Annotated in this window: 59 protein-coding genes and 1 pseudogene; 56 read left to right on the plus strand and 4 right to left on the minus strand. The window is 36.6% G+C overall.

The window, feature by feature from the left end:
- Positions 1-181 precede the first annotated feature (181 nt).
- The 17 genes from ACTQXY_RS08195 (at position 182) to ACTQXY_RS08275 (ending at position 16742) form a co-directional block, all read left to right on the plus strand.
- A complete protein-coding gene (locus tag ACTQXY_RS08195) occupies positions 182-1564 on the plus strand; it encodes an RsmF rRNA methyltransferase first C-terminal domain-containing protein (protein ID WP_441659078.1) in 1383 nt (460 codons plus the stop codon).
- Positions 1564-2268: a pseudouridine synthase gene (locus tag ACTQXY_RS08200; protein ID WP_441659079.1), complete on the plus strand. Its 705-nt coding sequence runs from the start codon at positions 1564-1566 to the stop codon at positions 2266-2268. Before ACTQXY_RS08195 ends, ACTQXY_RS08200 begins: the two co-directional genes overlap by 1 nt.
- Positions 2262-2933, plus strand: a complete 672-nt coding sequence (locus tag ACTQXY_RS08205; protein WP_004613751.1) for an HAD family hydrolase — start codon at positions 2262-2264, stop codon at positions 2931-2933. The genes ACTQXY_RS08200 and ACTQXY_RS08205 overlap by 7 nt, the downstream gene beginning before the upstream one ends.
- The gene (locus ACTQXY_RS08210; protein WP_441659080.1) at positions 2930-4834 is read left to right on the plus strand and encodes a YgiQ family radical SAM protein; all 1905 of its coding nucleotides are present in this window, start codon (positions 2930-2932) and stop codon (positions 4832-4834) included. Before ACTQXY_RS08205 ends, ACTQXY_RS08210 begins: the two co-directional genes overlap by 4 nt.
- A 27-nt stretch (positions 4835-4861) precedes the next feature.
- Positions 4862-5620 carry an SDR family NAD(P)-dependent oxidoreductase gene (locus ACTQXY_RS08215; RefSeq protein ID WP_441659120.1) on the plus strand — a complete coding sequence of 253 codons (759 nt, stop codon included), beginning with the start codon at positions 4862-4864 and terminating at the stop codon, positions 5618-5620.
- Positions 5621-5636: 16 nt separating this feature from the next.
- On the plus strand, positions 5637-6212 hold the full coding sequence (locus tag ACTQXY_RS08220) for a hypothetical protein (protein ID WP_441659081.1): 576 nt from the start codon (positions 5637-5639) through the stop codon (positions 6210-6212).
- A 9-nt stretch (positions 6213-6221) separates the two neighbouring features.
- The gene (locus ACTQXY_RS08225) at positions 6222-7193 is read left to right on the plus strand and encodes an RluA family pseudouridine synthase (protein WP_441659082.1); all 972 of its coding nucleotides are present in this window, start codon (positions 6222-6224) and stop codon (positions 7191-7193) included.
- A gap of 4 nt (positions 7194-7197) precedes the next feature.
- The gene (locus tag ACTQXY_RS08230; protein ID WP_441659083.1) at positions 7198-7731 is read left to right on the plus strand and encodes a Holliday junction resolvase RecU; all 534 of its coding nucleotides are present in this window, start codon (positions 7198-7200) and stop codon (positions 7729-7731) included.
- Positions 7732-7801: 70 nt separating this feature from the next.
- Complete coding sequence (hisZ, locus tag ACTQXY_RS08235) at positions 7802-9058, plus strand: ATP phosphoribosyltransferase regulatory subunit (protein ID WP_441659084.1); 1257 nt, start codon at positions 7802-7804, stop codon at positions 9056-9058.
- Entirely contained in the window at positions 9055-9699 is a 645-nt protein-coding gene (hisG, locus tag ACTQXY_RS08240) for an ATP phosphoribosyltransferase (RefSeq protein ID WP_022250379.1), read from the plus strand. Before hisZ ends, hisG begins: the two co-directional genes overlap by 4 nt.
- A 1-nt stretch (position 9700) precedes the next feature.
- Positions 9701-10993 carry a histidinol dehydrogenase gene (hisD, locus tag ACTQXY_RS08245; protein ID WP_441659085.1) on the plus strand — a complete coding sequence of 431 codons (1293 nt, stop codon included), beginning with the start codon at positions 9701-9703 and terminating at the stop codon, positions 10991-10993.
- A gap of 11 nt (positions 10994-11004) precedes the next feature.
- A complete protein-coding gene (gene hisB / locus ACTQXY_RS08250) occupies positions 11005-11598 on the plus strand; it encodes an imidazoleglycerol-phosphate dehydratase HisB (protein ID WP_441659086.1) in 594 nt (197 codons plus the stop codon).
- On the plus strand, positions 11598-12881 hold the full coding sequence (gene hisIE / locus ACTQXY_RS08255) for a bifunctional phosphoribosyl-AMP cyclohydrolase/phosphoribosyl-ATP diphosphatase HisIE (protein ID WP_441659087.1): 1284 nt from the start codon (positions 11598-11600) through the stop codon (positions 12879-12881). The genes hisB and hisIE overlap by 1 nt, the downstream gene beginning before the upstream one ends.
- Positions 12882-12951: 70 nt before the next feature.
- The gene (locus ACTQXY_RS08260; protein ID WP_441659088.1) at positions 12952-13248 is read left to right on the plus strand and encodes a hypothetical protein; all 297 of its coding nucleotides are present in this window, start codon (positions 12952-12954) and stop codon (positions 13246-13248) included.
- Between the two features lie 58 nt (positions 13249-13306).
- A complete protein-coding gene (gene rfbD, locus ACTQXY_RS08265; protein ID WP_441659121.1) occupies positions 13307-14167 on the plus strand; it encodes a dTDP-4-dehydrorhamnose reductase in 861 nt (286 codons plus the stop codon).
- The gene (locus ACTQXY_RS08270) at positions 14160-15461 is read left to right on the plus strand and encodes a cation:dicarboxylate symporter family transporter (RefSeq protein ID WP_441659089.1); all 1302 of its coding nucleotides are present in this window, start codon (positions 14160-14162) and stop codon (positions 15459-15461) included. The genes rfbD and ACTQXY_RS08270 overlap by 8 nt, the downstream gene beginning before the upstream one ends.
- 6 nt (positions 15462-15467) lie before the next feature.
- A complete protein-coding gene (locus ACTQXY_RS08275; protein ID WP_441659090.1) occupies positions 15468-16742 on the plus strand; it encodes a redoxin family protein in 1275 nt (424 codons plus the stop codon).
- 51 nt (positions 16743-16793) lie between these two features.
- Here the strand turns inward: ACTQXY_RS08275 and ACTQXY_RS08280 are convergent, their stop codons facing one another.
- Positions 16794-17747, minus strand: coding sequence for a phospho-N-acetylmuramoyl-pentapeptide-transferase (locus ACTQXY_RS08280; protein WP_441659091.1), 954 nt, complete (start codon positions 17745-17747; stop codon positions 16794-16796).
- Between the two features lie 214 nt (positions 17748-17961).
- Between ACTQXY_RS08280 and ACTQXY_RS08285 the strand changes: the two genes are divergently transcribed.
- From ACTQXY_RS08285 to ACTQXY_RS08305, 5 genes are all read left to right on the plus strand, one after another.
- Entirely contained in the window at positions 17962-19113 is a 1152-nt protein-coding gene (locus tag ACTQXY_RS08285) for a double-cubane-cluster-containing anaerobic reductase (RefSeq protein ID WP_004612734.1), read from the plus strand.
- A gap of 147 nt (positions 19114-19260) precedes the next feature.
- Positions 19261-20445 (plus strand): ATP-binding protein, encoded by a 1185-nt coding sequence (locus ACTQXY_RS08290; RefSeq protein WP_008975335.1) that lies wholly within the window; start codon positions 19261-19263, stop codon positions 20443-20445.
- On the plus strand, positions 20438-21181 hold the full coding sequence (locus tag ACTQXY_RS08295; RefSeq protein WP_117836696.1) for a PD-(D/E)XK nuclease domain-containing protein: 744 nt from the start codon (positions 20438-20440) through the stop codon (positions 21179-21181). The genes ACTQXY_RS08290 and ACTQXY_RS08295 overlap by 8 nt, the downstream gene beginning before the upstream one ends.
- A 77-nt stretch (positions 21182-21258) precedes the next feature.
- Complete coding sequence (locus ACTQXY_RS08300) at positions 21259-21768, plus strand: YkgJ family cysteine cluster protein (RefSeq protein ID WP_441659092.1); 510 nt, start codon at positions 21259-21261, stop codon at positions 21766-21768.
- 23 nt (positions 21769-21791) lie between these two features.
- A complete protein-coding gene (locus ACTQXY_RS08305; RefSeq protein WP_441659093.1) occupies positions 21792-23045 on the plus strand; it encodes an SEC-C metal-binding domain-containing protein in 1254 nt (417 codons plus the stop codon).
- A gap of 499 nt (positions 23046-23544) precedes the next feature.
- On the opposite strand, the pseudogene ACTQXY_RS08310 reads toward ACTQXY_RS08305, so the two are convergent.
- Positions 23545-23961, minus strand: a pseudogene (locus ACTQXY_RS08310) (IS982 family transposase); the annotation flags it as partial.
- Between ACTQXY_RS08310 and ACTQXY_RS08315 the strand changes: the two are divergent.
- Positions 23956-24192, plus strand: coding sequence for a hypothetical protein (locus ACTQXY_RS08315; RefSeq protein ID WP_441659094.1), 237 nt, complete (start codon positions 23956-23958; stop codon positions 24190-24192). The pseudogene ACTQXY_RS08310 and the gene ACTQXY_RS08315 sit on opposite strands and share 6 nt — an antisense overlap.
- Before the next feature lie 121 nt (positions 24193-24313).
- Positions 24314-24490, plus strand: a complete 177-nt coding sequence (locus ACTQXY_RS08320) for a transposase (RefSeq protein WP_441659095.1) — start codon at positions 24314-24316, stop codon at positions 24488-24490.
- Between the two features lie 272 nt (positions 24491-24762).
- On the opposite strand, the gene ACTQXY_RS08325 is transcribed toward ACTQXY_RS08320, so the two are convergent.
- On the minus strand, positions 24763-26145 hold the full coding sequence (locus tag ACTQXY_RS08325) for an ISL3 family transposase (RefSeq protein WP_441659096.1): 1383 nt from the start codon (positions 26143-26145) through the stop codon (positions 24763-24765).
- Entirely contained in the window at positions 26090-26533 is a 444-nt protein-coding gene (locus tag ACTQXY_RS08330; protein ID WP_028087929.1) for a transposase family protein, read from the minus strand. Before ACTQXY_RS08330 ends, ACTQXY_RS08325 begins: the two co-directional genes overlap by 56 nt.
- A 134-nt stretch (positions 26534-26667) precedes the next feature.
- Here ACTQXY_RS08330 and ACTQXY_RS08335 point away from each other — a divergent pair, with 134 nt between their 5' ends.
- The 32 genes from ACTQXY_RS08335 (at position 26668) to ACTQXY_RS08490 (ending at position 54474) form a co-directional block, all read left to right on the plus strand.
- A complete protein-coding gene (locus tag ACTQXY_RS08335; RefSeq protein WP_441659097.1) occupies positions 26668-27402 on the plus strand; it encodes a radical SAM protein in 735 nt (244 codons plus the stop codon).
- Between the two features lie 71 nt (positions 27403-27473).
- Entirely contained in the window at positions 27474-28187 is a 714-nt protein-coding gene (locus tag ACTQXY_RS08340; RefSeq protein WP_441659098.1) for a sortase domain-containing protein, read from the plus strand.
- 52 nt (positions 28188-28239) lie between these two features.
- Positions 28240-28419: a hypothetical protein gene (locus ACTQXY_RS08345; RefSeq protein ID WP_441659099.1), complete on the plus strand. Its 180-nt coding sequence runs from the start codon at positions 28240-28242 to the stop codon at positions 28417-28419.
- A 236-nt stretch (positions 28420-28655) separates the two neighbouring features.
- Positions 28656-31052, plus strand: a complete 2397-nt coding sequence (locus ACTQXY_RS08350) for a hypothetical protein (protein WP_441659100.1) — start codon at positions 28656-28658, stop codon at positions 31050-31052.
- 54 nt (positions 31053-31106) lie between these two features.
- Positions 31107-31409, plus strand: coding sequence for a WXG100 family type VII secretion target (locus tag ACTQXY_RS08355; RefSeq protein WP_022250360.1), 303 nt, complete (start codon positions 31107-31109; stop codon positions 31407-31409).
- Positions 31410-31467: 58 nt separating this feature from the next.
- On the plus strand, positions 31468-31923 hold the full coding sequence (essA, locus tag ACTQXY_RS08360; RefSeq protein ID WP_441659101.1) for a type VII secretion protein EssA: 456 nt from the start codon (positions 31468-31470) through the stop codon (positions 31921-31923).
- Complete coding sequence (locus tag ACTQXY_RS08365) at positions 31892-32128, plus strand: hypothetical protein (protein ID WP_022250358.1); 237 nt, start codon at positions 31892-31894, stop codon at positions 32126-32128. Before essA ends, ACTQXY_RS08365 begins: the two co-directional genes overlap by 32 nt.
- A gap of 28 nt (positions 32129-32156) precedes the next feature.
- Positions 32157-32441, plus strand: a complete 285-nt coding sequence (locus ACTQXY_RS08370) for a TIGR04197 family type VII secretion effector (RefSeq protein ID WP_441659102.1) — start codon at positions 32157-32159, stop codon at positions 32439-32441.
- 1 nt (position 32442) lies between these two features.
- Positions 32443-32742: a hypothetical protein gene (locus ACTQXY_RS08375; RefSeq protein WP_022250356.1), complete on the plus strand. Its 300-nt coding sequence runs from the start codon at positions 32443-32445 to the stop codon at positions 32740-32742.
- Between the two features lie 4 nt (positions 32743-32746).
- Positions 32747-34168, plus strand: a complete 1422-nt coding sequence (locus tag ACTQXY_RS08380; protein WP_441659103.1) for a hypothetical protein — start codon at positions 32747-32749, stop codon at positions 34166-34168.
- A gap of 14 nt (positions 34169-34182) precedes the next feature.
- Complete coding sequence (locus tag ACTQXY_RS08385) at positions 34183-34725, plus strand: hypothetical protein (protein ID WP_022250354.1); 543 nt, start codon at positions 34183-34185, stop codon at positions 34723-34725.
- A gap of 26 nt (positions 34726-34751) precedes the next feature.
- Positions 34752-35048 carry a DUF4176 domain-containing protein gene (locus tag ACTQXY_RS08390; protein WP_441659104.1) on the plus strand — a complete coding sequence of 99 codons (297 nt, stop codon included), beginning with the start codon at positions 34752-34754 and terminating at the stop codon, positions 35046-35048.
- Positions 35049-35077: 29 nt separating this feature from the next.
- Positions 35078-36229, plus strand: a complete 1152-nt coding sequence (locus ACTQXY_RS08395; RefSeq protein WP_441659105.1) for a type VII secretion protein EssB/YukC — start codon at positions 35078-35080, stop codon at positions 36227-36229.
- Positions 36226-40392, plus strand: coding sequence for a type VII secretion protein EssC (gene essC / locus ACTQXY_RS08400; protein ID WP_441659106.1), 4167 nt, complete (start codon positions 36226-36228; stop codon positions 40390-40392). The genes ACTQXY_RS08395 and essC overlap by 4 nt, the downstream gene beginning before the upstream one ends.
- A gap of 10 nt (positions 40393-40402) precedes the next feature.
- Entirely contained in the window at positions 40403-40837 is a 435-nt protein-coding gene (locus ACTQXY_RS08405) for a DUF5082 domain-containing protein (protein ID WP_441659107.1), read from the plus strand.
- A gap of 54 nt (positions 40838-40891) precedes the next feature.
- A complete protein-coding gene (locus ACTQXY_RS08410) occupies positions 40892-41716 on the plus strand; it encodes a DUF5037 domain-containing protein (protein ID WP_243132350.1) in 825 nt (274 codons plus the stop codon).
- 14 nt (positions 41717-41730) lie between these two features.
- Positions 41731-43143, plus strand: a complete 1413-nt coding sequence (locus ACTQXY_RS08415; RefSeq protein ID WP_441659108.1) for an Mbeg1-like protein — start codon at positions 41731-41733, stop codon at positions 43141-43143.
- A 15-nt stretch (positions 43144-43158) separates the two neighbouring features.
- On the plus strand, positions 43159-43719 hold the full coding sequence (locus tag ACTQXY_RS08420; protein WP_441659109.1) for a T7SS effector LXG polymorphic toxin: 561 nt from the start codon (positions 43159-43161) through the stop codon (positions 43717-43719).
- Between the two features lie 46 nt (positions 43720-43765).
- Complete coding sequence (locus ACTQXY_RS08425) at positions 43766-44041, plus strand: DUF4176 domain-containing protein (RefSeq protein ID WP_441659110.1); 276 nt, start codon at positions 43766-43768, stop codon at positions 44039-44041.
- 54 nt (positions 44042-44095) lie between these two features.
- A complete protein-coding gene (locus ACTQXY_RS08430; protein ID WP_270608937.1) occupies positions 44096-44521 on the plus strand; it encodes a DUF5082 domain-containing protein in 426 nt (141 codons plus the stop codon).
- Between the two features lie 16 nt (positions 44522-44537).
- Positions 44538-44792: a hypothetical protein gene (locus tag ACTQXY_RS08435; RefSeq protein WP_441659111.1), complete on the plus strand. Its 255-nt coding sequence runs from the start codon at positions 44538-44540 to the stop codon at positions 44790-44792.
- Between the two features lie 59 nt (positions 44793-44851).
- Positions 44852-46648 (plus strand): T7SS effector LXG polymorphic toxin, encoded by a 1797-nt coding sequence (locus ACTQXY_RS08440; protein WP_441659112.1) that lies wholly within the window; start codon positions 44852-44854, stop codon positions 46646-46648.
- Positions 46649-46650: 2 nt separating this feature from the next.
- Positions 46651-47367: a PoNe immunity protein domain-containing protein gene (locus ACTQXY_RS08445; RefSeq protein ID WP_441659113.1), complete on the plus strand. Its 717-nt coding sequence runs from the start codon at positions 46651-46653 to the stop codon at positions 47365-47367.
- A gap of 36 nt (positions 47368-47403) precedes the next feature.
- Complete coding sequence (locus ACTQXY_RS08450) at positions 47404-48732, plus strand: hypothetical protein (RefSeq protein ID WP_441659114.1); 1329 nt, start codon at positions 47404-47406, stop codon at positions 48730-48732.
- A 15-nt stretch (positions 48733-48747) separates the two neighbouring features.
- Positions 48748-49065: a hypothetical protein gene (locus ACTQXY_RS08455; RefSeq protein ID WP_441659115.1), complete on the plus strand. Its 318-nt coding sequence runs from the start codon at positions 48748-48750 to the stop codon at positions 49063-49065.
- 460 nt (positions 49066-49525) lie between these two features.
- The gene (locus ACTQXY_RS08460) at positions 49526-50086 is read left to right on the plus strand and encodes a hypothetical protein (RefSeq protein ID WP_441659116.1); all 561 of its coding nucleotides are present in this window, start codon (positions 49526-49528) and stop codon (positions 50084-50086) included.
- Positions 50058-50435 (plus strand): hypothetical protein, encoded by a 378-nt coding sequence (locus ACTQXY_RS08465; RefSeq protein ID WP_441659117.1) that lies wholly within the window; start codon positions 50058-50060, stop codon positions 50433-50435. Before ACTQXY_RS08460 ends, ACTQXY_RS08465 begins: the two co-directional genes overlap by 29 nt.
- Positions 50436-50439: 4 nt before the next feature.
- The gene (locus tag ACTQXY_RS08470) at positions 50440-50880 is read left to right on the plus strand and encodes an SUKH-3 domain-containing protein (RefSeq protein WP_101870884.1); all 441 of its coding nucleotides are present in this window, start codon (positions 50440-50442) and stop codon (positions 50878-50880) included.
- A gap of 257 nt (positions 50881-51137) precedes the next feature.
- Positions 51138-51278, plus strand: a complete 141-nt coding sequence (locus tag ACTQXY_RS08475) for a hypothetical protein (RefSeq protein WP_412346723.1) — start codon at positions 51138-51140, stop codon at positions 51276-51278.
- Positions 51279-51400: 122 nt separating this feature from the next.
- Entirely contained in the window at positions 51401-52126 is a 726-nt protein-coding gene (locus tag ACTQXY_RS08480; RefSeq protein WP_441659118.1) for a hypothetical protein, read from the plus strand.
- A gap of 283 nt (positions 52127-52409) precedes the next feature.
- Positions 52410-53087 carry a response regulator transcription factor gene (locus tag ACTQXY_RS08485; protein ID WP_117995235.1) on the plus strand — a complete coding sequence of 226 codons (678 nt, stop codon included), beginning with the start codon at positions 52410-52412 and terminating at the stop codon, positions 53085-53087.
- Positions 53071-54474 (plus strand): ATP-binding protein, encoded by a 1404-nt coding sequence (locus tag ACTQXY_RS08490; RefSeq protein ID WP_441659119.1) that lies wholly within the window; start codon positions 53071-53073, stop codon positions 54472-54474. The genes ACTQXY_RS08485 and ACTQXY_RS08490 overlap by 17 nt, the downstream gene beginning before the upstream one ends.
- The last annotated feature ends 238 nt before the right edge of the window (positions 54475-54712 follow it).

Consider the following 54712-nt stretch of genomic DNA (forward strand, 5'->3'; position numbering starts at 1 on the left):
GTATGTAATTGGATTGCGCCCAATGAAGCATTTAGAAGAAGTGTTAAATTCTTAAAAAAGAGACAGCAGGCAAAGTCAGAAAAAGAGGATCATTCATGCGTTTGTCGTGTATTCTGACTAATATTTGTGGAGAAAATAGTATGGCTATGGTATAATATGAAATTGACATGGAGGATGAAAAATGAATTTACCAATTGCGTTTGAAAAAAAGATGAGAGAACTGCTTGGAGCAGAGTTTGATGATTATATAAAGTGTTATGAGGAAAAGAGACTTTATGGTCTCCGCGTAAATACAAAAAAAATCAGTGTGGAAGAATTTAAAAAGATTTGTCCGTTTGAGATTCAACCGATACCATGGATTGAGAATGGATTTTATTATGATGGAGAGCACGTGCAGCCGGCAAAACATCCATATTATTTTGCCGGACTTTTTTACTTACAGGAGCCTAGTGCTATGACACCGGCAAACAGTCTTCCGATTGAACCGGGGGATAAGGTGCTGGATGTCTGTGCAGCACCGGGAGGAAAGGCGACTGAGCTTGGAGCAAAACTTTGCGGGGAAGGTGTGCTTGTGGCAAATGACATCAGCAATTCCAGAGCAAAGGGCTTATTAAAAAATATTGAAGTGTTCGGCATCGGCAATGTGCTTGTGCTCAGTGAGGAGCCAGGCAAAATTGAAGAGTATTTTACGGAATATTTTGACAAGATTTTGATCGATGCACCATGTTCCGGAGAAGGAATGTTCCGAAAAGATAAAAAGATGGTGAAAGCCTGGGAAGAACATGGACCGGAATTTTTTGCAAAGATTCAGAGAAGTATTGTCACCCAGGCTGCAAGAATGTTAAAACCGGGTGGAATGATGCTCTATTCCACTTGTACATTTGATCCGGAAGAGAATGAGGGCACAATTGAATATTTAAGACAACAATATCCGGAATTTGAGATAAAAGAGATTCGGCCATATGAGGGGTTTGCAAAAGGAATGCCGCAAGTGACCGAATCAAAAGAGCCTGCATTTGAAAAAACAGTCCGTATCTGGCCGCATAAGATGCACGGAGAGGGACATTATTTGGCATTGCTTCAAAAAGGGGAAAAGTCGGAGAAACTAGTGGTCAAAGAAAAGAAAAAGCGCACGAAAAAAGTGCCGGAAGAACTGCTTGCATTTTTCGAGGACATCACATGGGAGATGGACTGGAGCAGACTGGAGATTTACAGCGAGAAAGTCTACTATATGCCGGAAGATATCCCGAATGTAAAAGGCATTCGTTTCCTTCGGACAGGACTGTATCTTGGAGATGTGAAAAAGAACCGGTTTGAGCCGAGTCAGTCGCTTGCGATGTGTCTGAAAAAAGAAGAGTACCGCCACACAATCTCACTTTCCGTGGAGGATGAGCGTGTGATCCGCTATCTGAAAGGTGAGACAATCGAAGTTGATGATCTTGTTCCTCAGAAAGAAAAAGGCTGGCAGCTTGTCCTTGTGGACGGCTATCCGCTAGGCTTTGGGAAACTTGCAAACGGAACTTTGAAGAACAAATATTTACCTGGATGGAGATGGCAGTCATAATGATACGATTAGATAAATATCTCGCAGATATGGGCGTTGGGACGAGAACAGAAGTAAAAAAACTGATCCGTCAGGGAAAAGTAACAGTGGATGGAAGTATTGAAAAATCTCCAGAGCGAAAGATTGACATCTCACATCAAAAAGTGTGCTGCATGGGCGAAGCGGTCTCCTATGAAACGCACGAGTATTATATGCTAAACAAACCAGCAGGAGTTGTCTCAGCCACAACAGACAGGCAGGACAAGACGGTAGTGGAGTTGATTTCCTCAAAAAAGCGCAGAGATTTGTTTCCGGTAGGAAGGCTTGATAAAGACACAGAAGGTCTTCTTTTGATCACAAACGATGGAGAGCTGGCGCATCGGCTTTTGTCACCGAAAAAACATGTGGATAAAGTGTATTATGCAAAGGTACAGGGGATTGTAGATGAGGCTGATCAAGAAATCTTTGCCGAAGGAATGTCAATCGGAAACGGCGAGACTGCACTTCCGTCAAAGCTTGAAATTTTGCATTCCGGAGAGATTTCTGAGATAAGACTTACGATACAGGAGGGAAAATTCCATCAGGTGAAGCGGATGTTTCATGCAGTGGGGAAAGAAGTAATTTATTTGAAAAGGCTTTCTATGGGAACACTTCTGTTGGATGAGACATTAAAGAGCGGTGAATACCGGGCTCTTACGAAGGAGGAACTTAAGCGATTATGTTAGAGAATATAGAGGCGATTATTTTTGATCTGGATGGCACACTGGTGGATTCTATGTGGGTGTGGACTGCAATCGACGATGAATTTTTAGGAAAATATGGTTTGACACAGCCGGAGAATTTTCATGAAGGAATGGAAGGAAAAAGTTATTCGGAAACAGCAGCATATTTTTTGGAATTGTTTCCAAATCTTCCACACACATTAGAGGAATTGATGGAAGAATGGTATGGAATGGCATATGAAAAATATGCAAATGAGCTTATACTGAAAAAAGGAGCATTTGACTTTTTGCAGGAAGTTCATCAAAGAGGGATTAAGCTTGGAATCGCGACAAGCAATAAACGCGAGCTTGCAGAGGCAGTTTTAAGATCAACAAAAGTGTTGCCGTTATTTGATTCTATATGGACATCGTGCGAGGCAAAAGCAGGGAAACCGGCTCCGGATGTGTATTTAAGAGTTGCACAATCTTTGCAGGTGGAACCGAAACGTTGTCTTGTCTTTGAAGATGTGCCAAACGGAATTTTGGCAGGTGTCAATGCCGGAATGAAAGTCTGTGCGGTGGAAGACGATTTTTCCAAAAATCAGGACGAAAAAAAACGTGCGCTCGCAGACTATTATATAAAAGATTATGAAGATATTAAAAATAACACCTATGAGGTACTGAAATGAGAAATGGATTTTTACCGATTTGCAGAAAAGATATGGAGGAGCGAGGCTGGGAACAGTTGGATTTTGTCTATGTTTCCGGAGATGCCTACGTGGATCATCCGTCTTTTGGGCATGCGATCATCACACGCCTTTTGGAGGCGAATGGATATAAAGTTGGGTTGATCTGTCAGCCGGACTGGAAAGATAAAAGCGGCATTACAGAATATGGTGAACCTCGCCTTGGATTCCTTGTATCCAGCGGGAATATGGATTCTATGGTGAATCACTATTCTGTGTCGAAAAAGAGACGTCAGACAGATGCATTTACGCCGGGCGGCGTTATGGGAAAACGTCCGGACTATGCGACAGTCGTCTACAGTAATTTGATTCGTCAGGTTTATAAAAAGACGCCGATCATTATTGGTGGGATTGAGGCGAGTCTGCGCCGGATGGCTCATTATGATTACTGGTCAAATAAATTAAAACGTTCGATTTTATTGGATTCGGGTGCAGATATCCTTTCTTATGGAATGGGAGAACGCTCCATTCTTGAGATTGCCGAAGCGCTGGAGAGTGGCATTGCAGTGGAAGATATCACATACATCGACGGAACTGTCTGTAAGGTGAAGTCTTTAGACAGTGTCTACGATGCGATCATGTTGGAATCTTACGAACAATTAAAGCAGGACAAGCTAAACTATGCGAAGAGTTTTTATACGCAGTATTGCAATACAGATCCTTTTTCAGGAAAACGACTTGTGGAACCATACTCGGACCATTTATATGTAGTTCAGAATCCACCGTCCAAACCTCTTAGCCAGTCGGAAATGGATCGCACTTACAGCTATCCTTATATGAGAACATACCATCCGTCCTATGAGGCGCTTGGAGGAGTTCCGGCAATTGAGGAGGTAAAATACAGTCTGATCAGCAATCGTGGATGTTTTGGTGGATGTAATTTTTGTGCTCTTACGTTTCATCAGGGGCGAATCATTCAGACGCGAAGCCATGAATCTTTGATCACAGAGGCGGAAAAATTTATTTGGGATAAGGATTTCAAAGGCTATATTCACGATGTTGGCGGACCGACTGCGAATTTTAGAGCACCTTCTTGTGATAAGCAGCTCACAAAAGGAGTGTGCAAGCAAAAGCAGTGTCTATTTCCGCGACCGTGTAAAAATTTGAAGGTGGATCATAAAGACTACCTGAAGCTTCTACGAAAACTTCGCACACTTCCGAATGTAAAGAAGGTATTTATTCGCTCAGGCATCCGATTCGATTATCTGATAGCAGATAAAGATGATACATTTTTCAAGGAACTGTGTGAGTATCATGTAAGCGGACAGCTAAAAGTAGCTCCGGAGCATGTAGCAGATCCTGTTCTTCAAAAGATGGGTAAGCCGGAAAACAGTGTCTATCAGGCATTTTCGAAAAAATATAAACAGATCAACGAAAAACTTGGGAAAAAACAGTATCTGGTTCCGTATCTGATGTCTTCGCATCCGGGTTCGACGATGAAAGAAGCCGTGGCTCTTGCAGAATACTTAAGGGATCTTGGCTATATGCCGGAGCAGGTACAGGATTTCTATCCGACACCATCGACAATATCGACTTGTATGTATTATACGGGAGTGGATCCGCGGACGATGGAACCTGTATATGTACCGAAAAATCCACATGAAAAAGCGATGCAGAGAGCGTTGATCCAATATCGGAATCCGAAGAATTATCAGCTTGTCATGGAGGCTCTTCGCATGGCAGACCGAATGGACTTAGTTGGATTTGACAAACATTGTCTGATTCGTCCGAGACAGGAGAAGAAATATCAGGGCAAACTGGATTATAAAAGGCAGGAACAGAAAAAACCTGCTGCAAAGAAGAAAAAAGCAATCCGAAACGTACACCGGAAAAAGACAAAATAAAAACAGCATCAGAAAGAAGTGAATAAATTGAAAATTGCGATTGTAACAGGCGCATCCTCTGGACTTGGAAAAGAGTTTGTAAAACAGATTGAGCACTTGTATAAAGAATTAGATGAGATATGGGTGATTGCTCGCAGAAGAGAGCGGCTGGAAGAATTAAAAAGCTGCATGTTTACCAATGTGCGTATTTTAGAAGGTAATTTGTGTGAGCAAAACATTTATCAAGAACTAAAAGTTCTCTTGAAAGAAAAAGAGCCGGATATCCGTATGCTTGTGAATGCAGCAGGATTTGGTAAAATTGGGGAAGTGAAAAAACTTTCTGCTGAGGAGCAGTTAGATATGATAGAGTTAAACTGTAAAGCACTGACTCATATGACAAAGATCTGTATTCCATATATGACAAGAGGAAGCAGAATTGTGAACGTTGCCTCGGCGGCAGCATTTTGCCCGCAGCCGTCTTTCAGTGTCTATGCAGCTACCAAATCCTATGTGCTTAGTTTTTCCAGAAGTCTTCGCACAGAACTTTGCAATGAAGAGATTTTTGTGACCGCAGTTTGTCCAGGACCGGTTGAGACAGAGTTTTTTGAAATTGCCGGACAAAAAGAAAAAAATCAAATGAAGGCTGCGGTGATGGCAAGACCGGAAGCGGTCGTAAAACAGGCGCTTCTTGATGCACGAGAGGGCAAAGAACTGTCTGTGTACGGGACGGCGATGAAGGGAGCAGAGGCGGCAACAAAGCTGCTTCCGCACAGTGTGATTCTAAAAGCGATGAAAAAATTCTGGTAAGGAAAGGAACGAAGAAATGAAAGCTACAAAAGGAGAAGCCGGCTATATTCAGGTACGAAAAAAACAACTGATTTTGAAAGCGGTACTGGAATTTGGAATTGTTATCGCGCTTTTGATACTTGGTATCTGGCAGACGCATACAAGACTGAATCTTTTGACAGTTGTCGCCGTACTTGGATGCCTTCCGGCGGCAAAAGCGCTGGTGGAGGTAATCACAATCTCTCCGTATCACTCGATTGCAGAGGAACGAGCGAAAGAGATTCAGAAACATGCAGAGGATTTGACGGCTACATTTGATCTGGTATTTACGAGTAAGGACAAATTTATGCCCGTTGACAGTATCATTATATTGGACAATACGATCTGTGGATATTCTTCCGGAAAAAAAATAGATCCTGTCTATACCGGAAAACACTTACGCCAGATGCTGGAGCAAAATCAGTATACAAAAGTGTCTGTGAAAATTTTTACGGATTATACCGCATTCCTTGCAAGGGCAGAAAGTATGCAGCATATGGCGGAAACAAACAGACCAGACACAAAGAAAAAAGAAGAAGGAATTCGACATCTGTTATTTCAGATTTCATTATAGAGGAGTACTATGCAGGAAATTATTGTAGCGGCAAATGAGGCCGGTCAGCGACTGGATAAGATGCTGGCGAAGTATTTAAATGAGGCACCAAAGAGCTTTTTATATAAAATGCTGCGAAAAAAAAATATTGTATTGAATGGGAAAAAGGCAACCGGAAACGAAAAGCTGGCGGTCGGTGATTCTGTAAAATTGTTTTTGGCTGATGAGACGATTGCAAAATTTTCCAATATCCATGCAGTTCATACTAATGTAACGCTTGATATTATCTATGAAGATGAGAATGTACTGCTGATCAACAAACCGGTTGGGATGCTGTCACAAAAGGCAGCGGCCGATGATGAATCGCTTGTGGAACATATTATTTCGTATATGCTTGAAACAGGACAATTGACAGAGGAAGAACTTAGAAAATTCAGACCGTCTGTCTGCAACCGCTTGGACCGCAATACGAGTGGACTGGTGGCAGCAGGGAAAAGTCTTGCAGGGCTGCAGGAGATGGGAACACTTTTTAAAAATCGTTCTCTGAGAAAATATTATCGCTGTCTTGTGGCCGGTGAGGTAAAGCATTCTCAGTCGGTGAGCGGATATCTTGTAAAAGACGAAAAGACAAATAGAGTAACGGTGTCAAAGGCAGAAAAAGGGGATTGCCTGCCGATTGAGACGGAATATGCGCCTTTGTGGAGCAATGGAAAATATACATATTTGGAAGTACATCTGATCACCGGAAGAACGCATCAGATCAGGGCACATCTGGCATCAATTGGATATCCGATTATCGGAGACTACAAGTATGGGAGCAAAAAGGTCAACGACAGACTAAAAGAGCAGTATGGACTGAAAAGTCAATTGTTACATGCTTATCGACTGGAAATGCCAGCCTGTACAGGCCAGTTGTCGAATCTAAGTGAAAGAAAATTTGTGGCACCACTTCCAAAATTGTTTCAGAATATTTTAAAAGCAGAAAAATACAGTGAGGAATAGAAAAATGGGGACATGGAATTCAAGAGGACTTCGCGGTTCTACACTGGAGGATATGATCAACCGGACCAATGAACGTTATCTGGAAAAGGGACTGGCGTTGATTCAAAAAATTCCGACGCCAATCACTCCTGTTCGGATTGATAAGGAGCATCGTCATATCACTCTGGCATATTTTGATCAGAGAAGTACTGTTGACTACATTGGAGCGGTACAGGGGATTCCGGTATGTTTTGATGCGAAGGAATGTAATACAGACACGTTTCCGCTGCAAAATATTCATGAACATCAGGTGACGTTTATGAGTAATTTTGAAAAGCAGGGAGGAATTGCATTCTTGATTATCTATTACAGCGCCAGAAACGAGTTATATTATATGCGGTTTTCTGAGATTAAAAAATTTTGGGAACGCGCAAAAACAGGAGGCAGAAAAAGTATCCGATATGAAGAACTCTCTCATCCATTTTTTATCCAGTTAAAAAATGGATGTCTGGTATCATATTTGGAAGCATTGCAGCAGGATTTGGATCTCAGGGATTGACAATCTTTCAAAAAATGTTATAATAAGCATTATTTTAATATGGTAGCGTGATAAAGTATTGGAGGAGATTATGAGACAGCAGATTTTACATACTCCGGAAGGAGTTCGGGATATCTATGGGATTGAATGCAGAAGAAAACTTATGTTGGAGGAAAAATTACAAGAAATCCTGCACTTATACGGATATCAAGATATACAGACACCGATGTTTGAGTTTTTTGATGTTTTCGGAAAAGAGATTGGTACAATCTCTTCAAAGGAACTTTATAAATTTTTTGACAGAGATGGGAATACACTTGTGTTGAGACCGGATATTACGCCGTCAATCGCAAGAGTTGCAGCCACTTTTTTGGATTCAAAAGGACTTCCGGTCCGTCTATGTTATAATGAAAACACATTTATCAACCATTCGAGCTATCGTGGAAAATTAAAGGAAAGTACGCAGATGGGTGCGGAACTCCTTGGAATTGATTCTTTGGAGGCGGATGCAGAGATGATTGCATTGGCTGCAGACTGTCTGAAGGCAGCCGGATTAAATGAATTTCAGATTTATATCGGAAATGTTGATTTCTTTGAAAGTCTGTTGGAGGATGCAGGTCTGGAAGAAGAAAAAGAGGCAAGGCTTCGTGAATTGATTGCAAACAGGAATTATTTCGGTGTGGAAGAGCTGCTGGATAACTGTGGTGTAAAAGAAGAGACAAAGGCGGCTTTCCGAGTGCTGGAGGAGCTGACAGGTGGAATCGAGATCATGGAACGCGCAAAAAAAATCGTTTCTTGTGAGAAAGCATTGCATGCAGTGGAACGCCTGTCAGAGACGTACGAGATTTTGGTTTCATACGGAATTGAAAAATATATCACCTTTGACCTCAGCATGAGCGGCACCTATGGATATTATACGGGCATTATATTCCGCGGTTATACATATGGTACGGGAGATGCAATTGTGAAGGGTGGACGCTATGATCATCTTGTAGAAAAATTTGGAAAGGAATTCCCTTCCATCGGATTTGCAATCGTCATTGATGAACTGATGGGCGCAATTTCAAGACAGAAACTGGAGATACCGTATCATCAGAAAAATACGTTGATCTTGTATGAAGAAAGTGAGCGCAGCAGAGCAATTGCGCTGGCAAGAGAATTTCGGCTTGCCGAGAAACCGACAGAGCTCGTGAAAAAATCAGATGACAGATTTTTGGATGAGTATGTGTCATATGCGAGACAGAACTTCTGTGGAGGCATGTTCTACCTGAAGAGAGAAGACGAGATTTTAATGACGAATCTTTTGACAGATGAGAAAAAAACAGTCGGTTGGGAGGAAATCATATGAGATATTTAACATTTGCATTGACAAAAGGTCGGCTTGCGAAAAAAACACTGGAATTGTTAGAGCAGCTTGGCATCACTTGCGAGGAGATGAAGGACAAAGATTCCAGAAAATTAATTTTTGTAAATGAAGAACTAAAATTAAAATTTTTTCTTGCAAAAGGTCCGGATGTTCCCACTTATGTAGAATATGGAGCAGCTGATATTGGCGTGGTTGGAAAAGATACGATATTAGAAGAAGGACGAAAAACATATGAGGTGCTAGATTTACAGTTTGGAAACTGCCGAATGTGTGTGTGTGGTCCCTCAGGAGCAAAGGAGCTTTTAAATCATCATGAGCTGATTCGTGTTGCGACAAAATATCCGAATATCGCGAAGGATTATTTTTATAACAAAAAGCATCAGACAGTCGAGATTATTAAGCTGAACGGCTCGATAGAACTTGCACCGCTTGTAGGATTGTCAGAAGTTATCGTAGATATTGTGGAGACCGGATCCACACTTCGGGAAAATGGTTTGGAAGTGTTAGAAGAGGTATGTCCATTGTCTGCAAGAATGATTGTCAATCCGGTTAGTATGCGAATGGAAAATGAGCGGATCAAAGAATTGCTGACAAAATTGAGAATGATTTTACAGGAGGCATGAGATGAGAATACAAAAATTGAACTATGAGACAAAGACAAATCTGCTGGAAGATTTGTTGAAAAGAAGTCCGAATCAGTATCCCCAATACGAATCCCGTGTTTTGGAAATTTTGGAACATGTAAAAAATGAAAAGGATCAGGCAGTGTTTGATTATACAAAACAGTTTGACGATGCGGATATTACAGCGGATACAATTACTGTGACAAAAGAAGAGATTGCACAGGCATATGATCTGGTAGATGTATCTCTTGTGGAAATCATACGAAAAGCAAAAGAAAATATTCGTATCTACCATGAAAAGCAGAAACAGTATAGCTGGTTTGACAGCAAACCAGACGGCACCATGCTTGGGCAAAAGGTAACTGCGCTACAAAGGGTAGGTGTCTATGTACCAGGCGGAAAAGCAGTCTACCCGTCTTCTGTACTAATGAATGTCATTCCGGCAAAAGTAGCAGGAGTGGAGGAAATTGTGATGGTCACTCCACCTGGGAAAGATGGGAAGATCAATCCGAACACACTGGTGGCAGCGAATGAGGCAGGAGTAGATGTGATTTATAAGGTCGGCGGTGCACAGGCGATTGCAGCACTTGCTTACGGAACAGATTCCATTCCAAAAGTTGACAAAATTGTAGGACCTGGGAATATTTATGTCGCATTGGCAAAAAAAGCGGTATATGGTCATGTGAGCATCGACTCAATTGCAGGACCAAGCGAGATCCTTGTCATTGCAGATGAGACAGCGAATCCAAGATATGTGGCGGCTGACTTGTTGTCACAGGCAGAACATGACGAACTGGCATCGGCAATTCTCGTGACGACAAGTGAGACACTTGCCAAGGAGGTGTCCAAGCAGGTAGAAGTATTTGTGGAAGAATTGTCCCGCACAGAGATCATGAAAAAGTCTTTGGAAAATTATGGTTACATTCTCGTTGCAGATACGATGGAGGAAGTGATCGATATTGCGAACGAGATTGCCTCGGAACATTTGGAGATCATGACAGTGAATCCGTATGATGTAATGATGCGGGTGCGCAATGCAGGTGCAATTTTTATTGGAGAGTACAGCAGTGAGCCGCTTGGTGATTATTTTGCAGGACCGAATCATGTATTGCCGACGAATGGAACTGCAAAATTTTTCTCGCCGCTTGGAGTGGATGATTTTATTAAAAAATCAAGCATCATCGCATATTCGAAAGAAGCGCTGGAGGCAATTCACAGCGATATAGAGCAATTTGCAGAGGCAGAAAAACTCACGGCACACGCTAATTCGATCAAAGTCCGATTTGAAAAATAGAGGAAAAAGATATGGAAGAAAGAATAGTTACTTGTACAAGAAAAACAAAAGAGACAGACATCTCTTTGACGCTGAATCTTGACGGTTCTGGGAAAACAGACATCCATACAGGCATTGGATTTTTTGATCATATGCTGGATGGGTTTGCAAGACATGGTCTGTTTGATCTCAGTGTTTCTGTAAAAGGTGATTTAGAGGTTGATTGTCATCATACGATAGAGGACACAGGCATTGTGCTTGGTCAGGCAATTCTTCAAGCACTCGGCGAGAAAAAGGGAATTAGAAGATATGGAAATTTCATGCTGCCGATGGATGAAACGCTTGTCCTCTGTGCAATTGATCTTTCCGGAAGACCGTATCTGAATTTTTCGGCAGAATTTACGGCAGAGAAAATCGGTGCGCTTGACACAGAGATGGTTCGGGAATTCTTTTATGCAGTCTCCTACAGCGCGGCTATGAACCTGCATCTGAAAGTAATCGATGGTGGAAATAATCACCATATGTCAGAGGCTTTGTTTAAAGCATTTGGAAAAGCACTGGACGAGGCAGTGATGAAAGAACCTCGTATAAAAGAAGTTTGGTCTACGAAAGGAAGTTTGGCATAATGAATTATAAAAGGTTAATTCCTTGTATTTTTATCTATCAGGGGAAAGCAGTAAAATGGTTTGACAATTTGGAAATACTTTCCGATGATGTAGTGAAACTTGCAAAAAAATATAATGACATGGGGGCAGATGAATTGCTTGTGTTTGATTTGTCTACCACAGATGAGGAACATGATCATGCAATTGATCTTATGAAAAAAATGAATCGGGTAATCCGAATTCCAATGGTTGCCGGAGGAAACATAAGACGTCAGGAAGATGTGAAAAAGATTTTATATGCCGGTGCAAAACGGGCAATTTTGAATTTTTCAAAGGCATTATCTGTAGAGTTGATTGAGGATGTCTCAAAACGTTTCGGGAAAGAAAAGATAGCAGTCTCCTTAAATGACTTCGATGCCTTATTTAAGCAGCAGCACCTGATTGAAGAGTGTTCCAGCTCGATCTTATTTATGCACAGGCTGGATTTGGATTCTGTGATGAACATTACAGATATTCCAAGTGTTGTCTTGACAGATGCTATGGAGGAGGAAGAGATTCTCCAGATTTTGAAGTGTCCGGGAATCAAAGGCGTATCTGGAAAATTTATCAGCCAGCCGGATCTGGATTTTGCAGAATTTAAGAAGAAATGTTCTCAGGAGAATATCAAGATGACTTCTTTTGAAAGCATCATGGAATTCACAGAATTTAAGCTGAATTCAGACGGACTGATTCCTGTCATTGTTCAAAATTATAAGACCGGAGAAGTTCTGATGCTCGCATATATGAATGAAGAGGCGTTTGATCATACAATTAAAACGGGCAGAATGACTTATTACAGCAGAAGCCGTAAAACGCAGTGGGTGAAAGGTGAGACATCCGGGCACTATCAATATGTAAAATCATTGACTATTGATTGTGACAGGGATACGTTGCTCGCAAAAGTAGATCAGGTGGGACCGGCGTGCCATACTGGCAATCCGACTTGTTTTTTCCAGCCTTTAGTCGGAACGGATTATGATGAGACCAATCCGCTGCAGGTATTTGAGACCGTGTACGAGACAATTGTGGATCGGAAAAAGAATCCGAAAGAAGGCTCGTATACGAATTACCTGTTTGACAAAGGAATTGATAAGATACTGAAAAAAGTCGGAGAGGAAGCGACAGAACTTGTCATTGCCGCGAAGAATCCGAATCCGGAAGAAGTAAAATATGAACTGTCTGATTTTCTGTATCATGCGATGGTGCTTATGGTGGAACGTGGTGTGACATGGGAAGATATCATCAAAGAACTTGCAGACAGATAGGTGTCTAAAAGACCTTCAGAAAGCATACATTAGAATAAATGATGTATGCTTTTTATAATGGAGAAAAAATATGACGGAATCCGAAAAAAGGAGAGAAGAACTGCTTAGGCGGGCAAGGACGATTTACAGTGATAAAAAAATCCCGCCTGCTGTACATCCAAGATATCAGTCGTTTTATACGAAATTGTATGATACACAAGAGGAGTATGAAATGACAAGATCACATAGTACGTTTGGAGTGCGCATGTTTATTGCTATTTTGTTGTTTGCCCTGTTTGTTGCAATGGACTATAAAGGAGCACAATACGCGGCGGTTGACAGTAAAAAGATTATTCAGGAGATTGAACGTCAAGTTGACATAGATTAGTTCTATTTGTTATACTGAGAATAGTTATCATATACAAGGAGGAAAAAACATGAGAGCCATGATGAAAATTTGGGTTTCAGGTGCAAGCGGACAAGTGGGAACTGCAATTACAGATGTCGCCGATCCACTTGCATTTGAATTGTTAAACACAGATGTGGAAGAATTAGATATTACAGAGATTGATGAGGTGTTAAATTTTTCAGAACTCAACAGACCGGATGTGATCATCAACTGTGCGGGAATTACCGATGTTGCTTTATGTGAGAAAAATCCGGAGCTGGCATATAAAGTCAATGCACTTGGAGCAAGAAATTTAAGTATTGCAGCCAGAAAGATTGGTGCAAAATTAGTTCAGATTTCTACAGATGACGTGTTTGACGGGCAGAGTAGTGAACCATACTGCGAGTTTGACGATACAAATCCTAAAACGGTTTACGGGCGTTCAAAGCGTGCCGGTGAAAATTACGTAAAAGAGTTTACAGAAAAGCATTTTATTATCCGAAGCAATTGGATTTATGGAAAAGGCAAAAATTTCGTGAGCAGTCTACTGGAGCACGTAAAGACAGAGCATGTGATTCCGGTTGCATCAGACCAGTTTGGTTCTCCGACAAGTGCCAACGATCTCGCAAGATTGTTATTAGAACTTATGGATACCAACGAATATGGCACCTACCATATTACGGCGAAGGGAACCTGTAGCCGGTATGAGTTTGCAAAAGAGATTCTGAGGTTGACAGATCATGACGTGACGCTTCAGCCGGTACCGACAAAGGAATCCGAATTTTCTTCTGTCCGCCCGGCATATGCGGTGCTCGATAATTTTATTTTACGAATTTTGAATATGCAGGAGATGCCAGAGTGGAGGGAGTCTCTAAAAACATTTTTGAAAGAGAATTATGGAGGTACACAGGATGAGTAAAACAGAAAAGAAAAAGTTTGGATTGACCACACGTATTTTCATAAGTCTGATTCTTGGCGCAATCGCAGGTGTTCTCCTGCACTATTTTGTGCCGTCTGGGCAGATTCGAGATGACATTATTATCAATGGAGTATTCTACGTAGTCGGACAAGGCTTTATTCGATTGATGCAGATGCTTGTCGCACCGCTTGTGTTTTGTTCACTTGTCTGCGGAAGTATGTCCATCGGGGACACAAAAAAACTGGGACAGGTCGGCGTAAAAACAATGCTGTTTTACCTTGCTACAACCGCTTGTGCGATTGGGTTGGCGCTCTCGGTTGCCAATGTGATCGATCCGGGAATCGGGTTGGATATCTCATCCATTGAGGCGGCAAAAGATGTCGGAACCGCAGAGGCAACCAATTTTGCAGATACGCTGCTAAACATCATTCCGACGAACCCATTTTCTGCACTTGCCAATGGTGAGATGCTGCAGATTATTGTATTCGCCCTAATTGTGGGAATTATTCTTGCAAAGCTCGGAGATCGGGTGGAGACTGTATCGAATTTCTTTGGTCAGTTCAATGACATTATGATGGAAATGACAATGATGGTTATGGCAGTTGCACCGATTGGTGTATTCTGCTTGATTGCAAAGACATTTGCGGGCATCGGATTTGATGCGTTTATCCCGATGTTAAAATATATGCTGGCAGTACTGGTTGGACTGGCGATGCAATGTTTTATCGTTTATCTTGGAATGCTTAAAATTTTTACTGGTTTGAATCCGATTATTTTTATCAAAAACTTCTTTCCGGTTATGGCGTTTGCTTTTTCGACAGCGACATCCAATGCAACGATTCCGTTGTCGATTGATACGTTGGCAAAAAAGATGGGTGTATCCAAAAAAATCTCTTCTTTTACAGTGCCGCTTGGTGCGACCATCAATATGGATGGAACCGCAATCATGCAGGGAGTTGCAGTTGTGTTTGTCGCACAGGCATTTGGAATTCAGTTGGATATGATAGATTACATGACAGTCATCGGAACAGCAACGCTTGCATCAGTCGGAACAGCTGGTGTTCCAGGAGTTGGTCTGATTACGCTTACTATGGTATTTAATTCAGTGAATCTCCCGGTGGAGGGTATTGCCTTGATTATGGGAATTGACCGAATTCTGGATATGACAAGGACTGCGGTAAATATTACCGGAGATGCAGTCTGCACAACAATTGTGGCTCATCAAAATAAGATGCTGGATCGTGAGGTGTTTAAAAACTCCGTTTCAAAATCAAATATATCAGGAAAGGAATAGAAAAGTATGAATTTTTCACTGGATGTCAGTGTCCCTGCATTAACTGTATTTTTTCAGGGACTCCTTAGTTTCTTCTCCCCATGTGTATTGCCGTTGATTCCGCTTTATATCGGCTATCTGTCAGGAGGTACAGGAAAACGGGGAGCAGATGGGAAAATACACTATCAAAAAAGCAAAGTAATGATTCATACGCTCTGCTTTGTCATAGGCGTCAGTTTTGCTTTTTTTGCGCTTGGTCTTGGGGTATCAGCACTTGGAAGTTTTTTGAATAAAAATCAGATGCTATTTGCCAGAATCGGTGGTGTCATTATTGTATTATTTGGGTTCTATCAGCTTGGCGTATTTGGAAACAGCCGTGTGCTTGGAAAAGAGCGCAGACTTCCATTTCATTTGGACAAGCTGGCGATGTCTCCGCTCACTGCATTGATCATGGGATTTACATTCAGCTTTGCGTGGACACCATGCGTGGGTCCGGCGCTTACCAGTGTTTTGTTAATGGCAGCGTCTGCAAACACAAAGGTTATGGGTTTTGTGTTAATCGGCGTATACACGGTAGGATTTGTACTTCCATTTCTTGCAGTTGGTCTGTTCACAACAACGCTTTTGGAATTTTTTAAAAGTCATATGAATGTAGTTAAATACACGGTAAAAGTAGGCGGCGCGCTGATGATTCTGATGGGTGTTTTGATGTTTACCGGAAAAATGAACGCATTTACCGGCTACTTGTCCGGAGGCACAAATGCAAATTTAGAATCACAGGAAGAGACAGAGAAGGAATCAGAGGATGCGTCGGAAGATAAAGAAGAAAATAAAGAAGAGGAATCCAAAGAAACTGTCGTTCCGGCAATTGATTTTACACTGAAAGATCAGTTTGGAAATGAGCATACGCTTTCTGATTATAAAGGGAAGACTGTATTTTTGAACTTTTGGGCTACCTGGTGTGGACCGTGCCGAAGCGAGATGCCGGATATTCAAAAGCTTTATGAGACCTATGAGACGGAAGGGGACAATGCTGTCATCATTCTAGGTGTAGCTGCACCCGGACTTGGCCAAGAAAAAGATGAAGCAGGCATTAAAGCATTTTTAGATGAAAATGGTTATACGTATCCGACACTTATGGATACAACCGGAGATCTTTTCTCGGAATATGGGATTTCCTCTTTCCCTACTACATTTATGATTGACCGAGATGGGAATGTTTTTGGATATGTGAGTGGCGCTCTGAACGAAGATATGATGAAAAATATCATTGAGCAGACGCTGGAAGGAAAACGCAAATAGAAAAAATAGAATGTGCCAATATTATGGTCACATTCTATTTTTTTATCTATGTTATACAAGCAAAAGAAATGCAAGTACAGAACAAATCACTTGGATGATAATAAATCGGATTACGACTTGTGTGTCAGACCAGTTGTGGTTTTTCCTCAAGTGGTCATGAATCGGAGTACGTGTATTTTTTAAAATTGATATTTTCAAAAAACGTTTTAAAAATATCTTCACAAGTCCGAGTCCACCGTCAACAATTAACACTGCTGCCAGCAGGATGTAAAGGAATGGATGTCCTGATTTGACCGTGATGATTGCAAGATAAAATCCAAGTGCACGCGATCCGGCATCTCCCATGAGCATGCTGCTCGGAGAGGTATTGAAATATAAATAGGCAAGTAAAACTGCGACAAATAAGAAGTTTGCATTTGTATACATACCAAGTACATCTTTAAAGATCAAACTGAAAGAAATCAGTGATACGGTACACAGACTTGCGCAAAGTCCGTCCACTCCGTCAGAGCAGTTTGTCACATTGATCGATACCCAGATCAAAATAATTCCAAGTATGACATACACTGCTTTCGGAATGACAAGTTCTGTCTCGAAAAAGTGGATGACCGTAGTATTATAATTTACGAATGTCAGCATAGTCACGATTGAGATGATCAGGTCTATGAAACCCTTTTTGTAATCACTCCAGGGAGTGTCCGCTGCATCATCCAGATATCCGCTTAGCATGACACAGAAAAGTAATATCAGATAGATGATATACTCACGGTCAATTGGCAGAAACAATATACTACTGATGATAAAACAGAGTACAAAAGTCAATCCCACACCTCGAATCTTTCCTTTTGAGAGTTTTCCGTTGATTGCAAACTCGCGTCCCTGATCCACCGGCAAAAATGGAAGTGGAAACTTCAGTGCGAGAAATGTAATGAAAAACGTAAAGAGAATACCAATCATAATCAACTGAGTGGTATTCAAATAATTGTTAAATAATTGATACATCATTTTCTCTTTTGTTTGTCCTTAATAGGCAATCCTTTCTTTGGTTTTTCTTTATTTTAACATATTTTGTATAGAAAGTCATTCTGAAAAAAATAATACAAAACTGTAAAAATATATTAAAAATCCCTATAAATCTATTGAGAAATTCTATTTGCTTTGAAAATTTCGTTTTGCTACAATCATTTTATAAAATTTCAGCACAAGAGAGGGAAAAATCATGGAAATTATTAAAGAATTACCAGAAGTATTTGAAGAATTTGCAGAACAGAGAAAAAATTCATTTTTGGCAGTAAAAGAATTAAAAGACAAAGGTGTTCCGGTTGTGGGTGCTTATTGTACCTATTTTCCGCAGGAGATTGCACTTGCAATGGGCGCTGCAACAGTGGGATTATGTTCTACCTCTGACGAGACTATTTCAGAAGCAGAAAAAGATTTGCCAAAAAATTTATGTCCATTGATCAAATCCAGTTATGGTTTTGCAAAGACAGATAAATGTCCATTTTTCTATTTTTCTGATGTTGTTGTCGGAGAGACAACCTGCGATGGGAAAAAGAAAATGTATGAATATATGTCAGAATTCAAAGATGTATACCTGATGGAGCTCCCAAACTCGCAAAGTGAGGACGCATTAGAGCTTTGGAAGAAAGAGATTATCAAATTCAAAGAATATTTAGAGAAAAAATTCAACACTACGATTACAGAAGAGCAGATTCGTGATGCGGTGAAGATGAATAATGCAGGAAGGCGTTCTTTAAAAAGGCTGTATGAAGTAATGAAACATGATCCGGCTCCGATTAAAGGCCATGATCTTTTTAAGGTGTTGTATGGAAGTACATTCAAGTTTGACCGTTCCCAGATCCCAGCAGAAGTCGACGCACTTGTCGCTAAGATCAATCAGGAGTATGCAGAAGGGAAAATGGAAGAAAAGAAACCGCGTATTCTTGTGACCGGATGTCCAATTGGCGGAGCGACAGAAAAGGTCATCAAGGCAATCGAGGAGAATGGCGGAATCGTTGTTACATACGAAAGCTGTACAGGTGCAAAATCTATTGATAAGCTGGTAGATGAAGAAAATCCGGATATCTATGATGCTCTGGCAAGGAGATATCTAAATATAGGATGTTCTGTGATGACACCGAATCCAAATCGTTTAGAGCTGCTTGGAAGACTGATTGATGAATACAAGGTAGACGGTGTTGTGGAGATGATACTTCAGGCCTGTCACACATATAATGTGGAGTCGCTTGGAATCCGCAGATTTGTAAACGAGAAAAAGAATATTCCATATATCAGCGTGGAGACAGATTACTCACAGGCAGATATTGGTCAGTTGAATACAAGGATTGCAGCGTTTATTGAGATGCTGTAGAGTACTGTGAGAAAAGGGTGGAATGTGTAAGTTCTGTCCTTTTTCTTTACTTGAAGTTTTCTCTTTAGACCAATAAAAAGTAATAAAATGTTTAAAAAGTAATAAAATGTGTTATAATTAGAGTAATTAATATTTGGAGGTACTAATATGAGACTAAAAGCAGAAAATGTATTTAAACCTGGAGCGTATCCGGAATATACATATGTCTCCAGGAATTATGAAAATACAGGTATATCATATGAATTACGTTTAAAGCAGGCATTGAGAACAGCGGGTTGCCTTACATCATTAATTGGACCATCAAAAATGGGAAAGACAATCTTATGCGAGAAGGTAATTGGATTTGACAACATTGTTGAAATTTCTGGTGCGGATTTTAACAGCAACACAGATTTTTGGGCAATTGTTGCTGCAAAAGTGGGGTTGCCTTATAAAGGAGAATTGACAACAGAAAGAGAGGTTAATGAAGGAAATAGTAAGGAAACAGATAGTAAAAGTGAAAAGTATGTTCTAGCGAAAGATACCGTTATTCAATATTATAAAGAGCACGATAAAGTATTAGTAATTGATGATTTTCATTATGCTTCAAAAGAGATGCAGACAAAAATGGCACAACAGCTCAAAGATGCAATTAGAAGAGAATTAAAGGTAGTCGTAGTTTCTCTTCCGCATAGGGCAGACGATGCAATTCGACAGAATGCAGATTTATCGGGAAGATTGAGTTTAATTAATATTGAAGCGTGGGAAAAAAAGGATTTAAAAGAGATTGCTTTAAAAGGATTTAAACAACTTGATATTAAGATAACAGATGAAGTTGCAGAACAGTTGGCAGTTGAATGTCTTACATCACCACAGTTAATGCAGTATATTTGTCTGAGCATTTGCACATTGTTGGAAGACAAAAATGAGCATATTGTAAATTTTGATATGTTGGAAATGGCATATAAATTTACAACGGTTAACTTTAACTATTACGATGTGGTAAATGTAATGTCTAAAGGTCCAAATCCGCGTGGAAAGAAAAGAAATTTATACAAAACATTAGATGGAAAAGAATTGGATTTGTATGGACTGATCGTGGAATCGTTAGCCAAAAATCCTCCGATTATGGAATTGGATTTTGACACAGTTTATGACAGAATCATAAACCTTATTCCTAAAACAGAAGGAAAACCGGATAGAAATTCTGTAAAAAGTCATTTAAATAATTTACAAACAATCCTAAAAGAAAAAGAAGAAATTTATAAAGCAATAGAATGGAAAGACGGAAAAGTGTATGTTTTGGATCCATTATTTTTGTTTTATCTGAGATGGGGGAGAATGAATGGATAATATGCTGAAAGAGTATATCGAAAAGTTGAAATTAGTGGATACTGTAGAGGAATATGAGGCATTTATATTGAAGCTGCACCAGATGATGAAACAAGAATCATATAAGAATGATATTGTTCAAAATATTAGAAATAAACAGAAATATATGGTGAACAAATTTTCAAAAGAATCTACCCGTGAAAATATGTTAAAGGCAAAAGAAAATCTGTTGATCTATTTGGACAGTATTTTATGTGAAGAATATGAGGAGTCATCACAATTTATTCAAAAGGAGATTGAAAGGTATCTGCGAAATTTTTATTTCTTCTTAGAAGCGTTTAGGGAAGTAAAACCAGATAAGAGGGCATCACTTACGTCTGAAAACTTGAAAAAAATACAGATTGAAAATGAATATGATTTACAGCATTTGCTTTATGCAGTTATAAAGCCATTGTATCCGGATGCTAGAAGAGAGGTAAGTGATGATTCGGGAGTTGGAACTGTTAGAAGCGATATAAAAATTCTTTCTTTAAATACAATCATAGAAGCAAAGTGTACAAGAACATCAACAAACTTAAAAAAGCTGACAGAAGAAATAGAAGCTGATATTGTACATTATAAGGCGGATTATATATTCTTTTATATCTACGACAAAGAAAAAATTATAAAAGACAGGCATGCTTTTGAAACAAATTTTAACAGGAGTTTTGATGGAAAGGAAGTCAGGATTATTATTTTGCAACCTGTCAATATGTAAAGGATAAATTTGACGGGACAGAGTTGGGTGAGAAAAGGCTCAGTGTCAGCAAAAGATGAGAAAAATGGGGTGATAATATGATTGCACCAAGAAAAGTAAAATTTGAAGCGAAGAAAAAGGAAAATGAAAATATTGAATTCCGTACATTTTTAAAATGTAATGCAGATGAAAAAGAATTGGACGAGCAGTTCAAAAAACTTCACGAAGAGTTGTTTGCAAAATATGACTGCAGCAGATGTAGGAACTGTTGTAAGATGTACTGCGGAAGTATTCCAGAAGAAGATTTGGAGAAAGATGCAGAATATTTGGGAATTACGAAAGAAGAGCTTATAAAGTCTTATTTGATGAAAAAAGAAAGTGAAAACATATATGTAACCAATCATCATCCATGTGATTTTCTGAAAAAAGACGGAAACTGTAAGCTGGGAGAATATAAACCTGAGAATTGCAGGAAATATCCATATACGGATCAACCAGAGAGGTTACATAGTTTGTACAGTGTATTGGAAACAGTAGAAGTCTGTCCGATCGCATTTGAAATATATGAGAGATTAAAAAAAGAATATGGATTTCGTTATAGAAGATAAATTATTATAGATATGGAGCAGAAATGTTATTAAGAGAATATTTGACAGAATATACAAAAGAAGAACTATTAGATCAGGCAAGAAGTTTTGAAATCAGAAAGTGTTCAGGACTCCGAAAAGCTGATTTAATAGATAGAATTGTTGATACTTTTTGTACAGAGGAAATGCTTAGAAGCAGATTAGCATGCCTTACAAAAGAACAGATGGACTTATTTCGGAAAGCTTGTATTTCCCCTACAGCTGTTTCTGTAAATGAAGTGGTAGATGCGATGCAGCTTTACAGATACTGGATCGGATATTTTGAAGACCCTACTGACAGATTTTGCGTATTTAAAGATGTTGCTGTTGCCTTTTCCAAAATAGATGATGAGGTATTTCGACGGAAGCAATGCAGAAAAGGCTGGATGGTAAAGTGCATACATTTTTTTATACAATATTATGGAATAGCACCGATCGAAGTTATCTATGAAATGTATAGGCAGAAAGTGAAGTGCTCTATAGATGAACTGATAGAAATGCTTTGGGAAATGCCAGTTGATATTGTAGAATCATGCCTTTTTACAATGGACAGACTTGGGATGAAAGGATGGCCAAAAGAGAATCCGTTATACTCAGAAAAAGGAATATTTGTGCATTTACAGTTGTTTGAGGATGAAGAATTTGATTATTTGCTTCGACAACAAATGGATAAAGATTTTTATATTCCATCGGCACAGCAGATAGATGAGATATGTAGAATTGGATATGAGGCAAGTTCTTCTGAATATAAAAAGTTGGAATCTTTTTTCACTAAGAAATTAAGGCTTCCTTACGATCAGGCAGTGACATGGTGTCTGCAAGTATGGGCAAATAGTTATGAAGGAGAACCACCATCAAAGATTATCAATAAAATGACGGAAGCCAATATTGAATTTGAAGAAAAGATGATAAATGAATTGTTAGGATTACTTGTGGCGGCACATAACAATACCCGAATGAAAGAGAACAGAGGGTACAAACCAAGTGAAATGGCAAGAAAAAAGCCTATTGATAAAATGCCAACAATTGTTCCGGCTAGTTCTAATGCGGCTGCGATTTTAAAGGATGCCACACCACAGTTGCAAGCTATGGGAGTGCAGGTCGACTTAAATGGAAATACGGATGTTATTCAAACAACAATGTTTCCGAGAGGGCTGAACGAGGAACCAATACAAGTAGAAAAGAAAATATATCCAAATGATCCGTGTCCATGTGGCTCAGGAAAGAAATATAAAAAATGTTGTGGAAAGAATAATTGATACTAAGAACGGCTTTAGACCAGTTACTATCGAGTGCTGTTTTTGGTGTTTTTATGCTACTTTCGTGGATTGTGCTGACAGAATAATACTAGAGCGTGTTTGAAAATTGCTGCAAATTAGTCATTTTAACCAAATTAAAACAGAGGCAAGACATATGAATCCTAAATAGGTGAATGCATATTTATCATACCGGGTTGCAATTCTTCGAAATCCTTTTCATTTGAGAAATAATTTCTCAACTAAATGATGTTCCTTATATAGCCACCAGCCACAGTGACGTTCAAATTTTGCATTCTTTTTTGATGGGATTGTTGGTTCTGCACCGTGTGTATAGATATAATCAATCTATAATACTCACGATGTCGCTGATACTATTTTCTTTACAAAAAATCTGCGAAAGCAGTAGAATTGTTCAAAATGGTAGAAATACCAGTCTTCAAGAACACGAAACATAAACAAATAGAGTTAAGTTAACCTGTTGTGCTAATCCCATTTGATTTGCATGAACCTTGTAACCCAAATAAGTTTCCTCTTTGGAAGGACATTTTCCATAGTCAGCACCGTAATCACGGAAAGAGAGACAGTATCGTGCTCTGCCAAATTTACAGACTGCAAGTGGGAAACTATCAAGCACAAAATATTGGCTGACCGGTATGGGAAAAGCAGAAATCATTTTCTGACGCAGCAACTCCGTTGTCTGGAGAAGCGCACGTCTTGTCCTGTTAAAACGACTTCGGCTACAAAGTTTAGGAAAAAGATGGCGATAATTCTTTTTCACAAAAGAAAACCAGACATTCTCTGAATCAATACCAGCCAGTTCACCACAAATGCTGATCGTGATAATTTCCGGATCAGACAATTTGGCATCCAGGATATGCCGTCTGGAAATAACTTCAGGCGGGGCAAATTGATGATGGAACGGGCAAAGGAGGGCTATTTTGTCAGGGATCCGGAAAGAAATCTAGTGTATTGTCCAGCAGGTGAAATCCTGCAGCAAAAGCGTATTAAGAAAAATGGAAACATCCATTATACCAATAAAAATGCATGTAAGCATTGTAAAAACAGAAACAAGTGTTATAAGGGAAAAGGTGAATGGAAAGAGATTGATTTTACAAAAGATAATCTGGAGAAGCCCTGTAAGGAATGACTTAAGGCAGAAGGAAAAGAATGTATTATTTCAAAACATAGTGCAAAAGGGCATTATGAAAAAGTGAAAATAGTAAGATTCACTCTAAAACCCAACTGAGAAAATGGTTATGAGGATGTGCTTGTCAGAGCATCCATTTGGAACAATAAAAAGAGCGATGGGAGCCACCTACTTTCTGTTAAGAGGATTGCGTAAGGTGACTGGAGAGTTCGCGCTCTTATGTCTGGGCTATAATATAGAAAGAGCTAAAAATCCCATTGGACTTGAAAAGATGATGGAGATAATAGCAGGAGTATAAGCTCCTTTTCTTCGCAATGTGTGTTTTATTCAGTTTTCAATGGCACATTGGAAGAAAAGGGGGATTTTTATGGTAGAGAATCAAGTTTTCGGACGGGCTGGAGGATTCATGTGCTGCTTCGAAGAATGAAATAAAATGCAGAACAATCAGCCAAAATGAGATTGGTTGGAGAAGAAAGATGCAAGGCACTATGTAAAAGCAAAAGGAATTTTGTTTTTATCAAATGGTATGAGAAGTTAATAACGTAAACGCTCAATAGGTTCTTTCCATTGTTAGTTGAATTCACAGCGAAATTGCTCGTGTAAAAGCACTTTTGCTTTTAATAAATCAAAACTATTTCGTCCATACATAATTCTCTTAATTACTTTAATTTTGTTGACACTTCCTTCGGCAAGTCCATTATTATACTTTAATTTTATCCCGTTTTTTACCGCATTAATATCAATTCTTATGCCGTTAACATAGGTCTGTAGCTCAGGTATGTTAAAATTTTCTATTTTTTCAAGCCATGTTTCTAATCTTTCGTCGCGCCTTGAATATAGTATTTCATAGAATTCTTTTATTGCAGCATATAATTCTGTAATCACTGGGTACGTTTTAAGAACTTGCTCATATTGTGTTTTGGTAATTGTCTTGACATCACTTAATCCCTTATAGATTAATTGTATCAAAGATCTTCTCTGAATGTATTCTTTCGATTGATAATCCGAGCAGGTCTCTTGTTGACTTAAATGTGCTTCATTTCGAATACGTTCTTTTTGAATGAACATCCTTAAGGATGCAACTGAACCTTTATAACCTTTTTCGGTAATAATTTTATGAATATTGGGATAAGTCATTCCTTCGCTTCTTAACTTAATTACTTCAGCTTCATATGGTGCAAGCTTTCCTGGAATACGAGCATTATAATGTCCATCTTCAACAGAATAATCTGGAGATAAATATCTTTGTATCGTTTTACAGGTATGATGCATAGTCTTGGCTATTTCTTCTATAGGCACACCTTTTTTAGCTAATGCTCTTGCCTCATTAACTTCATTTTGTTTCTGTTTCATAGCTAATAGATGTTTCTTTTCCTTTACAATTGTCCTATTTTCAATTTCATCAGGATCGAGCATCAAATATTTTTGAACTGTTTTTACGGAGGAGTGCAATAATAATGCGATTTCATTGACTGTCATATTTTCCGAACGTTTTTGGTGAGCAAAACTAACACGTTCTTTGCGATTATTTATGTTATGTAATTTTAAAATTTCATCAGCTTCAGCGCTTACTGCTGGAATTTCTATACGTGCAGGAAATGTTCTTATCATATACTTTGTTATAGCCTCAGTCAGTCCCTTTATTATGTGGAATCTGTCACTTACTTGGATTATACCAGGATGCGATCTTTCTGCTGCATTTGCATACAACTGTGCACCATCTCTAGAAATAACTTCAATATTAGGATATTTTGACAACCACTCTTTTACTTCATTAGTATTTCGAGTTGGAATCAAATCGATTATCTTATGACTTTCCAAATCAACCATCACTGTTCCATACGAAAACCGTTTGCGCAACGCGAAGTCATCAACACAAACTTTTTTTACAGAAGACTTATCCACAATTGATGGCATTTTTTTTAAGCAAAGAACAGATACTGCTTTTTCCAACTTCTATACTGTTTGATTTTAGAATCTTTGCTGCATTCACAGAACTAAGCTGTGCTGATGTAAATAATATATTCTGAACAAGTCTTCTGGTTTTCTTTCCATTATTTTCTACAAATGGATGACACTCAGAAAATGTTTTCTTTTCACATTTGCAATTAGAACAAAACATTTTTCTAGTTTTCACAAGAAGTATTACCTTTCTATTTTGCATAGGAAGATCTTGAATTTCTCTTTCATAAGATGAATGTACCTTTGATGAAAGAGTACCACAATAAGGACATTTTACTTCACTCATCTTGGAGCTAATATAAAATACAGCAACATTATTTTTGATATGATATTTGTCAAGTTGATAATTCGGATCTAATGCAGTAATAAAATCTTTCATTTGTTTGCTACCTCCAACTATATACATATCATATCAATTTAATGCTTTGAAATCAACTAATACTGGAAAGAACCGGTAATGAAGCGGAAAAATGTAAGTATCCAACCAGATTAGATACCTACGGCTGTGGTTGTATGCATAACTGTTCCTACTGCTATGCACGCAGCCTTTTGGATTTCCGCGGGCTTTGGAATGCAGAAAATCCAAGAGTGGCAGATATCCAGAAAATCCGGAGAAAATTGGAAAAAGTACCACCGGGAACCATTTTAAGACTTGGAGGCATGACAGATTGCTTTCAGCCGGTGGAACGTCAGGAACAGGTTACCTATCAAACCATAGAACAGTTAAATGAATATGGTATTGGGTATCTGATTGTGACAAAATCCCATTTGGCAGGAGAAGAACGATACCGGAAACTTTATGATCCGAAACTGGCACACATTCAGATTACGATTACCTGCTTTGATGATAAGAAAGCTTTTGGCTATGAAAAAGCGAGCAGTCCTTCAAAGCGGTTAAGGGCATTATTAAAACTACAAGAAGAGGGATTTGATGTTGCGTTACGATTAAGTCCTCTGATAGAAGAGTATTTGGATTTTGATTACTTAAATAGGCTGCCGGTAAATAAAGTTTTAGTAGAATTTCTTCGGGTGAATGGGTGGATAAAAAAATGGTTTCCGGATTTGGATTATCAGAAATATATTTTACGTCAGAGTGGATACTGGCATTTACCGTTGGAAGAAAAAATCAGGATATTGAAAAAAATTCATCTTCCGTTGACGGTCTGTGAAGATGTCACAGAACATTATAAATATTGGAAGCAGCATATCAATCCAAATCCACTGGATTGTTGCAATTTAAGAAAATAAGAAACATAAGTGCAGGCGGTAGTATATCAGTTTTGGTATGCTGCCGCCTTTTTTACGTTGGAGGTAAGAAAATGAAAAAAGAATACTTTTTACTTGGGATATTAAGCGTGATCTTGCTGGTAGCAGGAGTCTGGATTTATCAGATTATCAGTGAATACCAAAAAGCAGAACAGGAATATGAAAAGTTGCAAGAATATGTGAAAGTAGAAAAGAATACAAAAGAGCCAGAAGATATGAAGCCGGAAACTACAGAAGATGATAAGGAAAAAGAAAAGCCGGAAGAAGCCGTAACGGTCGATTTTGCAGCTTTACAGGAAATCAATCCAGATGTTGTAGCATGGATCAGAATTCCAGGGATACTGGAATATCCGGTGGTAAGAGGGGAAGACAATTCTTATTATTTGAACCATACGGTGCAAAAAACTTACAATATTGCGGGCAGTATTTTTTTAGATTACCGGAATGAACGGGACTTTTCAGATAGTAAGAATATTATCTATGGCCATAATATGAAAGATGGAAGTATGTTTCATGTATTGAGAAATTATCAGGATATTGATTTTTTCCAGAAGCACACGGATATGGAGGTTTATTTACTGGATGGAAGAACTTTGAACTATCAGATCACAACTTGTGAACAGGTACCGGCAGATAGTGAGATTTATCAGATAGAAAGAGGATATGTTGAGGATAATAAGGGAAATGAAATCATATTGTCTACCTGTAGTGCAAAAGCAAATGTCAGAATTATTATAAAAGCATATTTGAAAGAAAAAACATCATGAAGATACCAGAAACAAGATATTAAAAAAGCAGATTGGAAAAGGAGGATACAAGGTGTATTTAATTGAAATTGATACAAGGAAATTTGATTTTCAAGGAATATCACATGAAGAATATCTGGAGTTTTTTGGATATCGAGGCATAAAAAAAATAACTAGTTGTACTTATGCAGTAACAAAAACAGGACTGGCTTTACCAACAATTAGAATTATTTCGGATAATTATAAAGTTTAAAACGATGAATCAAAATAGACAGGATGTGAGCAGAACCATTTTATAACTAAGTTTTTTTGATGATGTGCAGTTTTCTAGAAAAGTAAATGAATTCCTTCCTTTATTGTGAAAAAAATATCTATTCTGTCAAAAAAATATTGTGATAAATGGAAGATTATGGTAAAATAGGCTAAATAAAAAATGCATTGAAAGTATTTGAAATGTAATTCCAAAGATAAGGAGGGGAATGATTTGTAATGAAATACAAAAAAGTCGTTGCAGTTCTGCTTGCTATTGGGTGTATTGGGCTTGTAGGAACCTTGGGATATTTCCTTGGACAAACAAATCAAAAAGGACCTGATGTAAAACAAGTAGTTGCCCCAGTTGCTGAAACAGAAAACACAAAACAGGAATCAAGAAAAATTGCGGTAGTCAATCTTGATGAAGGGACAACATCAGCAGAGGAAAAAATAAATTATGCAGATAAGATTGTTCAATTTCCCAGTTCTTCGTTTGAATATTCATCATTAGAGGAAGCAAGAACAGGATTAACAAACGGAAAATATGGTGCTTACATAATCATACCAGCCGGATTTTCACAAAATGTGGTCAGTCTTAATACAACACCACAAGCTGCTCAACTTGAATATGCTTTAAATAAAAATTTTTCAGGAGAGTCCCAGTATCATTTGTTATATGATGTGATGAGTTTTGGGAATTCTTTGAATGATAGTTTGAGTTATATGTATTTGAACAATATTCTTTCCGAGTTTCATAAGGCTCAAGATGGTGCGGCTACGGTTATGAATAATGATTTAAAAGATAAAGATGCTATTGAGAGCATACAGTCGCATGATTTGGTACAATTAGTTGAAATTCCAGAGTTAAAAAGAGAAGAAAATACAACAGAGCCATTAAATGTAGAAGAATATGTAGAAAAAAATACTGCTTTAGCAACAGATCTTGACTCACAGTACAAAAAGTGTGTAGAAGAGGCACAATTACAACTGCAAGATATGCAGACGGAAGGAGGAAGCCTTTCAGAACAGCTTACGTCCTTAGCTGAATATACGGAACAGTTAGATGTATTTAAAGATGAAGATGGAAATTCCGTAGTTGATTCTGCAAATAACAAACTGGACGAAGTTTTGAACAAAAAACCAGGAAATACAGTTGATACTATGCTTGAAGATTTGAAACGGCAACCGAATATTATAGCAGGTGAATTAGGGAAATCAATAGAGATTTATAATCAGGGATTACCAAAGCAGTTGACTGACCGATTAAATGAATTTGCAAATAAAATAGAAGCAGCAAATCCGGGATTGGTTTTGGAGAAAACAAGCGAAGGGGGTTTAGAATTACATTACGCTACTTCGGATTCACCAAGATTATCTATAACCCTTGCAGATGCTCCAAACTCTGAAGAAAATCAACAGGCAAATATGACAAAGCAGTTATGGAGTGCCATTACCAGTAAACTTGCAACGGCAGCAAATGAACAGGAAACTATTGAAATTATGGAGGAAGATCCTGATTTAGGTATAGAAATTCCGAAAGTATATACAACTGCAAAATCGGTGAAGACAGCGCTTGCAGAATGTGAGCAAGATCCTAACATGATAGCCATGTGTAATAGTCTCGGGTATTCTTCTGTAAATGCTTTTGTGAGTGATGCAGGAAATGGAAGTTTGTCACTTGACAAAACTCATGAAATTGTGTTTGATGGCGATTTGAATGCTTTTCAGCAGTACATTAATTCCGTGATTGAAAATGTACCGCGAGAGGTGACTGCATTGCAGGAATATAAAGATTATCGATATGATGAAGCAGGAAATATGATTATCGATCCAGAAACAAATCAACCAACTGCAATTCAGGATAGATTGAAGCATTATGGAACGCAGGTGGAAGCGCTTGAAACAGAACTTGGGAATGAACATACAACAAATGGGCAGGAAATAAAAAATGTATTCAAGGATTTTTATGTAGATCCAATGCAGAAAAATCAAGAGAACTTCAATGGAATCCTGCAACAAAAATATGAGGCTGAATCAGTTTATATTAATGAGTTTAATGAAAAGCTGAAGGCATTTGCACCATCTGTACAAGATGAATATATTGCAGAAAATGTAAATGGAATAAAAGAGAATAACGGATTGCTCCAGAAGAGTTTGATAGAAAATAATATGTCTTATGTTGATTATGCAAATAAAGTATATACTACGACAGAAGAAAATATCAATACTCTTCAGAAGGGGATTCAGGATGCAAAAGATGCCTCAAACCAGGCAGTTGAAGACGGATTAAATGCAGCGAAGAACACAAAGGCAACCACAAGTAAAGAAAATCAAAATATTTTAGCCGACTTTTCATCAAAGCTTCCATATACGAGACTAGGAAGTATGGAATATACACAGGCTTATCAATTTATCGCTAAGCCAATTAATTTAAATGATGTTTCAAAAGAAAAGGAAAAAGTAGTGGAAGGGAAAGAAGTAAAAGAAACTTCTGCAAAGGCTGTTTCCGCAAAAACAACAAAGGAAAGCAATATAACCTCTTATTTGATTTATATTGTTTTTGCAGTACTTTTATCGGCACTAATTATATTCTTGATTTTGAGATATTTTAGAAATAAAAAACCAGAGCAATAAGCTGTTAAGCAGCATTGCATATAAAAAAGGAGAAGCATTCAAAGGAGGTACATTATGGCAGATGTAAACAACATTAAATTAAGCCCGGAGCAGATGGAGACAAAGGCAGCAGAATTTAATACCAGATGTGAGGAGTTCAATCAAGTGGTTTCTACTATGAGAAACATGGTAACAGCTTTATGCGATGAATGGGCTGGTCACAGCAGTCAGGCATTTTATGATCAGTTCCAATCTTTAGAACCAAGTTTTACAGCTACATCAGATCTTATCACATCAATTGCACAGCAGTTACGTGATGTATCCGCAGCAATGCAGAGCATCGACCAGGAAATCGCAGGGAAAATTGGAGCGATGTAGTAGTAGAGAGCCGTCGGGATTTTCCCGGCGGCTTTTTGAAAATATGAGGAACGTATGTATGGAAAAAATGGATGACACAGAAAAAGTACTTGAAAATAATGCTAATAGTGATATTAACTTCGACACCTCTGTATTACAGGAGAAGAATGAAACCTATTCTTCCTTAACGGATACTTATGGGATAGATTTGTTTACAGATCAATATGAAGAGAAAATTCAAGAGGTGCATTTAAAAGAATATGATGCATATCAGAAAATAGAAAAAAAGTTATTTGAAACAGATTTAGAAAGTGGAAAAAATGAATACGAAAAAATACAGGATCAACTGTTTTTATATACAAGTTCAGAAGTAAAGAAAGAAGAAATCAAAAGAACAGATAATACATTGGGCGTAAATATTGCCATAATAGGGATTATGGTCATACTTTTCTTTTTTGTTTTCTTCCTGATTTTTGACAAAAAAAGGAAAAGGAGACGTGAAGATGCAATTAACACTTACACTTACGAGTACTAAATATCAAATTAATAAAGATATTATGGTAAATTCTAAACAAAAGATTTGCGAAACCTTACAGATTTTAAAAGAAGCAGGACAAATAAATCCAGCTGTTGGTGATGGAGACAAATTAAGATCTATGCGCACAGGAATGTTCGTGCAGAAAGAATTTACTTATGAAGAAGCCGGGATATTCTATGGTGATATATTGTCAATATTATAAAATGAGAAATGGAAAGGGGAAATAGAATATGAGTAATATACAAAGCAATACACAGGTTGCTTCAAGTAGTTCAGAAACAATTTCAGCAAGTGCAAATAGTTTACAGGAGAAAGAAATATCAAAAGATACAGAGTCAAATATTACTGCCAAAGGAAATTCTATTACGGCATATGAAACAAGCCAGACTCAAAAATCAGCTTATAGATATGCATTAGAACAAGATGCACAGCATATAAAAACTTTAGGTAAGACATTTGAGCAAGTGGATCAGAGTATTGCTAATATATTAACTACTGGTTTATTAGGTGATTAATATGGAAGATAATGAAAAAAGGCAGTTACAGGATAAAATTGACGACTATAAAAAAGCGATAAGAACATTAGAAGAAAGTAAAGATGAAATCAATTATCAGGATAAAATAATAGAAAATATTTTTTCAGATATGTTTCTGCAATTTAAGCATGATGCAGAATTTTGCAAGAGTATCTCTAAACTTCAACAATCAGTATGGGAGGCAAAGACATTTAAAGATTCAAAATTTTCAGAAATAGAAAGTGATTTGAAAAGTAATCTGAAAAAACTAGAGAAAGAGCAGGAAAACGAGGAGTGGTAAAAGTATGGGATTAAAACTTTATCCAGGTTCTATAAAAGAACAGGCAGATAGCATTATTCAAAATCTGAAATCTGATAACAAAGATTTATTATCTGCATTGCAAACAATTTCACAATTTGTACAAAATACAGAACTTAAAGGAGCAGCCTGGGAAAGCATGAAATACCAGTTAGGAAATCACGAAGCTGTTATTCAAGGCTTTATTTGTGCGAATGATTCTGTAATTCAAGAACATGAAAATCTGAAAAGTTCAGTTGGAGATGAAAATCTTGATGAGGAAGAATTAATAGCAAAAAGAGACTCTCTTATGTCCACGAATGCATTTTTAGAAAAAAATATTAGTTTAATGCAAAGCAATATGCAAAATGATGTAATGAAGATAAAGTATGGTTTTTGGTATCAGGAAATGATTTTTCAATATCAAATTTCTATTAATCAAAATCAAACGCTTATTGATGAGTTGAATGAAAAAATACAAAAACTATATGATATAGAAAATACTACGGCCTCGTTGTTTTCAGAAAGCATTACTTTATATGATACTGTGAATGAAGGAATTGTGGCTATACAAAAAGGTTGGAATGGAACTGGTTTTTCTGTTTCATTAGACACTCCAGAATGGAAAAAAACTGTTCAATTACGATGGAATGATAGAACAGAAAAACTAGAAAAGGAAATGGAAGAATATGTAAAAAAATTAAAAAAGAAAGTTCCGAATATAACTTTAAAAGAGTGGTCAGAACTATATGAATTGTATCAAAAAAATCCAAATGCTGAAATACCGGCTGATTTATTAAAAGAAATGCTGAAAAATATTGGACAAATACCAAATGAAATTAAGGATAATATGCAAATGGATATAATATCAAAAGTTTTTGAATCAGGTGGTAAATCTGTAGTAAAATTGGGGGAAATATTTTTGTCTACAGGAATTCAGGGACCTGCAACAGAAAATAGTTTTGTTATATTAAGTAATTCATTTGCTCAACAAAGTGGAAAATTAATTAATACAGGTACAAAATTACACTCTTTTGGAAAAGTCGGAATGCCTATTATAGGCGCAGCTATAGATTTTAGCGGTCAACTTATTTCAGGAGAAAAAGTTGGTGACGCAACGGTAAAAGCTGCTGGACACTTGGGCGTTGGTTTGATTGCTGGGGAATTGGGCACTATGGCAGGAACAGCTGCAGCAGCAACATTGGCAGTAGGACCTATCGGTGTCGCTGCTATTGGAATTGCAGCAGGTGCAGCAATCGCAGTATTTGGTAGTAGAGTTTTTGACCATGCGTATGAAAATAATTGGCTTGGGATAAAAGATATAGGGAAAGAAATAAATGAAGCGGTTGATGATGTAAAGAAAGGATTATCAAATGTAGGAAAAGCAGTATCTGGATTTTTTGATGGATTAGGTAATGCTTTTGCGTGATGGAGGATTTAAGAATGATGCTTTTATATTTTAATTCAGAAAAAGGGATGAATTATTATTATTCAAATGAAACACAACAGATTTATGCTATGAAAAATAAAGGAAGTGGTGGGCTGCAAGTGGGATTAGTTGCGGGTGCATCTATGATTATTTATTTTGTTTTAAATAAAATTGATGTCCAAATAAAAACGAATGTTAATATTTTATATTGGACAACATTGATACTGGGAATTATTGCTGGACAGATTTTGTTTTATCTAGGTAAAAAAAGATTGGACAGATTAATAAAAGAAACGGCAGTTGAATATACTTGCTCGAAACTTGAAATTGAACAATTCGTCAAAGAAGGGAAAAAACAGCTTGGAAGTAATACATGTTTAGTTATAATATTGTTAATAATTTGTTTTGCATATAGACCTTTAATGATGATTATTAGTCCGTATAGTGCAGTCGTAACAGTTTGTCATTTTATTATATGGACTCTAACAATCTTGTTGTTAGAAAGTTATCTATATACGAAGCCTATTGCTCGATATAAATATTATAAAAATATATAATATACTTATTGAAAAGGAGAAGAATTATGAATGTATTGCCACTTGGAAGTGTTATAAGATTAAAAGATGGAGAACAGAAAATTATGATTATATCAAGAGTTCCTTTATATAATAATGAAGGAACCATAGGTTATTTTGACTATGCAGGGTGCTTGTATCCGCAAGGACAAAATAGTCAGATGACATATTTTTTTAACCATGAAGATATAGAAGAAATCTATTTTACAGGGTATGTAGATGAAATGGAAAAAGAATTTTTGAAACAATATGAGTTACAAAAAGATAAAATAAAGTATCCAAAATTAAAAACTAAAGCAGATTAGAATTATTTTACTTGAAGGTGAGGAAGGTTATGGAAGATACAGTAATAAAAGAAGTTATTAAAAAATCAGAAGTTATAGCAAAAGATGCATTTGAATATCAATGGATCACCTATCCGGAACATGGATTTTTACAGTCGCATATAGAGGAAAAGAGCGAAGAATTAGAAATTACATATGATTTAGAAAACCAAAGACCGTTCATGGAGATTCGAAAAGAAGACCTTCCTGATATCCTTTTAGTTTTAGATGATATTGGAAATCTTAAAAAATACATAGAAAAATATTCTTTTTCTTTGCAGCCCCAAAATCTGTTTTATGATCTTCATGGAAGTGTGAAAGCGAAAAGCAGAGATGTTTTGTCTGCAAGTACAGACCGAGAGGAACAGTTCTTAAATGCCTATAAAGCAGTTATTGGATATGCCTTACAGAATAAATACACATTTGAGGATTATCTGCGGGGAGGTATGCAGCTTTTAGGGAAAGAAGGGGTGTTAGGACAAGTACAGTCAGGAACCACGGTAGAAGACATACAAAAGATACTTTGTGAAGAGTATGAACGAATTAAGAAAGACCGTAGAGAGAAGAAAGTTCTGATACCAAAAAATAAGGTGACAACATTAAAAGTAACAGTAGCAGTTCTCGGGTTCGTATTGTTTGGGACAGTTGGATACATAGGATATGACCGCATAGCAAAAGAACCTTATCAAAGAGCCGTTATAGAGCTTAGTGATGCATATGTTCAGTCTGATTATGTTACATGTATAGACTGTATGAGAAATGTCAAGGTGCAGAACATGACAGCTCCACAGAAATTTATGCTTGCGAATGCATATGTCCGTAGCGAAAATCTTACACAAGAGCAAAAAGATAATATTTTAGCTAAAATGACATTGAATGATACGGAGTCAAAATTAGATTACTGGATTTATCTAGGAAGAAGCGATACAGAACAGGCTGCTGATATTGCACTACGACTTTCGGATGATCAATTACTTTTATATGCATATATGAAAGAAAAAGCAATAATAGAAGAAAATACAGAATTAACAGGTGCAGAAAAATCCGATAAGCTGAATGAAATTACAAAGAAAATGGAACCCCTAATGGAAAAATATGAAACGGAAGATCAAAATAACTATGAAAGTATAACTACAGGGGATACTGAGGGGGATGGAGAATGAAAATGGAAACAGGAAGAATAAGATTATTTCGTCCCGATTACTTTACTATAGGTTCAAGGAAAACAGATATCATTTTTCCACAGTGTAAGGTCGATATTATTGTAAAAGGGAAAGAAATTTCTATTCATAAAAAAACGGAAGATGTTTTGCTTATAAATGATAAGGTGATACAGCAAGACAAGGTGTTACTGGAAAATGGAGATGTTTTAACAATTGGAGATATTTCTGTTATTTTGTTGGAAAATGTAATTCTTATAGAAGGGAAGATTGCTGAAATACATACGCAACTTCCCGTTATGAAAGATTCCAGAGTCCCGTTTGAAGGCTTTCCGAAGTATAAACGTTCTCCAAGAATTATCAAAAGAGTACAGGAAGAAAAAATTCAATTAGAGAAGCCAAAAGAATTGATGGATCGTAAAAAAGGCGGACTTGTTCAGCTAATATTGCCACCTGTGATTATGATTTGCATTACCATTGCAATTAGCGTGATTATGAAGCGGGGATTATTTGTAGTGATGGCGGTTGCCGGTACAGGGATGTCTTTAGTTGTTTCCATTATGCGTTTTTTCAGTGATAAGAAAGAATTAAAAGAAAACAAAATTCTGAGAGAAAAAACCTATAAGCAGTATCTATTGCGGAAACGAAAAGAAATCTATCATGCCTATTGTAAAGAAAAAGAAGCCTATGAATATAATTATCCGTCTGTATCTGAAATCCGGAATATGATTGAAGAATACAGCCCTAGAATTTATGAGCGAAATTATAATGACGAAGATTTTCTAAAAGTATCATTGGGAGTAGAAAAAACACATCCACAGCTTCAAATTCAGCTGAAACTTGATGAATTAAAGGCGAAACCAGATATATTGGAAGATGAGGCAAAAGCAATTCAAAAAGAATTTTCTGTCATTGAAAAACCGGTAGTTATCGATTTGAAAAAGGCACATCTTGGCCTGGTAGGAGAAAAAAGTGTAATACATGAGCAAATAAAAGCACTCATTTGCCAACTCACGTTCTTTCACAGTTATCATGATTTGGAAATTATTGCAATCTATGATGAAGCTTATCAGGAAGATTTCCAGTGGATGCGCTGGTATCCGCATTTTAAAATCCATACGGTAAACAGCGTTGCAATGATCAATTCAGAAAACAAAAGAGATCAGATTTTAGGAAGTCTATATCAGATTTTAAAAGACAGGAAGCAAAAAGAAGAGGAAAGCAAAAAAGAGAGTACTTTTCTACCACACTTTCTCTTTCTGATTGATGAGCCAAAATGGATTATGGATCATTCCATCATGGAGTATTTGGAAAAGGAAGGGTATAATTTAGGATTTTCTATCATTTATACCTCTCATTTAAGGGCAAATCTGCCGGAAAATATAGGAACTATTGCAATGCTGAAAAACTCAGAAGATGGACTTCTGCTGATTGATGAACGGGAAGAAAAGCAGGAAAACTTCAGGCTTCATAATATGCAGGGAATTCCTTTAGAGTGGCTTGGAAGAAATCTGGGTGTGCTGGAACACATGCAGGGGATTAGTGCACAGATACCGAACAGTATTACTTTCTTCCAAATGTATCAGGTGGAACGACCATCACAACTTCGGATTGAAGAAAGATGGAGAAAAAATAATTCTTCAAAATCATTGGCAGTACCGCTTGGTGCAAGAGCAGCCGGAGATTATGTGTATTTGAATCTTCATGAGAAAGCTCATGGACCGCATGGTCTGGTTGCAGGTACAACAGGTTCCGGAAAATCAGAAATCTTACAATCGTATATTCTTTCACTTGCTGTAAATTTCAATCCTTATGAGGTTGCCTTCCTTTTGATTGACTATAAGGGAGGCGGTATGTCTAAGATGTTTACAGCCCTTCCACATTTATTGGGGACGATTACGAACTTGGATGGTTCCCAGAGTATGCGTGCGTTGGCATCTATCAAAAGTGAACTAGCAAGAAGACAAAGTATCTTTAATCAATATGATGTGAACCATATCAATAACTATAATAAGTTATTTAAAAATGGAGAGGCAGAAGAACCTCTTCCACATTTATTCCTGATCAGTGATGAATTTGCTGAATTAAAAAAGGAACAGCCGGAATTCATGTCAGAGCTGGTATCTGCTGCCCGTATTGGACGAAGCCTTGGTGTACACTTGATTTTGGCAACTCAGAAACCTACAGGTGTAGTGGATGATCAGATTTGGTCAAACTCAAAATTTAAGTTGGCACTTAAAGTACAGAACGAAGCAGACAGTAAAGAAATTTTAAAAACGGCAGATGCAGCAAACATTACACTGCCTGGACGTGCCTATCTGCAAGTGGGTAATAATGAAATCTATGAATTGTTCCAATCTGCATGGAGTGGAGCTGCTTATAATGAAGAAGAACAGAAAGAAAAAGTCGATGACCGGGTTTATGTACTCAATGAAATCGGACAAGGGGAATTGGTAAATCAAGATTTAAGTGATACGAAAGAAAATAACAAAGTAGTAAAAACTCAGTTGGACGCAGTAGTACGCTATATTCATGAGTATTATGAAACACAAGATGTAAAAGAGGTGAAAAAACCTTGGCTTCCACCACTACCGGAACAACTTGTAAGCCCACAGGAACTTATTCGTGCAACCCAAAAAGAATTGAACATGAAAATTGCTATGGGACTTATTGATATTCCAGAAAAACAGGAACAGATTCCATATGATGTTGATTTTATCAAAGATGGGAATTTGCTGTATATTGCTTCAGCAGGATATGGAAAAACCGTCTTTTTGACAACTGCGGTTTTGTCCTTGGCTATGCAGAATAGTGTGCAGGATTTGAATTTTTATATTTTGGATTTCGGAAACAGTGGTCTGATGCCATTAAACAAACTTTCTCATGTGGCAGATTATATTGTATTTGATGACTCAGAAAGATTCCAGAAGTTAATGGGGATTTTGCAGAAAGAAATCAGAGAGAGAAAGAAAAAACTGGCAGATGAAGTAGTACAGAATTTTGAAGTTTACAATCAGGTTTCTGCAGAGAAAATGAAAGCAATTGTTCTTGTGATTGACAATTTTGATGTAGTAAAAGAACTTGGATATGAGGCTGAAGAATTTTTCCAAAAGATTTCCCGTGATGGTTATGGACTTGGGATTTTTGTGATTGCAACTGCTACCAGAAGCAACAGTATGAAATATTCTACCTACAATAATTTTAAAAACAAAGTGGCGGGATATCTGTTTGATGAGTCAGATGTAAATTTAATCGTTGGAAGAAGCACTTATAAACAATCAGAAACAAAAGGACGAGCTCTTTTGAAATATGACAATATGATAAGTGTAATGCAGCTTTACAGCATGGTCAAGTTTGAAACAGAATTGGAATATAAGGATAGAATTAAAGAATTGATACAGAATATTGATGCTCTGTATCCCGGTGAACAAGCTCCAAGAATTCCGGTTCTTCCAGAAAACTTGTTCTTTGCAGATATGAAAGAATATCCTCATACAGAGCAGGATATTTATGTTGGACTCGAAAAAGAAGCTGTGTGTGCCTGCGGATTCCAGCTTGGAAATACACCATTTACGATTCTTGGTGAAGCAGCAAGAGGTAAGACAAACGTATTGAAGGTCATTCTTGATCAGATGCTGGGAAAAGGAAAAATCTATCTGGTGGATTCCAAAGCTATGGAACTTTATTCCTATAAAACATCAGAAGAAGTTGTTTATATAGAAAATCAGGCAATGGTGCCTCTGCTTATAGATGCACTCAAGGCAGAGATCACAGAAAGAAATCAAAAAGTCAAGGAATCATTAGAAATGGATCCGACGTTAAATCCAAAGGAAATCTGCCGGGAATTGCAGCCGTTTAGCTTGATTGTAGACGATTGGGATAATTTTGTGGAATTGACCAAAACACAGGCGATAACTTTGGCTCCTATCCTGAATGAGGCAGCAGGTGTTGGTATCAGTATCATTTTGACTGCACATTCCGGAAAGATGAAAGGATTTGACGAAGTGACGAAATTTGCGAAAAACACAACAGAAGGTTTACTTCTTGGAAGTCAGGGAACAACGGCAATATTCCCGATTAATTCAGCCAAGGAACTTCCACAGTTTAAAGATGGTTTATTGTTCCATAATGGAGCTTATGTTAAAGTGCGGATTCCAAAATATTAGGGAGAATTTTATGGATAAGGATAAAAATGGAGCGGCAATTGCTGAATGTAAGCAAAGAATAGCAAAATGTAATGCACAAATAACAGATAATAAAATAACTATCGAAAGTTTAGAAGAAAAAATTGAAAGACTTAAAAGTGTAAGGGATGCAGTAAATGTAAAAAAGGAAGAAATAGGTACGACAATCTGTAACATGGCAGGAACTATTGAATCTATGGATTATTTTACATGGTGTGGAAGCAATAGAGAGTCTTTTGATGGGGAAGCAATAAAAGCATTGGAAGATTGTGATGCTTTCAAACAGGATGTAGATAGCTTACAAGATGCATTGAATGATGAAATTACACAATTGGAGAACAGACGATATGAGCATGAAGGCATCATTGGACAATTGAAGATGGCACTTAATGATTTGGATAATTGGCTTACCAAATTACTAAATTAGTAAAAGTCATGTAACTATTCATTAGAAAAGTGCCACAGATAGGAGGAAATCGGTTTGAAAAGAGGAGGATATAAATCAGTACTATTAGTGAGTTTTTTCTTAATCATAATGTTGGGAGGATGTGGAATGGATACGAAAAAAGAAGTTATAACCAAGGCGATAGAGAGTTATTTACAGGAAAAATACGGAGAAGAATTTGAAGTACTGTCTTGGAACCAACCTAAACTGTTACCATCAGATAATGGAGCAATTTATGCAACATGTATTGCAAAAAGTGATCCAAAACATCCATTTGAAGGAAGCTATTTTTATCCAGAAGAGAAAAATGCAAAAATAGAGGTTATTGATGATGGATATGCAGAACGTCTTTTGGCAAAGCAGATGGAATCTAAGGTAGAGAAAGCAGTTTCACTGGTGGCAGAGAACTACTATATTCAAGGGCAAATTAGAGGAATAATGGAAGAATGGCAGGGTATATCTATAGAAGAAATTTCAAAGTGGGAAAACTATGCTGCACTTCGAAACCAAAGCGAACCAGATTATAAAACACTAGGGACTATTTGGGTTTATCTTGACGCTACCACGATGACTGGAACGACAGATGAAGAAGAATATAAGATGTATGAGGAAGTATTCCAAAAAGAGATGGGAGGGCAAGCTTTATTTTATGTTTATTATTTAGATAAAAAGAATTTTCAACAGGCAGAGAAAATACTAGAAGTAAGAGCACCTGGAGATGAAGGAAGTAGCTTTGAAGAGATTATTGAAAATCAACCTTACTTTGGAACAATCATGCGAAGTAATTCAAAGACATTTGATGATTCTTTAGAGGTGTTCAAAGCAGCTAAACGGGGAGAAGAACAAGAAATATTTCAATAGGAGAAGAAATTTGTATGAGACCAACAACAGATAAAGATGCACTGGTGGCTTCACAAATAGCATATATGAATATTGAAGAAAAAGACATACGTGATGCAAAGAAAGAATATGGTTCAGCAACATTAGAAAATATTTTCAAAGTATCTAACGACAATATTGAAAAACAGTATATTAATCGAGTATATGGAAATAAAGATCCCAAAACGACAAAATTGAGTGAATACGAGCAGATGCGTTTCGAGGAAGCAAAGGCATTTATAGAGGAGATAAAAAATTCAGAATATGCACAGTGGGAGATCGTGGAAGTAAAAGATGATAATGCAAATTCGGGATTTTATGGATGCATGATTGATTGTGGAGATGGCCAGTCGATATTCGGTTTCCGAGGAAGTGAAAGTGACACTACGCATCAGCTACGTCAAGACTGGATCAATGCAGATATCGCTTTATTCAATAATATTTTAACGGAGCAGCAGAAAGCAGCACAGAACTTTGTGAAAGATATGAATAAAAAATATGGGGATAATTATACAACATTTGATTTTTCAGGGCATTCTCTAGGTGGAAATCTGTCACAGCATGCTGGAATTACAGTGCCTGCAAACATGCAGAACAAAGTGGGAACGATTTACAATTTGGACGGCCCCGGATACTCCGATGAATATCTTTTGTCACATGCTTTAGAAATTGATAATATGGCTTCCCATGTGAAACACTATCAATGGTCTTTTATCGGAAATTTACTTAATCAAATGCCAGGTGAAATGTTCCAATCTATACGAACAGACGATAGGGTTTATGAAATATATGATTTGGAAAAATTGACAGATGGCGCTCTGTTTCAAAAACATGATACAGGTTTTGTCTGGCGCTGGATGATGGAACACGATACAGAATTTTTCCAAAATGGTAAGATGGATGACTTTGCAAAAACGGTTGGTGTAGTCATAAGAAAAATAGAAAATAAAGCCCCTGGAGTAGTACGGAATTTGGCTGTAGATGGAATCTTCTTAATAAATCTTTTTCTTTTGGCAAAAGAATCCGAAAATACAAAGGAATTTGGAAAGAAAGTATGCAAGTACTTTATAGATACATTTCAAAATGGCGTCCATATAGGAATGGAAATTTGGGATTCCATTGAAAGAGGAATTTCTAAATGGGCGGCAGCAGGTGTGGATTTTATTGCACTATTTAAAAATCCATATTTTAGACAAGTAAATGATTTCAAAAAGAAAGCGGGGAGGATTACAAGTACTTATGGGCATTTGGATATGGAAAGTAAACTTATATCTCTTAATAATATGACAGAAACATATCAGAACCTGGATCATTTGATGAAAATGTATAAAACATTTCTTATAGCAAGTGCAGACTCTTATAGAGAAGCGGGAAAACTTATGCTTCTTAAAGAAAAAGATATATTATAAGAGAGGGGGAAGAATGTGGGATATTATCTTAGAATGGAAGATATTTTAAGCTTACAGCTTAAATCGCAGGAACAAATTGAGCGTTGGAAAGAAGAGCTACAAGAGGTTGGAAAAACACTGGAAGTTTTAGGAGATACAAACGAATTGCAAGGTGAAGCTGGTACAAAATTAAAAGATAACATAAAGAATATTCATATGCCAATAAAAGCAGAGATAGAAGCTCTTCTAGATCTATTCCAAGAAAATTATTCTAAATACGTATTAGGATTTATGGAACTTGAGGAGTCAAATACAGCAATTATTAAACAAGATGTGTTAGAAAGACAGCAGGAACAATTAAACTTATATAAAGAAAGTTATACTGACATTTATGAGAATATCGTAGATGAACTTAGTAAAGTGGATGATTTATTCAGTTATTCCATCGAGTTTCAAGTTCCAGAGAAAATTGATACACTTATGGTTACATTGACAGACATTAACGAAAAAATTGGAGAATATGATGTGTCACATGCGAATGATATGAGTTTACTTGATGAAGGAATAACTTTAATGCGAATGAAATTTTCTAAATAATTAAGAAACGTTCTGTTTTATTTTAAATATGAGAGGTATGAATGCAATGAAAGAAGAAAAGTTTTTACCATTAGGTTCTGTAATTCTTGTAAAAGGAAGTGTAAAAAAGCTCGTTTTGATTGGAAGAGGTGTTGTAACAATTCTCAAGGGAGAACAAAAATATTTTGATTATGTTGCTTGTACTTATCCAGAAGGCTTGATTGGAGAAAACGTATTGTATTTCAATCATGAGGATATTGAAGAAATAATCCAAAAAGGGTTTCAAGATGAAGATGATTTCAGAATGCAGAAAAGTTTAAAAGAACATTTGGATGGATTATAAAAAATAGAAAATGAGTCATAAAACTTTTGCTTTCTGGACAGGGAGGTGTGATTCATGGCAAATAAAAATCAAGCTGCTATTTCATCTGCAAAATATGAAATTAATCAAGCAAACTATAGGATTTCAGAGTGTCAAAATGAAATTCAGGGATTAGAAAAGAAAATTGAGCGTTTGGAAGGTGCAAAACAGAAACTGCAGACTTATAAACTCAATATAGAATCGGAGAAATTTGACATTACGCAAAAACTTTCATGTAGCAGTTGGAAAGGATCTAATAAAGAAGAATATGAAGGAATTGCTGAGGAACAGCTTAAACCTTGTTATCAAACATATTATGATGAAACCGATCGAGCCGTAGATGCGATTATGGATGAAATTACAAGATTGGAAAATCAGATTTATGATCAAGAAGGAGTGATTGGCTGGCTAAAAAGTCAGATTAACTCTTTGGGAAATTATATTGAAACATTGCTTAATTAAGTAGGGGGGACTGCCAATGATTGAATTAAATAAATTAACTTATAGTTCGAATGTGTCAGCGTTATCTGTAGCCAGCCAAGGTATTAAAAAAAGTAAAGAACAACCGGAAATTACAGGGAATATGAAAACTTTAGCAGCATTTTTAGAAACCTATCAGACTTTGTCGGAACTGTTTGGAAGTTATAAAACTTTATTGCAGGAAGATGTGCGAAAACTACAAGATGTCAGTACCTGTATGACTTATGCAGAACAATCCTTAATAAAACGATAGACATTTAGCGGTTGGAACATATAGAATTTGAAAAGAAGCACCCAAGGAGGAGGTGTGTTATGGGATACCATGTGAAAATTGAAGAGTTGTTGGAAGTACAAAGCCAGATGCTAAATCAGTTAAGTGAATGGGGAACACAATTAGAGACAGTTTATCAGGCATTAGAAACTATTGTAGTAACACCATGCATCCAAGGGGAAACCGGGAAAAGCATACAGAATTATATACAAGAAGTACATATTCCTGTGATTGGATCACTACAGCAACTCTTAACTGAGTTTCAGGTACGTCTTTCGGTATATGCAGAGGGATATTATGGAATTGATTCTTCTTATGAGGCTGAGATTCCACAAGAAATATTGGAGGAACAACAGCAAGTATTGGAGAATGGGCGGGAGGACTTTGAAAATTTACGGGAAGAAATTAATAGTGTCATTTCCAGCGTTAGTGATATTGTTTCAGTTGTTCAGCCTTCAGGTTTGGCATTAGTACTTTCTTATCAGTTGATGGAAAGTCGTGTTAAAACTTTAAACAGTGACATTGGTGATTATGAGGAAACACATCAAAATGATACGCAGAATATGGACTCTATGCTGGAGTCTATAAGGTCTATTTTGATAGCAAGAACAGGAAGTCCTGCTGTATCAGTAACTAATTATCAGGCTGGTTCTATTGCAATGCTGCCAGCATATCAAAGGCTGCAGATGGATTATGAGGCAAGTGGAAATTATGTAGATCAGAACATAGCTCAGTACGAAGCTGCAATGAAAAAGTTTGAAGATAAAATGAACGATAAACTTGCTGATGATAGGAAAGCGGAAGGATTAAAACAACTTCTTGCAGGAATTGTATCCGCAACAGTAGGAACAGCATTAATCTTCGCAACTGCGGGTGCGGCTGCTCCTATTGTGTTTAGTGCAGCTGTTGTGGGAGGAACATCTACCTTATATGGATTATCGAACGCAACAGAAGGAATGAATAATATATCCCTTGGCTTTTCCGAGGACGGATTTACAATGGCAGAAAATCCTATCCGTGATACACTGTTTGCAGGAAATCCGGATTTATATTATACTATAGGAAATGCCAGTACTATGATTTCGGCAATGGCATTACCGATGAGTGGTATTTTAAAAGGGGCAACAGGTGCTGCAAAATTTAAAACTATCGCCGTAGATGGTGGAAGGATATTGATTGGTAATGTAGCAGAAGATAAAGTTTATGATGTAATCTATCAAAGTACAGATAGCCGTATATTGGCAATGTTGGGAAGCAATGTGGTAGAAGGAGTTCTATCAGGAAACCCAGTGAATAGTTCAGTATCGGAAATCGGAGATGTGGCGAGAAAAAATTGCAATATTAATTGTCAGATTGAAAATCTGTATAAAGAAACTGATGAGATTATTACAAAAGTTAAAAAAGGAGAAATTATTCTCGAAACAACTAAACATAAAGGGAATTTTGGGGAAATGGTGCAAGATAATTTTTATGAAGGCACTAAAAAAAATCTAAACAGGATAAGTAAAGATAAGGTTACTTCTTTAGATGATAAAATACACCAAGGAATTGATGGTGTGTATGAAGATCCTACAGGTGGACCGCCTAAGTTTATAATTAGTGAGGCGAAATATGGTACAGCAAAATTAACTACTTTAAAAGATGGTACACGCCAAATGAGTAATGTATGGATTTATGCTAGATTGGAAAATGCTGTAGGGCCAGATAAAGCTAAAGAAATTATGTTAGAAATGACTCTGAACCCAGACAATGTTGTATGTACATTGGTGAATATTGATTCAAAAGGAAATGTTATTGAAAGTATATTGAAAGATGGTAAAAAGCTGAAAGGAAATTAGTTATGAGAGATAAGATAAAAAGTAAGGTGTTTTTTGAAAAATCACTATCCTTTACAACAGAGTGTATAAATGATTTTGAAAAGATTATGCCAACAGTAATAGAAAAGCAGGGAGAAAATTCAGAGGGAGCAATAAATGGGTATAATGCACTTGTAATATATTACATAAAGAGAGTTAATCTATTATATTCATTAGGCAGGTCGATTCAAGAAATTAAGGAAATTTACAATAAACTTTTAAATTACTATGCTAAAGTTTGGAAAATGGATTACGGATATATTGAGTTAGTTAGAATTATTTCGTTAGGTATACTGTTAAATATCGATAATTTGAATAGTGATTTTAAAATTTTGGAAAATAAAATTAAAAAAACAGGATTAAATGATTATTTGTTGAATTTTTTGTTAAAATCAGTTGATACTGAATGGGAGTTAAGCACAGAAACTTTTGCTTATAAAGGTATATATGATGATATAAAAGCAATAATTGAAAATCCCAATGGAAAAAGTAAAGATTTATTAAAAGAATATTTAAACGATAAATGGTACGAAATCCACAACGAAACAGCATGGTATGATAGCCACAATAGTAAACAGAATACATATTATGGCTATTGGGCATATGAAGTAGGGGCGATTTGTAAAATTTTGCAATTAGATGATGAAGAATTGAAAGAACAACGGTATTATCCGTATGATTTAGTGCATTTTAACGAATGAAGACATTAAATCTATGCTGGAGTCATAAGGTCTATTTTGATAGCAAGAACAGGAAGCCCTGCTATATCAGTAACCAATTATCAGGCTGGTTCTATTGCAATGCTACCGTCATATCAAAGGCTGCAGATGGGATATGAAGCAAGTGGAAATTTTGTGGCTCAGAACATGGCTCAATACGAAGCCGCAATGAAAAAGTTTGAAGATAAAATGAATGATAAACTCGCTGATGACAGGAAAGCGGAAGGATTCAAACAGCTTCTTGCGGGAATTGTATCCGCAACAGTGGGAACAGCATTAATCTTAGCAACTGCGGGAACAGCTGCTCCTATTGTGTTTTTTAGTGCAACTGTTGTGGAAGGAACATCTACCTTATATGGATTGTCGAATGCAACAGAAGGAATGAACAATATATCCCTGGGTTTTTCCGGTGATGGATTTACAGTGGCAGAAAATCCTATCCGTGATACACTGTTTGCAGGAAATCCGGATTTATATTATACTATAGGAAATGCCAGTACTATGATTTCGGCAATGGCATTACCGATGAGTGGCATCTTAAAAGGAGCAACAGGTGCTGCAAAATTTAAAGCTATCGCCGTAGATGGTGGAAGGATATTGATTGGTAATGTAGCAGAAGATAAAGTTTATGATGTAATCTATCAAAGTACAGATAGCCGTATATTGGCAATGTTGGGAAGCAATATGGTAGAAGGAGTTCTATCAGGAAACCCAGTGAATAGTTCAGTATCGGAAATTGGAGATGTGGCGAGAAAGGTGGATATTGAAGAACTAAGCCATACAACGATATTCAAGAATTCAGATGACATTGCCTTAGGTGAGAAAGTTTTAAGTAATGTAGAAGTGAATAAGCTAGATGATGTTGCAGAAGTTGTAGAGAGTGGTATACCTTCTGTTATATACGGAACAGATGATATAGCAAAGTATCAATATAATCTGATTGAAAATCCTGGACCGTTAGCAGAACTACCTAATCTACCTATAAAAAATTTCTATGGTGGTAGATACAATGTGGAAGTATTACAGGAAGATAGAATAATGTATCGAGCAGGCAATGCTGAAAATCCGTATGGAAGATGGTTCAGAAGTGAACCACCAGCTTCTGTTGCTAATGTAAGAATTGACACAGCGGTAAAGATACTGTGGATAGATCCTAAAACTGGTATGTGGGAGTCAAGCTCTTATATAGATTATGTATATGCGATTAAAGTACCAAAAGGTACTACTGTTTATACAGGACCTGTTGGACCGCAGGGAGGAGCATATATGGGAGGATATAATGTTATGCAAACATATATAGATGCACCATGGAGTTTTGAAGTTATAGGAAAAACACCATTACGATAGATTGGAGATAGAAAAATGATAAAAAATGAAGAGTTTTCACAGTTGCGAGTGTCATATATCGAAATTGGAAAAATGGTACAAAAATACGGATATGGTCAATACAATGGGATATTAAGAATTCTTATGGGACAAGTTAATTGCATTGATTCGGATACGAACTACGATGAAAAAATAAAATATTTGATAGAAAGTTATAGTAAATTGTTTGTTTCGAGAGGCGGGTTAAGTGATTTCGTTATTTATGATGCGGATGTTCAATTAAGAAATCAGTTGAATGAAAAATATAATAACGAAGTAAAAAAAGTTTGGAGTATTATGAAAGATTATATTTAATTATGTCTCCACATAAGGACACGCAAACCTCCCTTTCCCCGTACCCAACTGTCTTTACTAACAGCTTTCGTCTTGCCATTACGAAGTAACAGGCAATAGCGAAAGTTATTATAAAGACACTCTTAGGGCGAAAATTTGTCTCTGGGTACATATAAGGACAAGGAAAACTTCATATTGAGTTCCAAAACGCTGATATAAACGTACTTCTTTCAAAACAATTTTTTGTTGCGAAAGAGGTGCGTTTTTTAGTAAGTGCTTAGTTTCGGGATAGATATAAAAAAAGAAATCCTAGCATCTACGACTAGATACTAGGAAAACAAGCATTTTACTTCATTTATTTACACCGCTCCTGAACGTGTTCGTTCCAATGATTATTTTGGGGCTCTCTGAGCCATCTGTTCGGAGAATGAGAGCCATAGATAGTTATGTAGCTCAGAACATAGCTCAGTACGAAGCTGCAATGAAAAAGTTTGAAGATAAAATGAACGATAAACTTGCTGATGATAGGAAAGCGGAAGGATTAAAACAACTTCTTGCAGGAATTGTATCCGCAACAGTGGGAACAGCATTAATCTTCGCAACTGCGGGTGCGGCTGCTCCTATTGTGTTTAGTGCAGCTGTTGTGGGAGGAACATCTACCTTATATGGATTATCGAACGCAACAGAAGGAATGAATAATATATCCCTGGGTTTTTCCGGTGATGGATTTACAGTAGCAAAAAACCCTATCCGTAATACACTGTTTGCAGGAAATCCAGTGAATAGTTCGGTATCGGAAATCGGAGATGTGGCGAGAAAGACGCACATTGAGGAGATTGGACATAGAATTCAAAGTGAAAGAGAAAGTTTTACTAGTTTAAGAGATTTGATGTCTCCTGAAGAGGTCGCAAGGTATAATAAATATTGGATTAATGTTGCTGAAAATATAAGTAATGAAGCACTTGATTATCATATTACATATATAAAATCAGGCGGTATTAGAAAACCAGGTGGTGGGAAAGTATCAACCATCGAAAGTTAGTGCAACTGTAGATTTGAATAACGGAAATATTTATTTCGGATATAACGGAAGCAATAAATTTAATCCGTCAAAAATAGAAATACATCATGATTTGCAAGAAAGAATTGATTTTACTAAAAAATTAGCTGAGAAAACGGAAGGAAATAGGTTCGCCTATAAATCAAGTTTTGAAATATGGAATGTGGAGAATTGTGCAGAGGTTCATTCAGTAAATAATGCATTGCAGAACGGAGCTAGTCTAGATAATATATTTATTAACACAAAAGTATTTAGAAACGGTGAATATGCACCCCCATGTAAAAATTGTGAAATTACATTTAAGGGAATAAACATGTCGAAAGGAAGTTAATATTATGAAAGAAATTACATTAAGAAGGTTAAAAGATGCAGGATGGAATACTGACAAAACTATAGATATTAGTATTATTAAGTCTAAATATGCAGAAATTGGACTGAAAATGCCCACTAATATCTCTGATTTTTTAGAAACATTTGGCTTTTTAATAATAGATGCACCAGATAAAAAATATTTTGATGTTGAATTTAATCCTATTAAAGCAATCGGGATAAATTTAGAAGCAGATTATTTTAAGGAATGCCTACTAGAGTATAAAATCTATGAAGAAGTATTTCCAATAGGTGTTGCTTGTAGGAATAACTTAATTGTACTAATGACAAAAGACAATACCGTATATGCTTTTACAGATGGTTGTTTAATTAAAGCAGGAAATTCTATTGATGAAATGTTAGATTGTTTAGTAGGAGAATGTTTAGAACCAGAAGAAATAGAATAAGACTTCAGAGGTTGATAAAAGGATAGTGCTTGATCAAAAATCATTTGTGAATTGGAGTATAATGTTATTATTCAAATATCGATGCTCATTAATAGCATCATTTCCAGCGTTAGTGATATTGTTTCAGTTGTATTCTTAATAGAAGCATTCACATATACGTTTGGACTTTTATTTGAAATGGCAAGAGTTTTGAAAAATGCAAAAGATAAAAACGGATATGTGTACTATGATGTTAATTAGATGGGAAGGAGATAGTGATGGAGAATACAGAGAAATGGGTAGAAAAATATAAAGAAAAAATGGACAAAAATAAACCTTCTGAAAAGTTAGTGGAACAGACTTTGGAATTGATGAAACATGAGATTGAGTCACAGAGAAAAGGTAAGGAAAAATGTTAAAAAATATGATGAAATTTGCTGCATTGAGTCTTATTTTTGTTTTTCTGCTGTCGGGCTGCTCTACAAAGAAGAGTAGACAAGAATGGGAAAGTTACAATGAAAATGGAGGATGGTCCTATTTTATGACTAAGGATGTAGATAGAGATGTGGTTCCCTTTATATTTCCAGGAAAGTATGTTGTAGATATTGAAATCGAAACCCAAAATGAATTCAAAACCTACATTGAACGATATACGGAATTAGAAACCTGTAAACTTTTGTTTTATGATATAGATAGAGAAATTGTTCAAAAGGAAATGGACTGTAAAAGAATTTTGGAAGAGTATTTTCAGGAATACCAGATTGCAGAAGAACAGATAATGCCATGTTTATATCAGCAAAAAAACTGTGTCTGCGTTATTTTAGAAAAAATCGGGTATCGTAAAAGTTCTGGAGATCCTTTGCCAAAAATCGGAATTATGATTGATGTAGATACTGAAAAAATTATAGGTGAAGTTTCAGAGATGGATTTTGAAAAATATCATTTATTATATAAAAATGAAGAAACAGAATCCATTACAGAAGAATTTCTGATAGTAAATAATCTTCCTTCTATGAAGGTTGTATATTATCACGATTTCAATATTTACGCAATGCAAATGCACTTGGCGGATATTTCTTCTGATGCAGAAATTTTTAAGATTTTTCCAGAATTGAAGGAGGTTTCTGCTGAAAAGAATAAAACTATTTGTTTTTATGCAGAAGAGTCTAAAATAGAAAAGATAATGAAGCAATTTCTTCCAAAGGAACAAGAAATAACATGGCCAAAAGAAAACACGAATGAAATGAAAGTGATACCAAGAGTATAAAGTCTATTGAGTAATAAAATAGGCGTGTGTTATTGAATACTTTTGAAGACGTTACAAAATATTATGTCTTTTGGAAACAGCATATAAATGTAGAGTTATAGGATTGCTGGGATTTAAGTAAATAGGAACATGTGGGTGGCAGTATATTAGTTTTGATATACTGCTGCCTTTTGTATTGGAAGTTCGTAGGTGAAAAAAGAATACAAAAGAGCCAGAAGATATGAAAACTACACACAAATTACAAAGTAAGCTGATAAAATAGAATTATTTAGGAGATGATATTATGAAGAAAATTTTGATTGTAGAAGATGATTTGGATATACAAGAAATGATACAATTTTTTTTAGAAGATCAAAACTATCAAGTATGTGTTGCAGAAGATGGTGTAGAAGGGGTGGCAGTTTTTAACAAAGAACATCCAGATATGGTACTTTTGGATATTATGTTACCTAAGATGGATGGATATGCTGTATGTGAAATTATCCGGCAAAACTCAAACGTCCCAATTATTATGATCAGTGCATTAAGTAGCGAAGCAGATCAAATTAAGGGATTTGAATTGCAAATAGATGATTATATCCCGAAACCGATTTCTTTACCACTTATGATAAAAAAAATAGAAGCGATATTTAGAAGATATGATAAAAAAGATGAAACAGAAAATAATGAGATGTGGTATCGTGAAATCTGCCTTATCATTGGTAATTATCGGGTAATTATAAAGGGAGAAAGCATTGATTTGACACAAAAGGAGTATGAGATATTAAAAGAGCTAATGGAGCATCCGGGAGCGGTAATTTCAAGAGAGAGTTTTCTAAATCGGTTATGGAAATATGAATTTTATGGTGATGAACGTGCGGTAGATAATCATATTAAAAATTTAAGAAAGAAATTAGGCGCTTTTGGAAATTATATAGAAACAGTAAGAGGAGTGGGATATCGTCTTGAGAAAGTACATTAAAGAACACTTAACGATCAAAGTGTTTTTAGTAACAATCATGCTATTATTGACATTAAGTGCAGCAATTTATGGAATGATTACTTTCGGTATGTCTAATTTTTATTTGACGGAATTAAATAAAAGCCTTGAGAAAGAATTAGATACCACAATTGAACAAATAAGTAATATGACAAATGAGGAAACTCAGAAGACCTTGGAACGATTTGCGATAGAGTATGGAATATCTATCATTGTGAAAAATCAAGAAGGAGAGGAAATAGGAAATTATGGGGAAATATCTTATTTTTTAGCTCCAGATGCGAATAGTTCCAAGGCGCAAAATAGTAAAGGAATTACCAAAAATTATATTGTAAAGTCTAATGAAGGTACAGTTTATAAACTTCAAATATTTGGAACAAAGGAGCCGGTTAATATAGGACTAAAAGTTCTAAATAGAATTTTACCTTCTTTGGGAATCATTACGGTGATAGTCTCTATTTTAATTGCCTTATTTTTTGCCCGTTATATTACAAGACCAATTCTAAAGGTAAATGAGGCATCAAAAAGAATGGTAAAATTAGATTTCCGTAAACCATATCCTGAAAAAAGAAGCGATGAGATAGGCATTTTAGGGGAAAACTTAAATCAATTGGCAGAGCACTTAGAAGATACATTACAAGAATTGAAAGAGAAAAATCAAATATTACAAGATGAAATACAAAGAGAACAAGAAATGGAACGGAAACAACTCTCTTTTTTTGCGGCAGTTTCACACGAACTAAAAACCCCCGTTACCATATTGAAAGGTCAAATTCAGGGAATGATTTCAGGAATTGGTGGATATAAGGATCGGGATAAATATTTGAAAAGATCATACGAGGTAGTTTTTTCAATGGAAGGATTAATTCAAGAGATATTAGATGTTTCTCGAATGAAATCTGCAGGCTTCTCACTCAATTTCTCGACTATATTTTTAGACAGTATCGTAAAAGGAATTATACAAGAATGGGAAGATATTGCGACAGATAGAGGTGTGACCTTGCATACAGAAATAGAAGAGAAAACAGAAATTTGTGCGGACAGAGTACTGTTTCAGAAAGTAATTGGTAATTTAATTAGCAATGCCGTAAAGTATACACCGGATAATGGAAATATTTGGTGTAAGGTGTATAAAAATGAAGAAGGTGTAATATTTTCAGTTGAGAATAATGCTGAACATATTTCAGAACAGGAAATCCCAAAACTATTTGATGCATTTTATAGACGAGAAAAATCTAGAAATAGAAAGGCAGGAGGCAGTGGTTTAGGTCTTTATATTGTAAAAATGATTGTAGAATTACATCATTATGAGTGTGAATTTAAAAATACTAATCAAGGGATAGAAGTGAAAATAGTATGTAAAGAATAGAGAAACATCCGTTTGTGATTACAGGCGGATGTTTTTTGGCTCTAAAATAAATGTAGTTGGTACAATCTACACAAAAAACATACAAGAACAACAAGAAAATCATAAAAAACTGCTTTAAACTATACATTGCAAATTTCGTCCGACCGGTGTGAATATTTCGCTTGAAACGGTGTGAGCATATTGTTCCACCGGTGTACCTGCTCGGAACATCGGTGTGAGACTTATTGTGGTATAGTTT

It is taken from the genome of Faecalimonas sp. LCP19S3_D12, from assembly GCF_052121495.1.
In the GTDB taxonomy this organism is placed as follows: domain Bacteria; phylum Bacillota; class Clostridia; order Lachnospirales; family Lachnospiraceae; genus Faecalimonas.

Bases quoted from the DNA above. Each gene is read 5' to 3' on its own strand.
- hisD (WP_441659085.1), top strand. From the start codon at position 9,701: ATGAGAATACAAAAATTGAACTATGAGACAAAGACAAATCTGCTGGAA.
- ACTQXY_RS08230 (WP_441659083.1), top strand. From the start codon at position 7,198: ATGGGGACATGGAATTCAAGAGGACTTCGCGGTTCTACACTGGAGGAT.
- ACTQXY_RS08370 (WP_441659102.1), top strand. From the start codon at position 32,157: ATGAGTAATATACAAAGCAATACACAGGTTGCTTCAAGTAGTTCAGAA.
- ACTQXY_RS08335 (WP_441659097.1), top strand. From the start codon at position 26,668: ATGCATAACTGTTCCTACTGCTATGCACGCAGCCTTTTGGATTTCCGC.
- ACTQXY_RS08355 (WP_022250360.1), top strand. From the start codon at position 31,107: ATGGCAGATGTAAACAACATTAAATTAAGCCCGGAGCAGATGGAGACA.
- ACTQXY_RS08350 (WP_441659100.1), top strand. From the start codon at position 28,656: ATGAAATACAAAAAAGTCGTTGCAGTTCTGCTTGCTATTGGGTGTATT.
- ACTQXY_RS08455 (WP_441659115.1), top strand. From the start codon at position 48,748: ATGATAAAAAATGAAGAGTTTTCACAGTTGCGAGTGTCATATATCGAA.
- ACTQXY_RS08405 (WP_441659107.1), top strand. From the start codon at position 40,403: ATGGATAAGGATAAAAATGGAGCGGCAATTGCTGAATGTAAGCAAAGA.
- ACTQXY_RS08225 (WP_441659082.1), top strand. From the start codon at position 6,222: ATGCAGGAAATTATTGTAGCGGCAAATGAGGCCGGTCAGCGACTGGAT.
- ACTQXY_RS08340 (WP_441659098.1), top strand. From the start codon at position 27,474: ATGAAAAAAGAATACTTTTTACTTGGGATATTAAGCGTGATCTTGCTG.
- ACTQXY_RS08330 (WP_028087929.1), bottom strand. From the start codon at position 26,533: ATGAAAGATTTTATTACTGCATTAGATCCGAATTATCAACTTGACAAA.
- ACTQXY_RS08295 (WP_117836696.1), top strand. From the start codon at position 20,438: ATGGATAATATGCTGAAAGAGTATATCGAAAAGTTGAAATTAGTGGAT.
- ACTQXY_RS08280 (WP_441659091.1), bottom strand. From the start codon at position 17,747: ATGATGTATCAATTATTTAACAATTATTTGAATACCACTCAGTTGATT.
- ACTQXY_RS08470 (WP_101870884.1), top strand. From the start codon at position 50,440: ATGAAAGAAATTACATTAAGAAGGTTAAAAGATGCAGGATGGAATACT.
- ACTQXY_RS08480 (WP_441659118.1), top strand. From the start codon at position 51,401: ATGACTAAGGATGTAGATAGAGATGTGGTTCCCTTTATATTTCCAGGA.
- ACTQXY_RS08205 (WP_004613751.1), top strand. From the start codon at position 2,262: ATGTTAGAGAATATAGAGGCGATTATTTTTGATCTGGATGGCACACTG.
- ACTQXY_RS08270 (WP_441659089.1), top strand. From the start codon at position 14,160: ATGAGTAAAACAGAAAAGAAAAAGTTTGGATTGACCACACGTATTTTC.
- hisB (WP_441659086.1), top strand. From the start codon at position 11,005: ATGGAAGAAAGAATAGTTACTTGTACAAGAAAAACAAAAGAGACAGAC.
- hisIE (WP_441659087.1), top strand. From the start codon at position 11,598: ATGAATTATAAAAGGTTAATTCCTTGTATTTTTATCTATCAGGGGAAA.
- ACTQXY_RS08275 (WP_441659090.1), top strand. From the start codon at position 15,468: ATGAATTTTTCACTGGATGTCAGTGTCCCTGCATTAACTGTATTTTTT.
- ACTQXY_RS08195 (WP_441659078.1), top strand. From the start codon at position 182: ATGAATTTACCAATTGCGTTTGAAAAAAAGATGAGAGAACTGCTTGGA.
- ACTQXY_RS08445 (WP_441659113.1), top strand. From the start codon at position 46,651: ATGAGAGATAAGATAAAAAGTAAGGTGTTTTTTGAAAAATCACTATCC.
- ACTQXY_RS08315 (WP_441659094.1), top strand. From the start codon at position 23,956: ATGATGGAACGGGCAAAGGAGGGCTATTTTGTCAGGGATCCGGAAAGA.
- ACTQXY_RS08415 (WP_441659108.1), top strand. From the start codon at position 41,731: ATGAGACCAACAACAGATAAAGATGCACTGGTGGCTTCACAAATAGCA.
- ACTQXY_RS08285 (WP_004612734.1), top strand. From the start codon at position 17,962: ATGGAAATTATTAAAGAATTACCAGAAGTATTTGAAGAATTTGCAGAA.
- rfbD (WP_441659121.1), top strand. From the start codon at position 13,307: ATGATGAAAATTTGGGTTTCAGGTGCAAGCGGACAAGTGGGAACTGCA.
- ACTQXY_RS08395 (WP_441659105.1), top strand. From the start codon at position 35,078: ATGGAAGATACAGTAATAAAAGAAGTTATTAAAAAATCAGAAGTTATA.
- ACTQXY_RS08385 (WP_022250354.1), top strand. From the start codon at position 34,183: ATGATGCTTTTATATTTTAATTCAGAAAAAGGGATGAATTATTATTAT.
- ACTQXY_RS08220 (WP_441659081.1), top strand. From the start codon at position 5,637: ATGAAAGCTACAAAAGGAGAAGCCGGCTATATTCAGGTACGAAAAAAA.
- ACTQXY_RS08260 (WP_441659088.1), top strand. From the start codon at position 12,952: ATGACGGAATCCGAAAAAAGGAGAGAAGAACTGCTTAGGCGGGCAAGG.
- ACTQXY_RS08380 (WP_441659103.1), top strand. From the start codon at position 32,747: ATGGGATTAAAACTTTATCCAGGTTCTATAAAAGAACAGGCAGATAGC.
- hisG (WP_022250379.1), top strand. From the start codon at position 9,055: ATGAGATATTTAACATTTGCATTGACAAAAGGTCGGCTTGCGAAAAAA.
- ACTQXY_RS08305 (WP_441659093.1), top strand. From the start codon at position 21,792: ATGTTATTAAGAGAATATTTGACAGAATATACAAAAGAAGAACTATTA.
- hisZ (WP_441659084.1), top strand. From the start codon at position 7,802: ATGAGACAGCAGATTTTACATACTCCGGAAGGAGTTCGGGATATCTAT.
- ACTQXY_RS08460 (WP_441659116.1), top strand. From the start codon at position 49,526: ATGAAAAAGTTTGAAGATAAAATGAACGATAAACTTGCTGATGATAGG.
- ACTQXY_RS08435 (WP_441659111.1), top strand. From the start codon at position 44,538: ATGATTGAATTAAATAAATTAACTTATAGTTCGAATGTGTCAGCGTTA.
- ACTQXY_RS08290 (WP_008975335.1), top strand. From the start codon at position 19,261: ATGAGACTAAAAGCAGAAAATGTATTTAAACCTGGAGCGTATCCGGAA.
- ACTQXY_RS08475 (WP_412346723.1), top strand. From the start codon at position 51,138: ATGGAGAATACAGAGAAATGGGTAGAAAAATATAAAGAAAAAATGGAC.
- ACTQXY_RS08365 (WP_022250358.1), top strand. From the start codon at position 31,892: ATGCAATTAACACTTACACTTACGAGTACTAAATATCAAATTAATAAA.
- essC (WP_441659106.1), top strand. From the start codon at position 36,226: ATGAAAATGGAAACAGGAAGAATAAGATTATTTCGTCCCGATTACTTT.
- ACTQXY_RS08390 (WP_441659104.1), top strand. From the start codon at position 34,752: ATGAATGTATTGCCACTTGGAAGTGTTATAAGATTAAAAGATGGAGAA.
- ACTQXY_RS08425 (WP_441659110.1), top strand. From the start codon at position 43,766: ATGAAAGAAGAAAAGTTTTTACCATTAGGTTCTGTAATTCTTGTAAAA.
- ACTQXY_RS08440 (WP_441659112.1), top strand. From the start codon at position 44,852: ATGGGATACCATGTGAAAATTGAAGAGTTGTTGGAAGTACAAAGCCAG.
- ACTQXY_RS08210 (WP_441659080.1), top strand. From the start codon at position 2,930: ATGAGAAATGGATTTTTACCGATTTGCAGAAAAGATATGGAGGAGCGA.
- ACTQXY_RS08485 (WP_117995235.1), top strand. From the start codon at position 52,410: ATGAAGAAAATTTTGATTGTAGAAGATGATTTGGATATACAAGAAATG.
- ACTQXY_RS08430 (WP_270608937.1), top strand. From the start codon at position 44,096: ATGGCAAATAAAAATCAAGCTGCTATTTCATCTGCAAAATATGAAATT.
- ACTQXY_RS08375 (WP_022250356.1), top strand. From the start codon at position 32,443: ATGGAAGATAATGAAAAAAGGCAGTTACAGGATAAAATTGACGACTAT.
- ACTQXY_RS08300 (WP_441659092.1), top strand. From the start codon at position 21,259: ATGATTGCACCAAGAAAAGTAAAATTTGAAGCGAAGAAAAAGGAAAAT.
- ACTQXY_RS08200 (WP_441659079.1), top strand. From the start codon at position 1,564: ATGATACGATTAGATAAATATCTCGCAGATATGGGCGTTGGGACGAGA.
- essA (WP_441659101.1), top strand. From the start codon at position 31,468: ATGGAAAAAATGGATGACACAGAAAAAGTACTTGAAAATAATGCTAAT.